The sequence below is a fragment of the Alistipes sp. UBA1686 genome (genome assembly GCF_002320215.1).
Taxonomy (GTDB): Bacteria; Bacteroidota; Bacteroidia; order Bacteroidales; family Rikenellaceae; genus Alistipes; species Alistipes onderdonkii.
On sequence record NZ_DCKA01000016.1, the window covers coordinates 173,015 to 229,882 of the forward strand.

Below are 56,868 nucleotides of genomic sequence, written 5' to 3' on the forward strand. Positions count from 1 at the left end.
GTGCGATAAGCCCCGTACCGGTACCGATATCGAGGATGCGCCTGTCCGACGGACGCACCGAGACCCAGGCGCCCAGCAGCACGCCGTCCGTCCCGACCTTCATCGGGCAGCGATCCTGGCGTATGGCGAATTGTTTGAAGCGGAACATCGTCTCTATGCTTTGAGGTAACCGTCGATACCCGCTCCGAAGAGCGAGAAATCGTAACGCACAGGGTCGGCGGGATCGAACATGCGGAGCGAAGCGGTGGTCTGCTCGACGGCACGCCAGTCGTTCTGGCGGCGTGTGAGCAGCCCCAGCGCACGGGACATATTGCCTGTATGGACGTCGAGCGGGATATAGAGCGCCGACATCGGGATGCGCGTCCACTCGCCGAAATCCACACCCCGCCCGTCGCTGCGCACCATCCAGCGCAGGTACATGCAGAGCCGTTTGCAGGCGGCGCCCTTCTCGATGGACGAAAGATGTTTTTCGCAACGCGGGGCATGGCCGCAGCTGAAAAACTCGCGCCGGAATTCGGCAAAGACCGCCGGGATGCTCCGCGTCGCCTCGTAACGGGTCTCGAAGAAATTCCCGATGCCGCCGTGAAGCTCCTCCATACGGCGCAGTGCCAGCACGAAGTCACGCAGGTCGCCGCCGTTGAACGTGCGGTGGGCATAGGACGAAAGCGATGCCAGCTCCTTCTCCGAGGCGTTACGCACGAAATCCGCCGGAGCGTCGTCCATGCAGCGCATCATCCGGTGGCCGTTCGCCACGATCGCCTTGCGGTTGCCCCAGGCGATCGTGGCGGCGAAAAATCCCGCGATCTCCCGGTCGGCACGCCCCGCATAGCGGTGCGGCACCGAAATCGGGTCGCACTCGATAAACTCGGGACGGTTGTATTTGTCGTGGAGCCGTTCGAGCAGCTCCCTGAGTTCTGTATCCATAATACAACTGTATTTATGCAATGATCCGCAACCCCGAACGGCTACGAAAACAGCCCGAAGCAGCCCCGCCACGCCGGGAAAGCCGCCGGATACCGGAAGCGATGTCAGACGGCAGGGCACCCGGGGAACCCGTACGGCGCCGCGAACCGCCCACCGGGCGCAGCCTTACAGAATCCGGCCGTCGGACATCGTGATGCGGCGGTCGGCCATGGCGGCGAGGTGTTCGTCGTGGGTCACGATCACGATGGTCTGCCCCAGCCGGTCGCGCAGCTCGAAAAAAAGACGGTGTATCTCGTCGCGGTTGTGCGTATCGAGGTTGCCCGAGGGTTCGTCGGCCAGCAGCACGGCGGGGGAATTGATCAGGGCCCGGGCGATGGCCACGCGCTGCTGCTCGCCGCCGGAAAGCTGGCCGGGCTTATGGTCGCGGCGCCCGGCGAGACCCATCATTTCCAGCAGCTCCGCGGCGCGGCCTTCGACCTCCGCACGGGGGTGCTTGCCGATCAGTCCCGGGATGCAGACGTTCTCGAAGGCCGTGAACTCGGGCAGCAGGTGGTGGAACTGGAACACGAAACCGATGCGTCCGTTGCGGAATCGGGACAACGTCTTATCGCCCAGCGAAAAAACATCCTGCCCGTCGATTTCGACCCGTCCGCCGTCGGGCCGCGAAAGCGTACCCACGATCTGCAACAGCGTGGTCTTGCCGGCGCCGCTGGCACCGACGATCGAAACGACCTCGCCCCGGGCGACGTCGAGAGAAACGCCTTTCAGCACTTCGAGGTCGCCGAAGCGCTTGTGTATATCGGTAACTTTAATCATCGGTCGTTTTTTTATCCAGTTTGTATTTCGCTTCGATCGCCCGTATCGACCGATCGACGTCCGCCAACAATCCTTCGATATATCCCTCCGGGAAATAATAGGGCGCTGTCAGCATGAATTCGGCAAAACACGGCACGGAGAAAATACACTCCCACCGCTCGTACATGTCCCCGGTATAGAAACGCTCCCGCTGTTTCTCGCTGAAGTCCTTGGACATGTCGTTCTGGGCAGTGAGTTTTAACTGGTAGTACATCGAGATATTCTCCTCCAAATCGGCCAGCACGGCGTATCCCTGCGTGACGGCCAGCAGGAAGTCCTTGTCGGACACCGAGGACATCAGGCCGGAATTCTTCAGCACCTCGAAAGCATCCCTGCGCGGATGGAAGAAATGGATCCGCCCGTAAACCGGATCGAAAGAGGCCAGCGTATCGGACGGTATCCGTTTCAGGTCGCGGCGGTTGTCCGTCAAGCGCTTGCAGGCACGCATCTCCCATTGCTGATAGTCCCAGACCTGCATGAAATCCGCGCGGTTGGTTTCCAGTTCGGCATGTACCAGCAGCATTGTCGCACGCACCTCGCGCGCCACGCGCCAGCGTTCGATCAGACCCGAGCCGGCGAACGTAACGACGATGCCGATGATGACCACCGAGAGTTGCAGCGCATAGTCGCGCCATGTCCAGTTGAAAGCGGGCTTCCCGACCGCCGTCCCGTCCGCCGGACGGGAACTCCCGGAGCGGCCGTAATTCCCGCTACGGCTGTCTGCCGTGCGGAGGTTTTGGCGTTCACCGGATCGTCCGCCCCGGGACGCGGATTGCCTTGCGCCGCGGTGCTCGCCGCCCGGACACTCCCGCACCTCGGACTGCCTGCCCGGCCCGCTTTGCGTTTCGGCCTGCGGCTTGTTCTGCGGGCTATCATGCTGCTTGTCCCGCTGTGCGCCCTGCTGCGATCGGTTTTGCTGTCCGCCCTGCGGCCTTCCCCGTCGTCCGTCACGACGCCCGGCAGGTTTTTCCACCCCGTTTTCCGACACCTTTTCCGCAGGCTTCTCCGCCGGATTCCCCGTTATTTTTTCATTTGGCATATCTCTCCGCTGTTTTGTACGTATGCGTTGAAGATCCTCACCGTATCGACGGCTTCCCGCACGTCGTGGACGCGCAGGATCGCGGCGCCCTGGCGCAGGCACTCCCACCCCAGGGCTACGGTACCCGCAAGGGACTGGGCAGGGGTGACGCCGAGCACACGGTAGATCATCGACTTGCGCGAGAGCCCCGCCAGTACGGGATAGCCCAGCGCACAGAGGCGGTGAAGCCCGGCGAGCAGTTCATAATTCTGTTCCGTGGTCTTGGCGAAGCCGAAACCGGGGTCGAGGACGAGATGCTCGCGTGCGATCCCGGCGGCGAGCAACGCGGCAACCCTGGCCTCGAAATAGGCGACGACCTCGGCCGTGATGTCGCGTTTGTAGTCCGTGAGCGACTGCATGGTCTTAGGGTCGCCCTTCATGTGCATGGCGATGTAGGGCACCCCGTATTTCGCCGCGACGGCAGGCATGGCGGGGTCGAGTTCCCCGGCAGAAATGTCGTTGATGATCAGGGGGCCGAACCTTTCGATCGCCCGGGCAGCGACCTCGCTGCGGAACGTATCGACCGAAACGGCCATGCCGGGAGCCAGCCGCCGCACGGCCTCCACGCCCAGCTCCACGCGCCGCCACTCCTCCCCGGGGGATACTTCGTCCGCCCCGGGACGCGACGAGTAGCCGCCGACGTCGATGATCGACGCCCCTTCGGCTACGGCCTCGCGCACGCGGCGCTCGACATGCGGCGCATCGGGCATACGGCTGCCGGCGAAAAACGAGTCGGGGGTGACGTTCAGGATCGCCATCACCCGGGGCTGTGAGAAATCGAACAAGGGGTTATTTGCTGCCATGGCTGAAAATCCGGTCGAGTTTAACAACTGCGGGTTCGAGGTCTTCCTCGAAGATATTGACCACCACATAGTCTGCGCGGGCGCTCAGCGCATCATCGTCGAGCTGAGCGGCGATGCGGCGCACGACCTGGTCGGCCCCGCACCCGTCGCGGCGGCAGGTGCGCTCGATGCGCAGTTCGCGCGGCGCGAGGACGGCGACCGTCTTGTCGACACTGCCCTCGAGCCCGGCTTCGAACAGGATGGCGCTTTCGAGGATCACGTAGCTACCCTCCTGCCGCGCCGCCCAGGCATCGAAATCACGCATAACGACCGGATGCACCAATGCATTGAGGTCAGCCAGCGCCTGCGGGTCGGCAAAGACGATGCCCGCGAGGTAAGCCCGGTCGAGCTGCCCGTCGCGGAAAGTCCCCTCGCCGAAGCGACCGGCAAGCTGCCGCCGCAGCGCCCCATCCTCCTGCATCAGCCTTTTGGCCGCAGCGTCCGAATCGTAAACCGCAATGCCCTTCTGTGCAAAAAGGCGGCAGACAGTGCTCTTGCCGCTGCCGATGCCGCCCGTAACTCCTACTTTCATCATTCCTGTCCGTCGGGAAAATCTATCTCGGGAACCGCGTCGATAGAGGTTATCTTAATATCGCTGAATTTCACGGAAATCGCATTCTGCAACGACTGCGGATCGATGATGATCCGCCCCTCGTGCCCCTCCTCGCGCGAGCGCTTGTACTTGAGCGCCGAGAGCGGGATGCGCAGCGTCTTGTTCATGTAGACCTGGTAACCGAACAGGTTGGTACCGACCCCCTCGACGGTACACGTCACATCGAAAACCTGCCCGTCGACATCCACACGCACCTTCTGTTCGGTGGTGTAGATATAACTCAGTTTGGCGATATACCACAGGATGAACGACGCCATGAGCAGCGCCAAAAAGACCGGCGAGACATAGCGGTGCATCCACTTCAGCAAACTATCTATTGCACGTTGGAGTTCCATGACGCAAAGTTAAAAATAAAATGGACTGCACCAACCGTGCAATCCATTTTATTTACGTATAAGAAATAGGTGTATTACTCCTTGTCGATCTTGGCACGCTTGGCCATCAGGTCGTAAGCGACCGGCGTAGCGATGAAAATCGTAGCCACAGTACCCACGATGACGCCGACCGTCAGGGCGAAGATGAAGCCGCGGATGGTCTCGCCGCCGAAGAAGAAGATGGCGAGCAGCGTCACGAGCGTCGTACCCGAGGTGTTGATCGTACGCGACAGCGTCGAGTTGATGGCGTTGTTCACGTTATCCTTGAGATTGCGCTTGGGATAGAGGCCCAGGTACTCGCGGATACGGTCGAAGACGACCACCGTATCGTTGATGGCATAGCCGATGATCGTAAGGATCGCGGCGATGAACGCCTGGTTGACCTCCAGGTTGAAGGGCACGAAACCGTAGAGCATCGAGAAGAGGCCGATGATGAACAGCGCGTTGACGGCCAGTGCGAGCGTGGCGCCCGATGCCCACTGCCAGCGCTTGAAGCGGAACGTGATGTAGAGGCCGATGGCGATGAGCGAGAACAACACCGAGTAGATGGCGTTCCAGGTCATGTCCTTGGCGATCGAAGGGCCGATCTTGTCGGCAGTGAGGATACCGTTGACGTCGGTCTGGGTATTACGGAACTGCTCGAAGGAGATGTCGTACGAATAGAGCGGCTTCAGGGCGTCGAAGATGATCTGCTCCACTTCGGCGGTAGCCTCGTCCGACGTGTCGTCGTAGCGGTACTGCGTCACGATGCGCATCTGGTTCTCGTTGCCGTACTGCTTCACCTCGAAGCTGATCGCCGAAGCGTCGGCACCGGCGTGCTGCGAGAACGCCTCGCCCAGGTTCTGGCGCACCTCCTCGGCCGAAACGGCCTTGTCGAAGCGGATCACATAGGCACGGCCGCCGGTGAACTCGGCACCGAGGTTCAGGCCGCGGGCCACGAACGAGATGCACGAAAGGGCGATCAGCACCACGGCGATCGTATAACCCACCTTGCGCACGCGGATGAAATCGAAATGCGTGTTGTTCAGGAAGTTCTCCGACCACTTGCGCGAGAAGGAGATATGTCCCCACCTGGCGACGATCCACTCGATCAGCAGGCGCGTAATGAACACGGCGCTGAAGAACGAAGTGATGATACCGATGATAAGGGTCGTGGCGAAGCCCTGTACGGGGCCGTTACCGAAGATGAAGAGCACGATACCGGTGATGATGGTCGTCAGGTTACCGTCGATGATGGCCGAGTAGGCTTTCGAGAAACCGTCCTTGATGGCCAGCGAGAGCCCCTTGCCGCCGCGCAGCTCCTCCTTGATACGTTCGTAGATGATGACGTTGGCATCGACGGCCATACCCATCGTCAGGACGATACCCGCGATACCCGGCAGCGTCAGCACGGCGCCGAACGACACCAAGACGCCCATCAGCAGGAAGACGTTGGTCAGCAGGGCGACGTCGGACATCCAGCCTGCGGTCTTGTAGAACAGGCCCATGTAGAGCAGCACGAGGATGAAGGCGATCACGAACGAGAGCATACCCGCGTTGATCGACTCCTGACCCAGCGAGGGGCCCACGACGGTATCCTGAATGATCTTGGCCGGAGCGGGAACCTTACCCGAGTTGAGTACGTTGGCAAGGTCTTTCGCCTCCTGAATCGTGAAGTCGCCCGTGATCTGCGAGGAACCCTTGTCGATCTTGGTGTTCACGCGGGGTGCGGAATATACGTACCCGTCGAGGACGATGGCGATGCATTTGCCGATGTTCTCGCCCGTCAGACGCGCCCACTCCTGCGTACCCTCGCCGTTCATGGTCATCGACACCTCGGCCGTAGCGCCGCGCTGGGCGTACTGCTCCGTGGCGCTCGTCACGACCGACCCGTCCAGCGGAGCCTTGCCGTCGGGCGTGGAAACCTTGATGGCATAAAGGTAGTAGCGGCCGTCGATCTTATCGTCGCCCTTGACACCCCACTTGAAGTCGATGTCGGCCGGGAAGAGCTCGCGCACCGCAGGGTTCGCCAGGTATTCGTTGACGGCAGCCATGTCGGCCTTATAGGCGGCACCGATGGCGGCCCCACCCGCATAACTAGGGTCGAGCACGGCCAGCAGCGGGTTCTGCGTACGGTCGTAGCGGCCTGCCTCCACCTGCCCGGCAGCGGCAACGGAATCGGCGCCGATCTCGGCGATCAGACCTGCGGCGTCGCCGGAAGCGGTCTGCTCACCGACGGCCTCGGCTTCGGCCGATGCGGTCTCGGGCTGCGTGGCGGCGGGGAGCTCAGCCAGCTCGGCCTTGACGAGCTTATCGGCGGCTGCCAGTGCGGGAAGCACCTCGCGGGCATCGTAGGTCAGCCAGAATTCGAGCGACGCGGTACCCTGCAACAGGTCGCGCACACGCTGCGGCTCCTTCACGCCCGGCAGCTCGACCAGGATGCGGTGCGAGTTGGGCAGACGCATGATGTTGGGCTGCGTAACGCCGAAATGGTCGATACGGCTGCGCAGGACGTTGAACGAAGCGGCGATGGCGGCATCGGTTTCCTTCTTGAGGATTTTCTCGACGTCGGCATCGGAGCTTTCGAGCGTGATGTCCTTGCGGTCGGGGCTGACGAAGATCGCAGCCAGCGAACCGCCGTTCGAAAGGCGCTGGTAGGCCTTCACGAAGTCGGAAATATAGTCTTTCGAGGTGCCGTCCTTCAGGGCCGCGTTGGCCTCGGCGATGGCGCCGACGAAGGCGGGATCGTGCTGGCTGTCGCCGGCGAGCGCCTTGACGACATCCTCGACCTGCACCTCCAGCATGACGTTCATACCGCCCTTGAGGTCGAGACCCAGGTTCAGTTCCTTCTCCTTGCACTCCTTGTAGGTGAACTTCTTGAACCCGAGGTTATAAACACCCAGATTCTGAACCGAATCGAGGTAATGCTGTTCGGCCTCGCCCTGCTGGTCGAGGGGGAACTGTGCGGCGTACTCCGACGCCTTCTTCTCTACGCTCCGCGTCTTGAACGTGAAGGAGAGCTGGTAAACACACGCAAGCGCCAAAAGGACTGCGAGTAATTTAATAGCACCTTTACTTTGCATTTGAGTTGAAAAATTTTGTTATTATCTGTTGTAATTATTGTCATTACGCATAATAGCACGCAAAGATAGGAAAAAAGAATTGAAAATCGGAAATAACGAATTAAGATTTGCGTCGGGAAGATAAAAAAACTGTAATTTTGAAGCCGTATGATAAAATATACGGAGTACAAATACCACCTTGCGGCGCTCTTCAGCGTGGCAGTATGGGGAGCGACGTTCGTTTCGACGAAGGTGCTCATCGCCAATTCGCTGACCCCGGCGGAGATATTCCTGCTGCGGTTCGCCATGGCCTACATCTGCATCTGGCCCCTGTCCGGCAGGCGGTTGTGGGCATCGGGATGGCGCGACGAGCTGACGCTCTCGGTGGCCGGAATCACGGGCGGCTCGCTCTATTTCCTGACCGAAAACATGGCGCTGGAATACGCCCCGGCGTCGAACGTCTCGCTGATCGTCTGCACGGCGCCCGTATGGACGGCCGTACTGCTGAGCCTGCTCTACCGCGGCGAACGGATGACGCGGCGGCAGGCCGTGGGTTCTGCGCTGGCGTTCGCAGGCATGGTGCTGGTCGTCCTCAACGGACGCTTCGTGCTCCGGCTCTCTCCCCGAGGCGACATGCTGGCATTGTCGGCGGCGCTGCTGTGGATGGTCTATTCGCTGGTCATCAAACGCATCGGCGGCCGCTACCCTGCCGTCTTCATCACCCGCAAGGTATTCTTTTACGGGCTGCTGACCATCCTGCCGGTATTCGTTTTCCAGCCTTTTTCGATCACTTCAGAGGTGTTGGCCCGCCCCGCCGTGTGGGGCAACCTGCTGTTCCTGGGGATCGTAGCCTCGATGCTCTGCTATGTCCTGTGGAACGCCGCGATGCACAGACTGGGAGCCGTGCGCACGACCAACTACATCTATTTCAACCCGTTGGTGACGATCATCACGGCGGCGGCCTGCATCGGCGAGCGCATCACCCCCGCGGCACTGGCAGGCGCGGCACTGATCCTCTACGGCATGTGGCGGGCGGAACGGGGATAGGCAAAAAAAGGTGCGACCCGGAAAACCGGATCGCACCCCTGGGAATTTATATGAAAGCCTTGCGGCTGAAGTGCCCCGAACACTTCGCGTATTACTTCACCTCTTCGAACTCAACATCCTCGGGCTGAGAGCTGTCGCCGCCATTCGATGCGCCGCCGGCATTGGCCTGCGACTGCGACTGGCCGGCATCGGCCCCGGGCTGTGCGCCCTGCGCCTGCTGCTGTGCGTAGATGTCCTGCGATGCAGCCTGCCATGCGGCGTTCAGCTCGGCGATGGCCGTGTCGATGGCCGCCACGTCGGCGTTCTTGTGCGCCTCCTTCAGCTTGGCCAGCGCACCCTCGATCGCGGACTTCTTGTCGGCGGGGAGTTTGTCGCCATACTCCTTGAGCTGCTTCTCCGTGGCAAAGATGTTCGAGTCGGCGGCGTTGATCTTGTCGATACGCTCCTTCTCCTGCTTGTCCTTGGCCTCGTTGGCCTTGGCCTCGTCGCGCATACGCTGGATCTCCTGCTCGGTAAGGCCCGAAGAAGCCTCGATACGGATCTTCTGCTCCTTGCCCGTACCCTTGTCCTTGGCCGAGACGTTCAGAATACCGTTGGCGTCGATATCGAACGTCACCTCGATCTGCGGCACACCGCGCGGAGCAGCAGGAATGCCGTCCAGGTGGAAGCGGCCGATCGACTTGTTGTCGCGGGCCAGCGGACGTTCGCCCTGGCAGACGTTGATCTCGACCGAAGGCTGGTTATCGGCAGCCGTGGAGAAGGTCTCCGACTTGCGGGTCGGGATCGTGGTGTTGGCGTCGATGAGCTTGGTCATCACACCGCCCAAGGTCTCGATACCCAGCGACAGCGGCGTAACGTCGAGCAGCAGCACGTCCTTCACCTCGCCCGTGAGCACACCGCCCTGGATAGCGGCGCCTACGGCCACCACTTCGTCGGGGTTCACGCTCTTGTTGGGCGTGCGGCCGAAGAACTCCTCGACGATCTTCTGGATCGCGGGGATACGGGTCGAACCGCCGACGAGGATCACCTCGTTGATCTGCGAAGCGTCGAGGCCCGCGTCGCGCAAAGCGAGTTTGCAAGGCTCGATGGTCTTGCGGATCAGATGGTCGCACAACTGCTCGAACTTGGCACGCGTGAGCGACATAACAAGGTGCTGCGGAATGCCGTTGACGGGCATGATGTACGGCAGGTTGATCTCCGTGGAGGTCGAGGACGAAAGTTCGATCTTCGCCTTCTCGGCAGCTTCCTTCAGACGCTGCAAGGCCATCGGATCCTGGCGCAGGTCGATCTGGTGCTCGGCCTTGAACGCCTCGGCCATGTAGTCGATCAGCACGTGGTCGAAGTCGTCGCCGCCCAGGTGGGTATCGCCGTTGGTCGACTTCACTTCGAAGACGCCGTCGCCCAGCTCGAGGATCGAAATATCGAACGTACCGCCGCCGAGGTCATACACGGCGATCTTCATATCGCTGCTCTTCTTGTCCATACCGTAGGCCAGTGCGGCTGCGGTAGGCTCGTTGATAATACGGCGCACCTTCAGCCCGGCGATCTCGCCAGCCTCCTTCGTAGCCTGGCGCTGCGAGTCGGAGAAATAGGCGGGAACCGTGATGACGGCCTCCGTAACCTCCTGTCCGAGGTAGTCTTCGGCCGTCTTCTTCATCTTCTGCAGGATGATGGCCGAAATCTCCTGCGGCGTATACTGGCGGCCGTCGATATCGACGCGCGGGGTGTTGTTGTCACCCTTGACGATCGGATAGGGGGCACGCTCTATATCGGCCGTAACCTGATCGTAGCGCTCGCCCATGAAACGCTTGATCGAAAAGACCGTACGTTTGGGGTTGGTGATGGCCTGACGCTTAGCCGGGTCACCCACCTTGCGCTCGCCGTCCGCCGTGAAAGCCACCACAGACGGGGTCGTGCGGTGTCCCTCGGAGTTGGGAATAACCACGGGCTCGTTGCCCTCCATCACTGCTACGCAGGAGTTCGTAGTACCTAAGTCAATACCAATAATTTTTGCCATAATCGTATATAAGTTTAATGATATTTTTTACGTTGCCCTGTGCCCCGCCCCTTCGCCCTGCGGTTCCGGTGGCCGGTCACGCCAGTAGATCGAACAAAGGTTGTACCAAACGGCAATCCCTGCCAAATTGTCAGCATAATGGCAGAATTTCCCCGTACGACCGTCCCGGCAACTGCGCCCAGGGTGTTATTTTGGCAGAAAGGCCGGGGAGGAACGGGAGGTGCAAAGCAGGAAGGCAAGCAACCGGGCAGCGGACGAAGGCATACGGCAGCGACACGGGCAATCAGCAGGGGCGTCGGACAAGGACGGGGAAAGGAACAGCCGGGAAAAGAAGGGCAGTCGGGGAAAGAAAGGGTTGCCGGAAAAACAAGGGGCGCCGGAAAATAGAGCGAAAAAAACAGGCCTGCGTTTTCGCAGGCCCTACGACCCGGCCCGAAGGCCGGACTAACTCTTAACAACTATTTGTTCTGGTCGCCAAGGATACGCATTGCAACATCGAGGATCGTCGTGTCGTCCAGTGTAACGACTCCACCGTCCGGGCCCGGTTCGAAATGAACCCCCACGCACTCCTTAGCCTCGTGCTTGCCCCCGAAATAATTGCGGACGGTTTCTACGTCGAGTCCCAGTTCATCTGCAATGCGTTGCGAGCTGCCGCTGGGCAACCTGTCCTTGATACGGCGCAACTCGTTAAATGTGATAATCATATCCGTTGAATTTTAAGTTGAAGTTCTGCATCACTAAGTTAATACAATTTTGCGGAACTGCAAAATTTCTGCCTTAAAAAGTGAAATAAAAACGTAACAAGAACGGAACATAAATAAAACCGCCCCTTCTATTGCGAAAGGACGGTTTTTCCACACCGGCAGCGAAGCCGGATCAATCTTCCGGTTCGATGTAAAGCTGGAAAATAAGGGGCGTGAACGACGGGATCTCGGTGGTGATGGTCGTCACGGTGGTACCCGTGCTGGAACTGTCGTAGCCGGAGCCGTACATGCTGTCGTAGTAACCGCCGTAGTAGCTGCCGTAATAGCCGCCGTAGTAACCGCCGTAGTATCCGCCGCTGCCGTAGTAGCTATTGGCGTAATTGAGGTAGTTGAGATAATCGAGGTAGCTCGACGAATAACCGCTCGACCCCGAAGTGGACGAACTCGACGAGCCGCTCTTGCCCGACGAACCGTAGGCGTTGGTCGACGTGGTGATGAGCTCCGCCCACTGGCCGAACTTGAGGTTGGGGATGGCGTAGTAGAACGCCTGGATCATCCCGCCGCTCGACGGGGTGTATTCGAGCGCCGTACCCGTTTGCGCGACCTCGCCGTAGATGATCTTCTTCACCTCGTCGATGTTCGTGTCGAAGATGAACCCGTCGAGGAAACGGCCGATATACCAGATTTTGGCCGTGCCTTCGAGCGTCACGGAGTCGGCTTCGAGCGTCTTGACCCCCTCATACTTCTCGTAATCGTCACCCTCGCCGTGGAAACGTTTTTTGAGTGCCTCGGCGATCTGCATGTCGATATCCCTGACCGAAGCTTCGCTGACATAGGGCTCGTAGCCCACGTGGTAAGGCGCAGGGAAGGAGAGCTGATCCCCGGGCTCGGCCGGGTTGTAGCGCACGTTGACATAGACCTGGGGGATCGAGTCGCAGGCGCTGACCCAGCGCTTGGAAGTCTCGCTGTAGGGGTGTTCGGGATCCTCGGGGTCTTCCGGCACCTCCGTGGCGGGCGTGTCGTCGTCGCCCTTGCTGTAAATCTGCAGGCCGCCGTTCAGTTCGCAGAAGTCATCCACATCGGTACCCTCGCGTTCGAGCGGGTTGCTGACCGTGTCGCGGATCTCCATGGTCACGATGAACGGGCGTTTGGAACTGAGCGAATAACCTTCCTGCCCCTCATATCCGCCCGTACCCTCGACGCCGTTGCCGACCACCGACGAAGGCATGTAGAGCCGGATTTTCGAGCCGTAGCGCAGCGTCACCTCGGGGGAGGTGATGCCCAGCCGGTCTTTGTTATTCCGGAAATAGGTATCGCCGAGCGTCAGCGTACGGCGCATGGCCAGCCACGTCCCTTCCATCAGTCCTGAGTTTTCCGAGCCGCAGTAGCGGTAGAAAGGCACATAGTGGGTATACTTGGAGAAAGACCCGGCCAGCACGGCATCGTCGGCATTGCGCGTGAGGATGATGTTGCCGCTCAAATCGCGCCCCGAAAAATCGAAAGACACCCAGATGTCCTCGGTGTTGATCGGATCGGACGCAAGGTCGCCCGCATCGAGCAGGTCGATATAGTACAGCCCTTCGGACTGGAGGTTCTCCACCAGGTCGCTGCGGTGCTGGGTCATCCATGCCTCGAGCGCCTGGTTCTCGAATTTGTCGTAAGATTCCGTTTCTTCTTTCGCGCAGGACGTCAGCACCAGTAGGCCGGCGAGCGGCACGTACAGAAAACGAGCGATAAATTTCATATGTTCGGTTTGTATTTTACTCAACATTTAATTCGCCGGTTCCACGGGGCCGCCCGGATTCTCCGGGTCGACCGGGTCGACCGGATCCACTGCATCCACCGTAAAAAACCAGGCTATGGGACTCTCCTTCGGGATAATGCCGAAATAGTCGTCGCCATAGGCCATATTGTATGTCATATACACCTCGACGGCATCGCCCTCGCGGCAACCAAGTAACGCATCGGCCATCCCTTTTATTATACCGGGGTGTCGCATATCCACCGTCAGCGGCTCGAACGTCCACCATTCGGTATTGAGCCCCCGCCCTTCCAGAAAACTTTTCAGGGCGGCATCGTTCGTATAATAAGGTACGGTCCAGTTATTTTCCGAACCCGTCGTCACGATATTCGCATAGGTGAAGACATAGGCGCGGAAGGTAATCTTCACGGTCGAGGTCGGGGTTACCTCCGGCCAGTTGACCCGGTCGGGATTGTAGATATCGGTAATGTAGCGGTATACGGCATCGCCTGAAACCGTGTAGTAGGGCTGGTTGCTGCCCTCCTCCAGGTTCTCCTCGGCGACGAGCCGGGGGGCGTGCGTCCCGGTCAGGAAAGAGACTATCTTCTCCTTCTGCGCGGGCTGGATGTCTTCGTCGTCGGAACAGCCGGCCAGCGACACGAGCGCAGCGGATAGGCATATGATCAATAGTCTTTTCATCGTCGTATTATCGTGCAAATTTACAAAAACAATCCGATTTCAAAGCATGAAACGTAAAAAAAGCCCCGGTTAGCGTGCCGGGGACAAAAAAAAGACGGCTTCAGCCGTCATAAATCTCTTTCTGCAATCAGCGGTAATAGTCTTTCCGCGGGTTTTTAAGCCGCTGGAGCCGCCGTTGCTTCAGTACATAGATCCCTATTGCGACGGCGACGGCACCACAAACGATGCAGAGCAAGAGGATAATAAATCCAAGTGGGAGCGCCTCTTCCATTTAGCAAGCAAGTTTAACAAATATTACGGCGTATAAAAATACGATGCCGCAAATGTATAGCAAATAATCTGCCCTGCCAAATTGTGGGGGGGGGATTTTTTACACTTTTATTGATAAAAAAAGCTTTTTCATAGGATTTTTAAGGCCATTCGCACCAAATCCTCGACCGAAACGGCCGGATTATCACGCATGATGCCGCGCAACGCCTTCTCGGCCGGAGCCTTAGCGAATCCCAGCATGACCAGCGCCGAAAGCGCCTCGTCAAGCGCCTCCCCGCCTGCGGACGGGATCGCCTGAGTATCGCCCTCGGCCAGTCCGGTGAGCTTGCCGCTCAGTTCGACGATGATTTTCTGGGCGGTTTTCAGCCCCAGACCCTTGACGTTTTTGAGCAGTACGGCATTGCCCGAGGTGATGATCCCCTGCAACTCGCGCGGCGAATAGGTCGAAAGAATCATACGCGCCGTATTGCCCCCCACGCCCGAAACGCTGATCAGATGGCGGAAGAATTCGCGTTCGACTTTCGTCGCGAAACCATACAGGATCTGGGCGTCTTCACGCACGATGTAGTGCACGTACAGACGGGCGTTTTGCGCATGTTCGACGGCCGAAAATGTTTCGAGCGAGATATGGAGGTAGTAACCGACACCTCCGGCGTCGATGACCGCATATGCCGGGGTCGCCTCGGCGACCGTTCCGCTGATGTATTCGTACATGAAATTCAAAATTTACAAGGCGTGGGGCAAAAATAAAGATTTTTTTTTACCTTTGTGATTCAAAAGCCGAATATTTAACTAAAACAGATAAAAAACGACATGAAAAAAATGCTTTTTACGGCGCTCGTTGCGGCTTGCGCCATGACAGCCTGCGGTACGAAGACCACCGAGACGGCCGCCGAGGAGGAGGTTGCCCGCGAAGTCGGATCAAGCGATATCGCTTATGTGCAGGTTGAAGCCGTACTGGCACAATGCGACCTTTTCCTGAATGAAGGCGCAGCCCTGCAGGAAAAGACCCAGAAAGCACAGAAAAGCTGGGCCCAGAAAGAGCAGAACCTGCAGGCCGAAGCCGCCCAGCTGCAGGAAAAATACCAGAAAGGGCTGATTACCACCAACGATGCACAGGCCCAGCAGCAGAGCATCGAAAAGCGTGTGGCTTCGTACCAGAGTTCCGCACAGAAAGAGGCCCAGGCGCTCGACGAAGAGAACTACGTGTTCACCAACCGTGCGCAGGATCTGTTGCACCGCGCCGTGCAGGAGATCAACGGCGACAAGAAATACAAGCTCATCATCAACGCCACGGCACTGATCGACGCCGATTCGACGCTCAACATCACGCCCGCCGTGCTTGCGAAGGTCAACGAGCTCTACGCAGCGGACAAGAAAGCCGTCAAGAAATAAGGGAGTGTGCGTTGCCCTCCCCGCCGAGCCGTCCCGATCCGGGGCGGCTTTTTTTTCGGGCGGCAGAGCAGGCAACATGCTGCGACGGGCGACGGCTGGCACACCAGGTAACGGGCGGTAGTACGCAGGCGGCGGGCAACCGGGAGACATAATCGGAGCGCAAAAGCGGAATGTCCGTAATTTTTTATACATTTGCAGGCAAACTAACAGCAACACACAAGCAATGGGTTTCGTTCCGTTCACATTCGTCGATTTCATAGACATCATCCTGGTCGCCGTGATCATGTACTGGATCTACCGCATGACCAAAGGTACCAACGCGCCCTATATCCTCTCGGGGATCATCGCCATCTACCTGCTGTGGGTGGTGGTGCGGACGCTCAACATGGAACTGCTGTCGACGATACTCGGACAGCTGATCTCGGTCGGGGCCATTGCGCTGATCATCGTATTCCAGCCCGAACTGCGGCGGTTTCTGCAGGTGATCGGGATGCGCCAGAAGCACTTCAACTTCATCACCCGCATCTTCTCGACGGGCGACGACACGGTGCAGACCAACGTCGTGCCGATCGTCACGGCCTGCCGCGAAATGTCGGAAACGAAAACCGGTGCGCTGATCGTCATCGGCCAGCAGAGCGACCTGCGGCTGATCGCCGAGGGCGGCATCGCCCTCGACGCCAAGGTTTCGACGTCGTTGTTAAAAAATATATTTTTCAAGAACGCCCCCCTGCACGACGGAGCCGTACTGATCGAAGGCGACCGCATCGTGGCCGCAAAGTGCATCCTGCCGGTGACGCAGAGCGACGTCCCGAAATCCTACGGCACCCGCCACCGCGCCGCGATCGGCATGAGCGAGATATCGGACGCCATCATCATCGTCGTTTCGGAGGAGACGGGCGGCATCTCGATCGCGCAGGGCGGGGAGCTCCGCCGCGACATCGACCCCGTGCGCCTGCAGCAGACCCTGCAACGCTACCTGACGATCAACACCCGCAAACGCTCGAAAAAAGAGGTGGCCGAGTAAGGCCGGAGCCGGGGAGGGGCAGCAGAGCCTCAAAAACAGCGGCAAAGCCGACGGAAGATATACAAACCCGGTCGGATTACCCGGCCAATATCCGGCAAGCGACGACAAAGCCCGGCTGCGGCGACCAAATAACGGTAGGTAACCGGATAACGGCAGGCAGATGACGCTGACGGGAAACAGCGACCGGAAAACAGCAACCGGACGGCACGGCAAAAATCCCGGCAGGCTCAAAACGAAGGTACAGGGTCTGCGCTCGGTTCCGCCTCTATTCGAGACGCAACATTCACATGATAAAGATTAAAACCATGATTTTTCCGGCACAGACATCCCGCCTCGTACTGCGCGCATGGAGGGAGGATGATTTCGACGCATTTGCGGCCATGAACGCAGACCCGCGCGTAATGGAGTATTTCCCCGCCCCGCTGACCCGGGAAGAGTCGGCAACATTCTTCGGGCATATCCGCGAAGAGTTCCAAACGGAAGGGTTCGGGCTTTACGCCGTGGAAAGGATTTCGGACGGGTTGCTGCTCGGCTACACGGGGCTGCACCGCGTGACGTTCGACGGGCTGTGCGGCCAGATCGAGATCGGATGGCGGCTGCGTGCCGACGCCTGGGGCAACGGCTACGCCCCGGAAGCCGCGCAGGCGTGCCTTGCGCTCGCGGCAAAACTCGGCATCGAGGAGGTGATTGCTTTCACCGCCGTCGCCAACCTGCGCTCGCAGCGGGTCATGCAGAAAATCGGCATGGAGTGCGTGGGTCAGTTCAACCACCCAGCCCTGCCGGAGGGGCACCCCCTGCGGCGGCATGTGCTCTACTGGACAGGGATCAAAGGATAGGTTCCGGCAACGGGCGAGCCCCGCAGTTCACGCTGCGGCGGATATCGCAGGGCCGCGAAAGCCCGGCAACGACAACCCCCGCAAACCATCGAGTTTGCGGGGGTTGTTGCTATTTCGGGCACAAGGTAGGAGCCGCCTCAAGGGTGGTGCTCACCGCTGGCAGCGGCCGTAGCCTGTCCGCCGCACCCGCTCATTCCGCAGCGCCGGTTCCGCGACGCCCACGCAGCGGGGATTATTTCAGCACGAAATCGACGGTTCCGCGGATGTCGTCCGACGCGGCGCCGACATAGGCGGTGAATTCACCGGGCTCTGCGACCCAGGCACCTTTCGCATCGTCGTAACATGCGAGCATCCCGGGGTCGATTTCGAACGTGACGGTTCGGCTCTGGCCAGGCGCGAGGTATACCTTTTCGAAGCCCTTGAGCTCCTTCACGGGACGCGGCAGCGACGAGAGTTTGTCGCCGATATAAAGCTGCACGACTTCGGCGCCGGCACGTCCGCCCGTATTGGTCACGTCGGCAGAGACCCGGAGCCTGCCCGTCGTTGCAAGCGACGTGCGATCCGCCCGCACGTTGGCAATGTCGAACGTCGTATAGCTCAGGCCGTGGCCGAAGGCAAACAGGGGTTCGATCCGCTCCTTCTCGATCCAGCGGTAACCGACGAAGATCCCGTCGCGGTAGACGACCTGCCCCTCGCCGGGATACTCCCCGGCGGAGTGGGCGCTGCAATCCTCCAGACGCACCGGGAAGGTGAAGGGCAGTTTACCCGAAGGGTTGACGGCACCGAACAATACGTCGGCCAGCGCATTGCCGGCCTCGGAGCCCGAATACCATGCCTCCAGTACGGCGGGCACGCGGTCGATCCACGGCATCGCCACGGCATTGCCCGAGACGAACACCACGGCAAGGTTGGGGTTGGCTTCGGCCAAAGCCCCGATCACGGCATCCTGTCCGTAAGGCAGCCCGAGTTGCAAACGGTCGGCGCCTTCGGAATCCTGATGGTCGCCCTTGTTCAGGCCGCCGATAAACACCACGGCATCCACCTTGCGGGCTGCGGCGATGGCATCGGCGAGGAGCTGAGCCCCGGAGCGTCCTTCCGAGAGATCCTGTCCGGTCACGACCCCGTTGTAGTCGCCCGTCACGTCGCCGACGTAACCGCGCTCGTAGAGCACCTCGGCCTTGTCGCCGACGGCCGCACGGATACCCTCCAGCGGCGTACACTCGTGTTTCACCTTGAGCGACGAGGAACCGCCGCCGACGGTCATCATCTTCACGGCGTTCTCGCCCACGACAAGCAGTTTCTTCGTTTTCGAAAGGTCGACGGGAAGCACCCCGCCGTCGTTCTTGAGCAGCACCATACCCTCGCCCGCAATGCGGCGTGCCGCGGCATTATGCTCCGGCGAGCAGAGCGACCCGAAGGGTTTGCGGCTGTTCATCGCCGTGCGGAAAATCAGGCGCAGCACGCGGCGGGCCTTGTCGTCGAGCTCCCCGGTACCCACCTCGCCCTTGCGGAGCAGTTCGAGGTAAGGATTCGCCAGGTAGTAATTGCCGTAGGCATTGGTCGCGCCCCAGTTCAGGCCGTCCGTCCATGTGCCGAACTCCATGTCGAGCCCTTTGAAGATGGCCTCGCGCGTATCGTGCACGCCTCCCCAGTCGGATATGACCACGCCGTCGAACGCCCAGTCGCGCTTGAGGATGTCGTTCAGCAGGTATTGGTTGTGGCAGCAATGCTCGCCCTTGTATTTATTGTAGGCGCCCATAATGGCCCAGGCACCGCCCTCTTGCACCGCAGCCTTGAAGGCCGGGAGGTAGATCTCGTGCAGGGCACGGTCGTCGACCACCACGTCGACCTCATGGCGCCGCAGTTCCTGGTTGTTCACGGCAAAGTGCTTCACGCAGGCGGCAACCCCGTTCTGCTGTACCCCCTGCACGTAAGGCACGACCATGCGGGCCGACAGGAAGGGGTCTTCGCCCATATACTCGAAGTTGCGCCCGTTCAGGGGCGTACGGTAGATGTTGACCCCGGGGCCCAGCAGCACGTCCTTATCCCGGTAACGCGCCTCCTCGCCGATGGACTTGCCGTAGAGGGCCGACATTTCGGGGTTCCACGTCGCGGCGAGGCACGTCAGCGCGGGAAATGCCGTGCACGAGTCGTTCGTCCAGCCGGCCTGATCCCACTCGTCCCACAAGACCTCGGGGCGGATGCCGTGCGGGCCGTCGGTGCACCACACTTCGGGGATGCCCAGCCGCGGGACGCCCGCCGACGAGAATTTAGACTGCGCATGCAACAACCTGACCTTCTCTTCGAGCGTCAGGCGCGAAAGGGCGTCCTCGACGCGCTTTTCAAGCGGCTGCGACTCGTCCAGATAGACAGCCACATCGCCCCGGGGTTGCTGGACGCCCGTACAGGCGACCGCCGCGAGGGCACAAAATGCGGCAATGCCTTTTACATAAGTTTTGGTTTTCATTCGGAAATATATTTAAAATAAATATACATATACACGCAATATATTGATTAAAACTCTTGACATACAAAGATAAAAATTATTTTATAACCCACCAAAGATAAAGTTATTTTCAAAGAGTCAAAGCCATTAAAAACATTTATTACGATTCCGAGGCTATCACAGAGGAAAGGGGGGGGCAGAAGCGTGGAACGCGGAGAGGAGGCAAAAAGTGGACACCCCCAGGAAGAGGAGGCCCCAGGAAGAGGCTCGAAGAGGATGCAGTAGTAGGACGGCAAACGAAGATAGCAAAAAAATGAAAGATCGCACCTGAACAAGTTATGCGGAACAAGAAGCACAGGCTGCAAGGGCAAAGCCGGAAAGGAAGGAGGGAGCAAACAGGGACAGACAGGGACAGACGAAAAAACCAAAGGCAGAAGCAGAGGAGGATGGGGGTGGGCAGATGGGGCAGAGAACGGAGAAGAACGGAGAAAATGCGGGGAACACCGGGAACACCGGGAACGCGGGGAACAGGCGGTGGAAGCAGAAAAGACAGGAAATGTATACAGGAAATGCACAATACAAAAAAAAGACCGCGGAATCGCTTCCGCAGTCTTTTGTCTTCTGTTCCCCGTCGTCAGGGGCAGCCTCCGGGATACTACCCTATTCGGCGGGCTGCTCCGCAGGGGTTTCGGCCGGAGCCTGTGCCGGAATCTCGGCCTGGGGCATCGTGGCGGGCGCCTCGGTCTCAAGGACACGCTCCTGAAGTGCCTTGGCGTCCTTCGAAATTTCGCTGTTGCTCTCTGCGACGCGCCCCTTGTCCATGGCGAGCGTAGCCACGAGGCTCAGCACAACGATAGCGATAGCCATCGTCCAAGTGAATTTCTCGAGGAAATCCGAAGTTTCACGCACACCCATGACCTGGTTGGACGCGCCGAAATTGGCGGCCATGCCGCTCTTGGGGTTCTGCACCAATACCGCAAGGATCACCAGAACGCTGGCAATGAGTATCAAGGCAATGCAAATCGTGTATAACATATCGTTGAAATTTAATTATTGTTTTCCAATTTGCCAATTAGCTCGGCAAAGTAAACACTTTTTTCGGGATTTCGCAAACTTAATTTGCGATAAATCGCTATGGCTTTGTCCCGAAGCCCCTGGGCAAGATAGATTTCCGCCAGTTCCTCGCTCACGACCTGGTCGTCGTCGTCCAGCACGGCCTCGGTGCACACCTCCTCCTCGGGTTCGCCGTCGGCGGCCACGATGCGCAGATCCTCCTCGCGCAGGAAACGGTCGATGATGTCGTCGGACGACAGCCGGCACAGGGCATCGGCATCGACCGCAGCCATGCGCAGCGAACTCTGCGCACGCCACGGGGCGGTCACGTCCAGCCGGGGATCGGGCCTGCCCGTGGCGATTTCGCGTACGATACGCGCCAGGTCGAACCACTCGCAGCGCGCGAGCAACGCGTCGAGTTCCGCCTCTGCGGGAAGTTCACCCGCGCCGGACGATGCGATATATTGTTTCAGGTCAGCCATTGCCGCGAAGGTTTACCAGTTCGAAGCCGAAGCCTGGAAAATGTCCGTCACCAGCTTGTCGACGATCTGCGGGATGAGCTCCCCCTCGACTTCGGTCAGCAGACGTGTGGATTCGTAGTCCTCGTAGGACGTGAAAGTCCTGTTCCAGGACTGTTTCTCGTCGAGGGCATTCGTGAAACGCACCTTGATGGTAATCGTCAGGCGGTTCAGCAGGGCGTAATCGTCGCTCGACACCGACGCCGTGGTGGAGGTATAGTTGATGATCTCGCCTTCGAAAGCGAAGTCGCCGCCCTCTTCGACCTGCATCAGGCGGGTACGGCGGGTGAACATGTCGACGAGTGCATCGGTGAGCGTCGAGCTGAGGATGGGCGCAACCATCGTGGCGTTGTTGGGGAAATAGGCCACGCTGAAAGTCCTGGCATCGGGCGGGATCGAGGCGCCCGAGAGCGAATATTTGATGGCCACGCCGCACCCGGTCAGCAGGGCGGCACAGAGGGCCGTGATTGCAAGTTTTATCTTCATCTTAAAAATCATATCGATTGTTCTGGCACCCGCAAGGAAGCCACTTCTTTTTTATTTAAACTTCATTCATCGAAAATACCATCAGAAGGTCATTCGGCTCTTTATCAGCAAAACAACCGCTCGTCGAAATAATGGCACTATTTGAATAAGTAGAATATCTTGTTGGATAATTCATCCGTATATTCGTCTTTAGAAACATCTTTCGGTCGATCAAACTTAATCCAAATAATCGAAAAATCATATTCCCACGCTACTTTCGCTACGGCATTGAACGTATCCGGATTACGCTTCCTACAAGCGCATACAATCACCTGGCACCCCATCTGCACTAATTTTTCCAAATTTACATAAGTGTAGCATATTTGGTCTCCCTGGCTTAAAAATCCTGTAAGCCCGTATTTGGTAATCCCCGTAAGAGAAAAATCGACCACATTGGAAGGAGACGGCAAAGGCCCCCACACCGATGTAACGCCAGAGATTATTTTACTGCCTGCCAATTTATTGAAAGTCTTATTGATTGTCGTTGTTTTTCCTTCATAGGCATCACCCAGAACGGCAATGATATATTTTTGTGGCAGCATAAATAAAATCTATTAAACTTGCATGCAATACATGTCCATTCAATTCTCTTCGATGCCCAGCTCCTTGATCTTGCGGTAGAGCGTACGTTCGGACATGAACAATTCGGCGGCAGCCTCGCGGCGGCGCCCGTTATTGCGGCGCAGGGCGCGGATGATCTGCTCGCGCTGCATGTCGGCCTTGGTCATCTCGCGCGGCGGCTCGTCGGTGACATCCTCGCTCTCGGCATAGACCGCCGCAGGGGCATAGGCCGAAGCGGAGCTCTGGGCCGTGGTCGGCAGCAGCGCCTTGACGTCGTGCACAGGCCCGCAGGGTGCCTGGGTGTTGTGCATCAACTCGGACATCATCCGCTTGAGGTCGTTGATGTCGGCCCGCATGTCGAACAGCACCTTGTAGAGCAGTTCGCGTTCGGTGGACATCGTGTCATCCGCGCGCATCCCGCCCATCGGTGCGGGCGTCCCGCCGTCCTGCGGCGGAAGATAGCGGGACAGCACGTCGGCCGTGATAAGGCGGGTCTGTTCGATGGCCGAGATCTGCTCGGCCACGTTTTTGAGCTGGCGGATATTGCCCCGCCAGTAATAATGCATCAGCATCTCGCGCGCCGCGGCATCGAGCGTCACGGCAGGCATACGGTACTGTGCGGCCACGTCGGCGGCGAACTTGCGGAACAGCAGCGGGATGTCCTGCGGCCGCTCGCGCAGCGAAGGCACCGTGATCGGCACCGTGCTGAGGCGGTAGTACAAGTCCTCGCGGAAACGCCCCGAAGCGATGGCCTGCTGGAGGTTCATATTCGTGGCGGCAACGACGCGGACATCGGTTTTCTGCACCTTGGACGACCCGACGCGGATGAACTCGCCCGTCTGCAACACGCGCAGCAGGCGCGCCTGGGTCGGGTGCGGCAACTCGGCGACTTCGTCGAGGAAGATCGTCCCCCCGTCGGCCTCCTCGAAATAGCCCTTGCGGGCTTCGAGCGCCCCGGTGAAGGAGCCTTTCTCATGCCCGAAGAGTTCCGAATCGATGGTACCTTCGGGAATCGCCGCGCAGTTGACGGCTATATATTTATTGTGTTTGCGCGCCGAATAGGCGTGGATGACCTGCGGAAAGAACTCCTTGCCCACGCCGCTCTCGCCCGTGACAAGGACGGTCAGGTCGGTGGGAGCCACACGCACGGCGACCTCCAGCGCCCGGTCTAAAAGTTCCGAAGTGCCGATGATGCCGAAGCGCTGCTTGACTGTGGTGATGTCCGTCATTTATTCCGTTATGGGTTGTTCGGGCGTCGCCGCGCCCGTGTCCGTTGCGGGCTGCGGGTCGGCGGGTTGTTCGAGGTACTGCATTTCGGCCTCCTTGTCGTTCGCTTCACGCAGATAGCCGAAAGCGATGGCGGCGACGGCGATGGCGGCGGCGATGGCGGCGACCCAAATGAAACGGTCGGCACGGCGCCGGCGCGGCGGCCGGTCGACATAGGTGTAGGCGGCGGTAGTCTTCGGCGGCTTGCCGTAGCGCAGGCCCCGCACCGAAGGGTCGGGGTTCATTTTGGCCGAGGGCGACACGCGCGGCTCGGAATAAGGCAGCTTCGGGGGCTTCTGCCCCATAGGGGCAGTCTGCGTCCCGGCCGGAACCGAGGCGGCACCGGGCGCTGCGTCCGCAGCGGACTGCACAGGCCGCGGCTCGTAGGCGAAGGCGATCGTCCCGTTGGGGCCAGGACGCAACACCCCGAAGCCGTCGAGCCGGAACTCCTGCCCGTGCTGGGCGGCATGGCGCACCTCGAAGACGAAGCGGTCGATCTCGCCCGCAGCCTCCAGTTCACCGACGCCCGCCTCTCGCAGCAGGCCGCGCAGCACACCGTCGTCGCGTTTGAGCAACTCCGAAAAAACAATGCTTACGCCCGGCTCCTTGACGATGAACGTCCCGAGCTGGGGCACGACGAGCCGCTTGTGCGACCCGAGATATTGCGATATGGTCTGAACCAACACGATTGAAATCCACTTTTGAAATCCGGTTCAAAAATACCCTTTTCCGATGAAAAAAGCAAAATTCGGCACGGATTTTCAAAATAATCGGGCAAACTATTGGTTATACGAAAAATATTCGTTTGATTTGCATCCCGAAATTTCAAAAAATCCGGAAGAGCTACTTTGGCCCGAAATTACGGATGTAGCGAAGACGGATTGCCGAAACTTACACGAACCAGCCATGAAAGACAAGTACATCGACCTCATCGAACAGACGTTCGACTTTCCGCAGGATGAGTTCTCGGTCGAAGACAACGAGTTGAATTTCCATGACATCCCTCTCATGGAACTGATCAAGCAGTACGGTACGCCGCTCAAGATAACGTACCTGCCGAAGATCTCGCAACAGATCAACCGCGCCAAGCGCATGTTCAACGTGGCGATGGCGAAGGTCGACTACAAAGGCTCGTACAACTATTGTTACTGCACCAAGTCGAGCCATTTCTCGTTCGTGCTGGAGGAGGCCATGAAGAACGACGTCCACCTGGAAACGTCGTCGGCATACGACATACATATAATCAATGCGCTTTACGACGGCGGCATCATCGACAAAGACCGTTACATCATCTGCAACGGGTTCAAGCGCCCGCAGTACGTGGAGAACATCGCCCAGCTGGTGAACGACGGCTTCGTCAACACGATCCCCGTGCTGGACAACAAGGAGGAGCTCGACCTGTTCGAGGACGCCTTCACCAAGAAATGCAAGGTCGGCATCCGCATCGCCTGCGAGGAGGAACCCAAGTTCGAGTTCTACACCTCGCGGCTGGGTATCCGCTACAACGACATCCTCGACTTCTACAAGGCCAAGCTCAAGAACAGCAAGAAGTTCCAGCTCAAGATGCTGCATTTCTTCATCAACACGGGCATCAAGGACACGGCCTACTACTGGAACGAGTTGTCGAAGTGCATGAACGTCTACTGCGAACTCAAAGCCATCTGCCCCGAGCTGGACAGCCTCAACATCGGCGGCGGATTCCCCATCAAGAACTCGCTCAACTTCGAATACGACTACGAATACCTGACCGAGGAGATCATCGCCCAGATCAAGAACATCTGCCACCGCAACGACACGGAGGAACCTAACATCTTCACCGAGTTCGGGTCGTTCACCGTAGGCGAAAGCGGCGCGGCGCTCTACTCGATCGTCAACCAGAAACAGCAGAACGACCGCGAGAACTGGTACATGATCGACTCGTCGTTCATCACTACCCTGCCCGACACGTGGGGCATCAACCAGCGTTACATCATGCTGGCGGTGAACAACTGGGATCGCGAATACCAGCGCGTACTGCTCGGGGGGCTGACCTGCGACAGCGAGGATTTCTACAACGCCGAATCGCACACCAACGCCATCTTCCTGCCCAAGCTCGAACCCGGCAACACGCAATACATCGGGTTCTTCCACACGGGTGCCTACCAGGAGTCGCTGGGCGGTTTCGGCGGCATCCAGCACTGCCTGATCCCGGCACCCAAGCACATCATCATCGACCGCGACAAGAGCGATAACGAGTACTATACGAGGCTCTTCGCCAAGGAGCAATCCTACCGCTCGATGCTGAGGATACTCGGCTACTAAGGCCGCAGTCCCGGGGCTTCCTGCCGGCGGCCGCTCCCGCCCCGAGAACGGGGCGGAAATACATTTCTGCGGAATATCGATGCATTAATCCGCAAAAAATAGGAATAACCGAATAATTTGATTACCTTTGTCGGCATAAACAAGGGTTTATATTGAATTCTTCTTTCGTGCGTATTTGTTTCCGCGGTACTTTGGCGGACTGTCCCATCTCAGAATAGATCTCATTATCAGCTTCTTTGTTCATAAACGGCCTCATGGAGGCAACAGGCATCGGAGGTGATGCAAAAAGGAAATGATGGTGAATTTTTTTACAGACAAGCACGAAATCCATGTCCCATAATTCCGTATACCGAGGGAAAGGCCGCCGAATCTGGCACCTTTTCTGCTTTTAACACGGGTATCGGGCAGCGGAAATACGACAAAACCGACGGATACAGTCCCGCGACAGGGGCGATAGCCGCATAACAACATAGAATGGCAAAACGAATAACGACAGGTAAAAGAGACCGGGAAAAGCTCAAGGAGCAAAAACGACAGGAAAAGCAAAAACGCAAGGACGAACGCAAAAGCGGCGGTACGAGTTCTTTCGAGGATATGATAGCCTATGTGGACGAGAACGGCATACTGCACACCACGCCCCAGGATGTCAAACCCAAGACGGAGATAGACGTCTCGCAGATCGAGATTTCGACACCCAAGCAGGAGGAAATGGAAATACTGCCCTCCACAGGTCGCGTCGAGTACTTCACCGCCTCGAAAGGCTACGGCTTCATAAAGGATGCCGACAGCGGCGAAAAATACTTTTTCCACATCTCTTCCGCACCTGACACCATTGCCGAAGGAGACAAAGTAACATTTGAAATTGAACGCGGGACGCGCGGATTGGCCGCAGTACGTATATCAATTATAAACAAACAATAATTAAAAACAAAAACGATGAACATTTATGTTTCACATCTGAGCTGGGGTACGAAAAGCGACAGCCTGCAGAACCTTTTTTCACAGTACGGCGAGGTATCCTCGGCTAACGTAATCACCGACCGCGAAACGGGCCGCTCGCGTGGCTTCGGCTTCGTGGAGATGCCTAACGAGACCGAAGGACAGGCTGCGATCGACGCGCTCGACGGCACCGACTTCGAAGGCAAGACCATCGGAGTCAATGTCGCAAAGCCCAAGGCAGACAGACCTGCCGGCGGTTACGGCGGTGGCAACCGTGGCGGCGGTTACGGCGGCGGCTACGGCAACAGGAGATACTAAGCTTCCATACGGAATATATCACCCCTGCTTCATGCGATTGAGGCAGGGGTCTCTTTTTTGCCCGGTCAGTCAAGGCTATGAGGAAATCCCCGAAGGGTGCAGCATATCGGAAAGGGGCAGACGGACGCCGGAGCATCGGGAGAAAGGAGGAAATTGCAGGCCGCACCGGCCGGGACTGGCATGCCGGGTCACACGGGGAGCACACCAGAATTTCGCCCGAATCACGACGAGGCTGAAAGCGGGGCACACACCGGATCGGAAATAAAGAGGAAACTGCAGGCCGCACCGGCCAGGCTGGCATGCCGGGTCACACGGGGAGCACCCCAGAATTTCGCCCGAATCACGACAAGGCTGAAAGCAGGGCACACACCGGATCGGAAATAAACAGGAAAAGAACAATCTTCCGAACAAACAACTAACAAACAACGACTTGCAAGCGGTTATACATTGTCGGCCGGTAAACAGGATGGAAACGCGTCGAGCGACAAGGAACCGAGTTTGCGAACCGTCTCCTCGAAATTGTCGCCGCCGTTGAGCGCGGCTTTCTTGATTTTGCTTTTGTAATTATAGATCGTCTGCGGCGAACAGCGCAGGAAATCGGCGATCTGGTTCACGTCGGAAACCCCGAGCCGGATCAGCGCGAAGATACGCAGTTCGGTGTTGAGACGCCCTTCTTCGGGCGTATAGCGGCTCCGGGGGTTGAGCAGGGCGTTGAATTTCTCCACGAAATTGGGATAGAGGTTCAGGAAGGCACGGTCGAAATTGCGGCACAACTCCTCTTCCTCCCTGCCGGGGGCCTGCAACGAAAGGTCGTGCAGGCGGTCGAATTGTTTATTCCTGATCTTCAGGTTTATATCACGGCGGTATTTGTCCAGTTTGTTGATATAGATGGCGCACTGGTTCATGAAATAACCCAGGTAACGCTCCTTGACCAGGTTCGCTTCGTCGAGGTTGCGGTTCAGGCTGATAAGCTCCTGCGTCAGTGCCGCCAGCTCCCGCCGGGCACGCGATATGACCTTCGTCTGGCGGAAATAGAAAAACAGCGCGATGGCCAGCGCCAGCACCAGCAGGCTCGACATGGTGGCATAGAAGCGCAGGTTGTGCCGCTGCTTGTCGAGCTTATAGAGGTAGCTGCTCTCGATGATCGGATAGAGGCGCGCGATCACGGTGTTCTTGAACCGGGAATTGTAGAAATTGGCATCGTTCAGCGCATAGGAGATATAGGAGTACGCCCGGTCGATGTCGCCCTTTTCGAACAGGCGCGTGGCCAGCGCGAGCAGCGCCTCGTTCTCCTTCACCGCAAGGCGTATGTCCATCGTGGCGGCCAGGATCAGGTAGCGTTCCTCCATCGCGCTGTCGCCCGCCTGCCCGTAGGCTTTGGCCAGGCACATCGCACCCATGGCATAGGGATGGGTCTGGGGATCGCGCGAACGGAATATGCCTTCGAATATTTCGAGCGCCCCGTCCGGCTGTCCCTGCTCCATGAGCTGGAAAGCCCGTTCGGTCTGCCAGTCCGTGGAACCGACGGGCAGCAGCGACAACAGCGAATCGCGGCAACGGCCGATTTCCCCCTTATATTCGTCCGACAGATGGCTGTCGTTGGTGTATTTTATCAGATTCTCGTAATAGCGGATCGAGTTCCAGTAATAGCGGCATTTCTGGTCGGCAGGCAGCCGCCCGTAGTCGATAGACCGGAAAATGTCGTCGGCCTGCAGGAAAAGCCCCGACAGGGAGTAGAGGAACGCCAGCCGCAGCCTGCTCTCGGAGAGGTGATCCGGATTGCCGAGGCTGCGGGCGATCCGGATATTCTGCAGGACATAATATTCGGCCGAGTCGCACAGGAAGGATTCGTAGTTGTCGATGATTTCGCAGTTGATCCGGTAGATGTCCTCCGTACTCCGGGCACCGCTCTTGCGCAGCCGCAACTCCTCGATGCGCGCCTTTTTATAGCCGGTATAGACTTCGCTGCTGTCGATCGCCGCATTGAGCGTCCGCAGCAAGTCGCCCGGCATAGCGTCACCGCCGCGGACAGAGGAAGAACAAACCAACAGGGAAAAGAGTATGAGGGAAAATTGTTTCATTCGTCAAAAATTTCTCGTCCGGCAGTCCCGGGAAAGACTGCCCGAATTTGAGTTCAGGCCGGCAACCCGCCTTCCCGGGATTTACATGTACAAGTATACGAAATCCGGCCGGATTTTGCAATTTTTCGTCCGCTTTTTCCACGGTGCAGGCCGCAATCCGGGACAAACCGGCCGATCGGGAGGGCACCTATTCCGGCGGCGGCAGAACCACTGTCCGCGTGATGCCGGCCTCGCGGGCAAAATGCCGGTCACGGGTGACGACGGGCAGCGTTCCCCGATACCCTGCAATGGCGCGGGCAAGGATGCCGAAGCAGGCGGGGAAAAAGCCCGGAACGGTAAAACTGGCAGGACGGGACAACGGGACAGAGAAAGCGGAACCGACGAAACCGGAAAGCGGAACCGACGAAACAGAATGCCTCCGGGGTATTTTTACGGATTAACGCTTTGCACTCGCGTAAAATTTCGTAACTTGTGCGGTCAAAATACCGCGATTGGAGAGAATGCGACATATCATACAAAGGACGGCAGGGCTCTTTGCGGGGTGCCTGCTCTTCTTGTCGGCGGAGGCGACCGCCGCGGAGCCCGTACCCGCCTGTGCGGGCGGCACCCCAGGGCAAAACATACCGGCCTACCGGAATGCCGAGAGCGCCGGGGACGCCAAGAACGCCGGGGACGTCGGAAACGCCGGGCGCGCAAAGCGCACAGAGGACGCCGGGAACGCCGGGGAAGGCACGTCCCGCGGTGCGGCGCCGGATACGACAGGCATGGCAGGCGGGGCTGAGGCCGGCACCGTGTCCCGGGGAGCGGCACGCCGCCGCGCATCCGCCTACCGGACGGGCTACGATACGGGCTACCGTAACGGCTATGCCGCCGGATACCGGGCCGCCCTGGATCAGACGAAGAAACAAGCCTCAGCCACTACCCCTCTATTGTCCTCCTTCTCCGCGGACACGACCGGCCGCAGGCGGAGGCTCGTCCACAGCATCGGCGCGGAATTCCGCCCGGAGTACATTCCCCCGACGAACATCTTTCTGGCAGGGGCCAACATGGCGGGCGAACCGATCCAGCGCTCGCTGGCCGCCCACCTGCGTTATTCGTTCCGCTTCCGCCCCGGGTCGCGCCCCGACTGCATCTATGGCGGCGTATACCAGGGAATTGGGGTCTCCTATTACAGCTTCGGCAACCGCGGGGAGCTGGGCAACCCGGTTGCCGTCTACCTCTTCCAGGGCGCGCGCATCGCACGCATCAGCCCGCTGGTATCGTTCAACTACGAGTGGAATTTCGGCCTGTCGTTCGGATGGAAACCTTACGACACGAACTACAACCGCGCCAACATCATGATGGGGTCGAGGGTCAACGCCTACCTCAACGTCGATTTCTACCTTAACTGGCTGCTCACGCAGCGGCTGGAACTCACCACGGGCCTTTCGATGACCCACTTTTCGAACGGCAACACCAAATTCCCCAACGCGGGACTCAACTCGATCGGCATGAAACTCGGGCTCGTATACAGTTTCGGAAGTGTCGGCAACCCGCTCTCACGGCCACGGGCACGGCTGCTCGCGGAACCCTTTCCCCGCCACCTGAGCTACGATCTGGTGCTGTTCGGCTCGTGGCGCCGCAAGGGCGTGGCGGTCGGCGACAAGCAATATGCCGCACCCGATGCCTACGGCGTGGCGGGGTTCAACTTCGCGGCGATGTATAATTTCGGGTACAAGTTCCGCGCGGGCCTGTCGGTGGACGGCGTGTACGACGGCAGCGCCAACGTCTACACCGAAGACTACATCGTAGGCTACGACGGGGGCGATCCCGGATACCAGTTCCACACCCCCTCGTTCGACAAACAGATCGCACTGGGAATTTCGGGACGCGCGGAGTTCGTGATGCCCTATTTCACGGTCGGCTTCGGACTGGGATTCAACGTGCTGCACAAGGGAGGAGACCTCAAGTCGTTTTACCAGATGCTGACGCTCAAGGTAGGTGTCACACACAATACGTTCGTGCATGTGGGGTACTGCCTCAAAGATTTCCAGACCCCGAACTACCTGATGCTGGGCGTCGGGTTCCGTTTCAACAACAAATACCCGAGGCTGCGGTAAGGCTGCGGCGCCATAGCGCGTCGAATACAGGGCGATGCCTCCGGTGGTTTGCGGAAGCATCGCCGCTTTTTCAGGCCGGGAAAGGGTTATTTCGACCACTTGCGGCGCAATCGCCGTACCGCCGTGGCAAAAAAGCGTGCCGGAACCACGAACAGCGTAGCCGCCCACTGCCGGGCGCAGGAGAGGCGGAATTCGCCGAGGCCGAAATCGGCGAACGACCGGCCGTAGAGCAGGGGAATATACCAGACTTTGATGTTGATGCGGAAATCGTTGCTGACGTTATCCTCGTGCACGATTTCGAGCCATTTTCCGCGGGCGGTGGAGAGATAGATGGTCGGCAATTGCCGGATGGCCTTGGTATGGCGGTAGGAAATGATGGTTTCGGCATGCGCATCGAACGGCTCGGCGAGGGTCAGGAAGTGATTGTTCGTATAGCGCATTTTGAGCGCGAAGCGGCGGTCGGTGAAATACTGGTAACCGTACAGCAGGCTGTAAATCCGTTTGCCGGGAGCGGGACGCAGCTCGCGTTGCAGCAGTTCGACGACATCGGACGAGAAGGCGTCGTCGTTATCCAAGTTAGTGGTGATCAGCAGCTTCGGGGGGGGGAAATTTTCTCCCCTTCCGGTCGCACGACACGTACGCTGTAATCGTCGTGCGGAGATTTTCCGTCAGGTTGGCCGCCTGTGCGGCCGTATAATAGACGGCTTCGAACTGCGGGCACCGGGCCTTATAGCCTTCGATACGGCTGCGGTAGGGCTCGGGCGTCGCGGCATCGAAAAGACATAGCCAGGTGAAGTTCCCGCTCGTCTGCGCTGCCACGGACGGCAGGCAATAGCGCTCGAAGACCTCGAACCGGTGTTCGAGCCACCGATCCGTACGGGTGGGCAGGTCGTGTTTGTCCTGCGCATAAAGGTTCAGGTTGAACCGGGTAATGATAAAATGAGAGTAATTTTCCATTGCGGAGATTTATATCGCCGCAAAGATAGGAAAAATTTCATACGGATTTCACACCGCCCGTCATTTACCATGATGCAAACGACGGCCACGGCGAAAAAAGAAATATACGGCAAGAGCCGGACTCTGACGAAGAACCGGCGCATGGCCATACCTGCGATCGCAGATCAATGCAGAGGATAGCTGACGATGATCTCTTCGGCTGTCTCGGGATCGACGGATGCGGCGACGAGCCGGTCGCCGACAACCACCATCGGCCCGACAGGCATATCCAATACCAATCTGCGGATGAAGTTACCGTCCCAGTCATAGACATTGATCCGGCGGGGATCGAACGTCGACAACGATTTGCGGGCCCTGGCGGCATCGCGGATCTGCCCATAGGTCGTCTGCGAATATCCGATATAAATATGGTCGTCGTCCACCGCTATGCTGTTGCATCCGTCCTCGCAAGCATCATCGAAGGCATAAGGGTGTCCTTGTTCGCGGGTAGCATGCACCTGCGGCAGTTTGTCATACAAATAGCGGATGATCCGGATATGGTTGCCCTCCTCCAGTTCGAAAATAAAAAGGTACTTGAAATCCTGCGCATTGTAAACGAAGCGGTTTTTGCGCGGATGTTTGCGGATGCGTCCTGTCCAGACGACCTCCTGCACCATCGGGGATAACCCGAGGGGCAGGGCCGGATAGGAAAAATCGAGCGGGACGACCCGCCCGCCGTCAATATCGAGGAGCGAGAACATATTGAGCGAGTCCGTATGGTGTCCCATCGTCAGATAGGACGAGCGGTCGATCAGACAGGGTTCGCCCAATGAACAGTCAGCGATAAACGACAGCTGCCGGTACTCCCAGGTCGAGACATCGTAAAGATTTTCAGGAGGATCGAGCGAAACCCGGCAAAAGCGGTTCTCCCGGTTATAATCCGCCAGCATCGTGAGGCTCCGTGTATCGGGGTCGAACGCAACCCGGGCGATCATCATTTCGTACGGCCCCCGCCCGTAACCGAGGAACTCGCCCTCTTTTTTCAGGGAGTCGCCCGAAAACCGATAGACGGAAAATTTCTTCTCGGACACCCCAAGATTATGCATCACAATACGATCCCCGGCGACTTGAACCGGATATTCGCCCATATACTCCGTGCCGACGGGAATACGAACCGCATACAGCGAATCGCCCGGTGCGGCAGCATCGAATTGCCCGGCGGACAAAGATACCGCTTGCCGGCCGCAGCCGACAAGCAGTAGGGATAACAAGGAATAATAAAACCGATACATCATCACGTCTGCTATATGTGTTTCGCACCGTCGACCCGGCCATTACCAATATGACCCAATGCATCCATGATCTGGAAGGTACATACCCGATAGTTTTCAGCAATGCACGGTATGTGAACAATTTCACCTCCGCCACTGCCACCACTACTGCCGCTACCACCTCCTTTGTCGCTTTCACCGTCATCAAGATCTTCGTCGCTTTCATTGCCAGCCAAGGCTTCGATATTCGCCTTTAGCAACAAGCTTGTTTCAGACCCCATGTTGGCAACGAAAAATGTAACTGCGGCAAAAGATGCCGTCAACAGCAATCCTAAGTAAAGTTTCTTTTTCATAATGAGATATTTTAAAAATAAGTGGGATAGTTACAAAACACAAACACGAATTAATATCTCAAAAAATAAACATTTTATATCAACATGACAACAATAAACCGAAAAATCATTTAAAATCACTTCACTCAGGCACAATATAATTTTACAAATAAAGAATTAGATCCCGAACAGGAAGACGAACGGCTTGTCGCTCCTGCGGAATTCGGCCGTGGCATCGCCTGTGAAGGTTCGGCCGCCGACGAGTTTCAGGACACGTTCGGGCGTTCCCTGGCCGAAGTCGATCTTCGAAAGGTCGACCCAGAAGGTTTCCATCGCCAGCGTAGGCTCGAAATAGTAGACCCGGTTCTTCTGGTCGCAGACCGTGCGCCAGCGCGTCGACGCGATATGGGGCTTATCGGGGGTCGAGATGCCGTAGGGCACCGAGACGTTGCGCATTACGGACATCACGGCCGGCACGGCGACTTTCGGATCGGCGCTTTTGACGACGGCGTTGATATAGAACGACGCACGCACGAAGCGGTCGGGGGCGCGGTTGGTGCCGGGAAGCATCGTCAGCCCGCCGATCTGCTGCCAGTAATCGAGGATTGCGAGCTGCCGGTCGTAGAACGGCGAATTGGTCATCACCTGGTACTCACGGCCGTGGTGCACCGACAGGCGGCCGTCGACATACTCGAAGATGGCGCTGTCGCCCGAGGCGTCGGAGATGGCCAGGTGCAGGCGCGACTTGACACCGTTCGGGAGGTCGGGGGCGTCGATGCGAAACTTCTCCTTCGAAAGCTCCGCAACGGCTTCGTCGACCGTAGCGAAATTATCCAGCACATACTGCGTCCAGATGCTCAGTCCCATGACCGGGCGCGTATCGCCCGGGCGTTCGTAGACCGATTCGGGCAGGAACAGCAGGTTGGCGACCAGCCCGGCCTCGTTCATGCCGTCGGTGATGCCGATGTCGTAGCCGGCGGCCGACAGGGTGCCGTATTTCGATGTCCAGAACACCGTGTTGTCTGTGTTCGCGCCGCGCCGCGCCGTACCGCGCGGAAAGATGTAAAGGTTGGTGAGCGGATCCTCGCGCCAGTCCATGGTACGCCCGGTGACGGTCATACCCTCGGGGCCGAGATAAACGGCCCGCGTGCAGGCCGGGGATTCGGTGGGAAGAAAGGCCAGCGCCGCAGCGCCGAGCACGATCGGAAACAGATTTTTCATAAGCATGATAAGTTAAGTATACCCGTCGCTGCAAATCGGATGCTAAAAGGTACGAAAAATTCACCGTTAAACCAAACCGGAAGGAATTTACGAGGCCCGGCACAGGGAGCCTGCCACGGAACCGCATGACACACAGCCGGTATCAGCCGGATTTATTTGGCATTCAACAGCGGATGTATTACCTTTGCGGAAAACCCCGTCCGGCATGAAACACCCCCTACGCACCCTCCTACTGGCCGTCTGCTGCGGCCTGGCTGCCGCATGCACACAGCGGCAGGAGCGCCTGAAACTGATGTCCTACAACATCCGCAACGGCATCGGCATCGACAACATACAGGACATCGGCCGCATCGCCCGGGTCATCCTGCGCGAAGCGCCCGACCTGGTGGCGTTGCAGGAACTGGACAGCGCCACGCTACGTGTGGACGGGCGTTACATCCCCGGTGAACTGGGGCGGATGACGGGTATGCACGCCACGTTCGGCCGCGCCATCGGCTTCGCGGGCGGAAGCTACGGCGTCGGGTTGCTGTCGCGCACCGAGCCGTTCGCCGTACGCAGCATCCCGCTCCCGGGGCGCGAGGAGGCCCGGGTACTGCTCATGGCGGAATTCCCGGACTACACGGTATGCGTCACCCACCTTTCGCTGACGCCCGAAGACCGGCACGCCTCGCTGCCAATCATCCGCGAAGCCACCGACACATGCCGCAAACCGGTGCTGCTGGCCGGGGATTTCAACACAGGGGATGCCGCGGCGGTGCTCGCGGGGCTGGGCGGCGGCTTCCGGATACTTTCCGACACCACGCGGATGACGTTCCCGGCCGACAACCCGGCCGTGCGCATCGACTACATCCTCGGCCGCGGGCTGCCCACGTCGGCCACGGTCGCGGAAAGCGCCGTAGACCATACGGCCGCGGCATCGGATCACTGTCCGCTGTGGGTGACGCTCGCCTGGGAACGGGGTAAGCAGCCGGGGAAATAACGGGCAGCCCGGGGAGGGTAAACGAACCGGGGTGCGGCAAGAAGGGATCGGCGGGCGCCTTCCCCGTGCCGTATCCGGAAATATTGCTATCTTTGCACAAAATTCCAACACCATGCAGATCCACAAAGCCGAATTCAGGTGCAGCTCGGAGCGCATCTCGCAAGTTCCGAAGGATTCGCTGAAGGACATCGCCTTCATCGGGCGCAGCAACGTCGGCAAGTCGTCGCTCATCAACATGCTGACCGGCCGGCAGGGGCTGGCAAAGGTCTCGGGGACACCCGGCAAGACACGGCTCATCAACCACTTCCTGATCGACAATGCGTGGTACCTGGTCGACCTGCCGGGCTACGGCTATGCCCGTACGTCGAAGGCCATGCGCAGCGATTTCGCCAAGATCATCACCGACTACGTGCTCAAATGCGAGAAGATGCACTTCCTGTTCGTGCTGGTGGACATCCGGCTCGAACCCCAGAAGATCGACCTGCGCTTCATCGAAATGCTGGGCATGAACGGCATTCCGTTCGGCATCGTCTTCACCAAGGCCGACAAGCTCTCCAAAACGCAGTGCGCCAAGAGCGTGGAGCGTTACAAGGCCACGCTGGGCGAGCAATGGGAGGAACTGCCGCCGATGTTCGTCTCGTCGGGCGAACGCGGTACGGGACGCGAGGAGATCCTCGGCTTCATCGGCGAATGCCTCGATGTTTAACCGATTGTTGAAAAAAGGTTGCCCGCAGGGCTCGTTTTTCCGACGGCTTATGCTATCTTTGCACCATCAAAAATCCTCGTAACCTATGGCTATCCACAAAATCAAAATTTTCTCGGGTCGCGGATCGGAATACCTTGCCGAAAAAATCGCGGCGAGTTTCGGTACGACGCTCGGACAATCGGAAGTACTGCGTTTCAGCGACGGCGAGTTCCAGCCCTGCTTCAACGAGTCTATCCGCGGGTGTACGGTATTCATCATCCAGTCGACGTTCCCGCCTTCGGATAACCTGATGGAGCTGTTGATGATGATCGACGCCGCGCGCCGCGCTTCGGCCTACAAGGTCGTGGCCGTAATCCCCTACTTCGGCTGGGCACGACAGGATCGGAAAGACCGGCCCCGGGTGCCGATCGGCGCGAAACTGGTAGCCAACCTGCTGATGGCCGCAGGCGTAGACCGCGTGATGACGATGGACTTGCATGCCGACCAGATACAGGGTTTCTTCGACGTACCGGTCGATGCGCTCTATGCCAGCGGCATCTTCATCCCCTATATCAAAAGCCTCAACATCGAAGAGCTGTCGATCGCGGCGCCCGACATGGGCGGCGCCAAGCGTGCCAACACCTATGCCAAGCTGCTCGGCACGCCGATCATCATTTCGCATAAGGAACGTGCCAAGGCCAACGTCGTGGGCACGATGACCGCCATCGGCGAGGTCGAGGGCCGCAATATCCTGATCGTGGACGACATGATCGACACGGCAGGCACGATCTGCATGGCCGCCGACATGCTCATGTCGCGCGGGGCGAAGAGCGTTCGCGCTGCCATCACCCATCCCGTGCTGTCGGGCCCGGCCTACGAGCGCATCAACGACAGCGCGCTGCAGGAGGTGATCGTGACCGACACCATTCCGCTCAACCCCGACAAAGACCTACACAAGTTCACGGTGCTGTCGGTGGCGGACATGTTCGCCGACGTCATCGAGCGCGTACACAACTACAAGGAGATTTCGTCGATATTCTTCAAATAACGGATTCCCGAAAGACAGTTCGGGCGGGGGGCTTCGGATGCACCCCGCTTTTTTTCACCCCGGAAGGCGGGGTTTCGGAAATTCTTAGTACATTTGTCCGCAAGGCAGCCCCTGTCTCCGGGAATACGACAGGAAAGCCCGGACGGAAAACGCACACACCAAAGACCCGAACATACCATGACATTATTCATCATCCCCCTGTTCCTCGGCCCGACCGAGTTGATACTTATCCTGTTGATCGTATTGCTCCTGTTCGGCGGCAGGAAAATCCCCGAACTGATGCGCGGCCTGGGACGCGGCGTCAAGGAGTTCAAGGACTCCTCGAAGGAAGACGGCAAGGACGGCGGGACGAAGAAAAAGGAATAACCGCGCGCAAAGGCTGCGGTGCCGGTGAAAACGACATCGCATTACCCCGGATCCCAGGGCTCGCCGGCGCGGAAAACGCACCGCCCGGCACGAGCGAAAAACCACGGCAAGCGGCGCCCCCCCCCGGAGAGCAGACAGGCAAGCGGCGGGCATCCGGCACCCGGCACCCAGAGAACAGACAGGCAAGCGGGATCGCATCCGGGCAACAAAAGCCATGTACGCAACGCGCAGGACATACCGGACGACATAGGTAATGCCGGCGAAGCACCGGAGCAGCGGTACCGGAAGCGGTACGGAAAACGGCAGCGCGAAGGACAGCAACCCGGGACACTACTATCGGGGAAACGGCGGATGGAATAATCCACCCCGGCCAGCCCGGAAGGAAGAACGGCAAATGGAAGGGGAACAGGAAAGGCAGGAACGATGAACCGACGACCAAAAAAGAGGCGCTCAAAATAACCGAGCGCCTTCTTTTATTTTACCACTTACCACGATTTTTTACCCCGCACCACGCGATGGCCGTTGATGACCAGCATGACCGGCGCAACGAAATAAAAGAGCCACCACCATCTCCAGCCGTCGCCTCCGCAAAGGACGACGACCAGCACGACGGACATGAGAGCCAAGCCGCCATACCCCGCCTTGAGTTGCCAGCGGGCGTTTTCCAAAGCGGCCTGACGGCGGATCCCGGCGCAGACGCGCCTGACCTCTTCTTCGGAGTGTTTTTCTTCCCGTGCCATAGTTCCCTTGGTTCAAACCGCTCCCCGGGGCTCGCCCCGCCGGATGCGGCGACGTTATTTCAGCGGCGAATCGGGCTCCCGGGACATCACCAGGTAGAACATGCGGTCGAGGAAGCCGGGGGCGAACTTCTTGACGAAATGCGTGGCACGCCCCTCGTTCTCCATCAGACAGAGGCGTTTGCGCTTCAGTATGCCACGGGCGACGATGCGGGCGACCTCTTCGGGGGTCATCATCTTCGCTTCGTCGCGCGGGGTTGCGCCCTGCTGCGTGCCGTCGGCCGTAAGGGCCGAGAAGCGGACATTCGACGACGTGAACCCCGGGCAGGCGATCATCACGTGCAGTCCCTTTTTAAGGTTTTCGATGCGCAGCGTTTCGAGGAAACCCGTCATGGCGTACTTCGAGGCCGAATAGCCCGTGCGCCCCGGCAGCCCGTGCAGCCCGGCGACGGACGAGATGCCGACAATCGAACCGTGCGACTGCTGGAGGTACGGCAGGGCGAACTTGCAGCAGTTGACCGTACCCCAGAAATTGACGTCCATCAGGCGGTGCAGCACCTCCAGGTCGACGTCGTCGAAAATGGCGCGCATCGAAAGCCCGGCGTTGCAAACCAGCACGTCGATCCCCCCGAACTCACGTACGGCCGTGTCGATCAGTTCGCGGCACTCGCCGACATCGGTCACGTCGACGCCGCAATAGGCGGCCTGCCCGCCCCGGGAGCGGATGTCGCCCGCGATAAGCTGTAATTTCTGCACGCTGCGCGCGCCCAGCACCACGCGGGCGCCCTGTGCGGCGAACTCGCGTGCCATCGCCTCGCCGATACCCGACGAAGCACCCGTCACGATGACGACCTTATTTTTAAAATCTTTCATATCAATCGTTTATTTCAAGCTGCAACGTATCGTAGGCCATGTGTACGCCGCGGGGGAGCGTCGGCTCCGTCACGGCATGCAGGCCGATGTCGTGGGACATGTGCGTGAGGTAGGCCTCGCGCGGGGCAACGCGGGCGATGAGCGCAAGGGCCTCGGCCACGTTGAAATGGGAATAATGCTCCGTAAAGCGGAGCGCGTTGACGACGAGCACCTCCACGCCCCGGAGTTTTTCGACCTCGGCATCCCCGATGGTCTTGAAATCGGTCAGGTAGGCCAGCCTGCCGATACGGTAGCCCGTGACGGCAAACCGGTCGGAATGGTGTCCCGATACGGGGACGACCTCCAGCCCCCCGACCCGGAACGGCCGGGTGACGTCGATCTCATGCAACTCAATTTCGGGCACGCCGCGGTACTTATCCTGCGCGAAGGCATAGTCGAAATCCTTGCGCACGACGCCGATGGTATGGGGTGCGGCATAGATGTCGACCTTGTGCACCAGCGGCGGGTAATCGACAAAGTTGAAGGCCCGCACGTCGTCCAGCCCGCCGATATGGTCTTTATGTTCGTGCGTGAGGAGGATGGCGTCGAGGTGGCGGATGCCTGTGCGGAGCATCTGGCAGCGGAAATCGGGGCCGGCGTCGATGACCATACGCACGCCGCACGCCTCGACCATGGCCGAAGTGCGCAGGCGGTTGTCACGCCTGTCGGCCGAGGTGCAGACCTTGCAGCGGCACCCGATGACAGGGACGCCCTGCGAGGTGCCCGTTCCCAGAAAGGTGAGTTTCATGCAGGCAAAGATAGTAAAAATAGGGCGACTGCGTACGGGCACGCCGAAGAATCTGCCGCGGTGCACCGGCACGGCAGCAGCAAAGTCCGGAGCTGTCACCACCGTCCCCAAGCCGCAGGCCGCCTGCAAAACCGGAGAAGACAAGCGGGGAAAACTCCCGGAACGTTCCGGAAAGTCCCGGCGCATCCGCCCGGCGTACCCGGAAACACCGGGAAACCCGAACCCTTACCCCGGAGCCCGGGAAAATCCAAAGTACCGGAACCCGGGAAAACTCAGAATGTCTGCTCGATATTCCAGACGAAGGCACGCGAGCCCTGCATCTTGGTAGCGGCGTCCATCTCCCGGAAAGCCTCCATCAGCGGCGCGACCTTTTCGTCGTCGACGATGGCCATGAGCGAAGCGTTCATCGACGGCCAGGCATGCGTGCCGTAATGGGGTTCGCCGTCGAACGACCCGCGCCCCTCGGTCAGCGCCCAACGCGTAAAGCCGCGGATGCCCTGCTCGTCGAGGATGGCGTTCACACGGTCGGTGAGCGCCTGATTGTATGATAAGAATACTGCTTTCATAATTTACGTTCTATTAAATCGAACAATCGTCCGCCGCCCTGCCGTCTTTAGGGATTGTCGCGGAACCCGTACGAGACGGGCTTCCCCAACAACCCGGAATCGCAGGTGTTGCCCCCGATCGCCGGAAGCGGAAGGCGACGTCGCATCACTCGTCATTTTCAGGATCCTCAATGGCTGCTGGCCTGATGTGCTGCTGCCAGGCGTGCCAGTTTTTCCTTCTCCTTGCGCTGCGAACGGTTGACGAATACCGAGTAGAGCGCCGGGATGATGAACAGCGTCAGCAGGGTCGAGAACGTGAGGCCGCCAATCACGGCGATGCCCATGGGCTGCCACGTCTCCGACCCGACACCCGTGCCGATCGCCAGCGGCAGCATACCCAGGATGGTCGTGAACGAAGTCATGAGCACGGGGCGCAGACGGCTCTTTCCGCCGGCGATCACGGCGTCGAAGACACCCGAGCCGCGCTCGACCAGCAGGTTCATGTAGTCGACCATCACGATACCGTTCTTGGTCACGATGCCCACCAGCATGATGGCGCCGATCAGGGCGATGAGCGACATGGGCGTGGAGGTCATCCACAAAGCCAGGAAAACGCCCGTGGCGGCGAACGGGATGGTGAACATGATGATGAACGGGAAGAGCAGCGATTCGAACTGCGTGGCCATCACGATGTAGACCAGGATGACGATCAGGATGAACAGCACGCCCAGGTCGCTGAAGGCGTCGCCCTGGTCTTCGACCGTACCGCCGATTTCGAGGTCGACGCCGTCGGGCACGGGATACCCGGCGATGAGTTGATCGACCTCGGCCACCACGTCGCCCAGGGCGACGCCGGCTCCGAGCGACGACTTGACCGTGATCACACGCTGGCGGTTCTCGCGCTCGATCATCGGCGCGGCATACTCCTCCTGCACGCGGCCGACCTCCTTGAGTTTCACGGGGCGCCCCTGCCCGTTGTAAAGCGTGATGTTCTCCACGTCCCCGAGCGACATGCGGAACGGTTCGGCATAGCGCACCACGATGTCATATTCGTCGCCGTCCTCGCGGTATTTCGAGGCCACAAGGCCGTCGATGCGGTTGCGCACGGCCTGCGACGCCGTAGCGCTGTTCATGCCGTAATAGGCAAGGCGGTCGCGGTCGAAGACCACGTTGAGTTCGGGACGCAGGTCGTCGCGCGAAAGCTGCACGTCTCGCGTACCCTCCAGGCCTCCAAGCTTTTCCTTCAGGTCGTTGGCAACGGCGTTGGTCACGTCCATGTCGTAGCCGAAAACCTTGATGTCGACCGTCGCCGAACCGCTCATGCTGCCGTTATCGCCGCCGGGCATCACCGAATATTCCCGCACCTCGGGGATACGATCCAGTTCCTTGCGCAGCAGGTCGGAGATAACGTAGATCGACCGCTCGCGCTTGTCGGAGGTGGGCAGGCTGAGGTTGTAATTGATGATGTGCGAACCGGTGGTCTGCATCGCGGCGAACGCGTCGTCCGACGAGTTGGCGCCCGACGAGGCCGACACGAGCGTCACCTCGGGATAGTTCTTGTAGATGATGCTGTCGATCTGGCGGGCGATCCGCGCGGTGTAATCCACCGAAAGGTTCTGCTCCAGTTTGACCGTGGCCGAGATCCAGCCGTTATCCGAAGGCGGGAAGAATTCGGTCGGCACCTGCGTGACGAGCCCCAGCGAAACCAGGAAAAGCCCCATCATCGAGAAGATCGTGATACGGCGGTGGCGCACCACCCAGTTCAGCGAGCGGGCATAGGCGTCGTCGAGCCATGCGAGTGCCCGGTCGATGGGTTTGTATATGACACCCAGCCCCTTGTAATCGTGCACGCCGCCCTCGAGTTTCAAGAGGTAGGCGGACATCATCGGGGTCAGCGAAATGGCTGCCGTAGTCGAAACGCAGACCACGATGGTCACGATCCAGCCCAGCTCGCGGAAGAGGATACCCGCCATGCCCGGCACCATTGTCAACGGCAGGAACACGGCAACGACCACGAGGGTGGTGGCAATGACCGACAGCCACACCTCGTTGGTGGCGTAGATGGCGGCCTCCTTGGGATTCGAACCCCGCTCGATGTGCGTCGTGATGTTCTCCAGCACCACGATGGCATCGTCGACGACCATACCGATGGCGATCGAGAGCGACGAGAGCGAGATGATATTGAGCGTCGAGCCCGTGGCGAAGAGGTAGATGAACGAACAGATCAGCGACACGGGGATCGTCATACAGATGATGAGCGTCGCCCTCCACCGCCCGAGGAAGGCCATCACCACCAGCACCACGAAGATAAAGGCGTACATGATCGTTTCCGAGAGCGACCCGATGGCATTGGTGATTTCCTGCGACCCCTCGAAGATCGTCTCCATCTTCACGTCGCGCGGAAGGCTCGCCTGGATGTCGGGCAGGCGCTTCTGAATTTCATGGACGATGTCCACGGTGTTGGCACCCGACTGCTTCTGGATCATCACACGCACGCTCCGCTGCCCGTTGGCGCGTTCGTCCATCGTGGCCTTTTCGAGCGTATCGCGGATCTCGGCCACGTCGGAGAGCATCACCGTACGTCCCCCGGCATTGGAAACCACGACCTTGCGCATCTCGTCGCTCAGCTTGAATTCGCCGTCGGCCTTGATGTTGAACGTGTTGTTGCCGATGTCAATCGTACCGCTCGGAATGTTGACGTTCTCGGCGGCGATGATCTGCCCCAGCTGCTCGACGGTCAGATTGTAGGCTTCGAGCTTGGCCGGGTCGACATTGACCTGCACCTCGCGTTCGGGGGCGCCCATGACCGTCACGGCACCCACGCCGTCGACACGGTTCAGGACGTTGACGAATTTATCGTCGAGGATCTTCTTCAGGGCCGGGTAGCTCTCGTCGGCCGTCACGGCAAGCATGATCACGGGGATCATCGAGGTCGAGAACTTGAAGATCGTAGGATAATCGATGTCGTCGGGCAACTGCGACTGGCTGCGGCTCACCACGTCACGGATCTCGTTGGCGCCCTCGGTCAGGTCGGATCCGTACTCGAATTCGACAATGATCATCGACACGTTGTCCTGCGACTTGGAGGTCAGTTTCTTGAGGTTGCTCACCGTATTGAGGTTATCCTCCAGGATACGGGTGATGTTGGTCTCGATATCCGCAGCGTTGGCACCGGGATAGAAGGTGATGACCGATATCTGGGGGATTTCGATTTCGGGGTACTGGTCTACCGCGAGGTTCATCAGCGAGAAGAGCCCGAAGACCATCACGCCGACGAACATGAGCACCGTGGAGACCGGTTTCCGAACCGCGCTTTCGTATATTTTCATATGTTTCGGGGCGTTTTATTCCTGTTTGATTTCCACTTTGGCACCGTCGTAGAGTTTCGAAAGGGCCGTGACGGCCACGGCTTCGTCCGCCCCGACGCCCGAAAGAATGTCCACGCGGTCGCCGACCTGGCGGCCTACGTCCACACGGCGGCGACGGGCAACGCTATCGCCCTCGATGACATACACGAAGCGCTCGGCAGTGCCGACCTGCTTCTGGACGGCCACGTCGGGCACCATGACGCCCTCCTTATGCCCCATGTTGAAGATCGTGCGGGCGTACATACCCGGGCGCAGCGTGCGCCGGGCATTGGGCACCTTCACCTCGACCTTGAACGTGCGGGTCGTGGGGTCGAGCGCCGGATAGATCAGCGACACGGTACCCGTAAAGGTCTGGTCGGGGAAGATGTCCACCTTCAGCTCGACGGGCATCCCGACCTTCACGTTGGGGAAATACTGCTCGGAAATATTGGCGATGACCTTCAGCGGGTCGATCTGCATGATGTGCAGGATGGGCTGCGCCGAGAAGAGGTCGCCCGACTCGTAGTTGCGCGCCGTGACCACGCCTGTGATGGGCGAACGCACCTCGATGTTCTTCTTGAGGTTGGCGACCACCTCGCGCTGCACGTCCAGCTGCGCCTTGGCCTGCTGGATCTGCTGCGCCGAGATACCGCCGGCCTCATAGACGGGCAACAGGCGGTTGTAATCGTCCTCGACGGTCTTCAGCTGCACGAGCTGCTGGGTGTACTGCGTCGGGTCGAGCGTCACGATGAGCTGCCCCTCGTGCACGGGGTCGCCCACCTCGACCAGGATGCGGTCGATGTGCACGCCCGAAGCCGCCGGAGTGATGTCGTTCTCCCTGAAGGGCTCGATCTCCGAAGTGAACTCCTCGGTAAGCTGCACGGTGGCGGACTCCGCCGTTTCGGTTTTGGTCAGCACACGGTTGTCCTGCTGCACGTCGCCTGCCCCGTTTTTGCCTTTGCAGCCGGCGAGGGCGGCCGCGGCAAACAATATAACTGCTGTTTTCTTCATATGCTATCTTTGTTTTTCAATTTCCACGCTATTTTTCCTTGCCGACGATGCGGTCGTACTCGGCCTTGGCCGTCAGGTAATCGAAGATCGCCTGCGAATAGTTGAGCTGCGCCTGCGTCTGCGCCAGCTGGGCGCTGTTGAGCTCGAGGATCGTACCCGCCCCCGCACGGTAACGGGTGTCGGAGATCGAGTAGGCCTTGCGCGCCTGCTCGACGGTGAGCTCCTGGGCGTACATCGTCTCGCGCGCCGTCAGCAGGTCGTTCAGCGCCGAGCGAACCTGCACGTCGACCTGCTGCCGGGCGTATGTCCGCTGGAGGCCGATCTGCGAAATCTGGTTCTTGATCTCGCGCGAGCGGTTCATCTTCGTCAGCCCCGAAAAGAGCGGCACGGAGACGCGGATGCCGGCGGAAAGCGGGTTCTGCCAGAAATAGCCGTCCTTGATCGTCGTCATTTCCATCGTCGCCTGGTCGAACGACACCGAGCCCATGTTGTTCCCGGTGAGGGTGAAGTTGCCGAACGCCCCGATGGTCGGCAGGCGGCTCGCATTCTCGGCCTTGAGCTGGAGGCGGAGCAAATCCTCCTGCAGTTCGAGCGTGCGCAGGTCGGAGTTGTCCGAAGTGTCGGTCGTAAGCCCCTCGGTTCCGGCGAGCACCTTGTCGCGCATGGCGTCCAGCTCGCCTTCGACCTCGATATCGACCTGCTCGGGGATCGAAAGGTACATCTTGAGCATCAGCTTGGCGATGCGGATCGAGTTTTCGGTCTGGAGGATCGAGGGTTTCAGGTTGCTGAGCTGCACCTGCGCCGTCAGCAGATCGTATTCCGAGGTCAGGCCGTTCTGGTACTGCACCTGCGTATCGTCGACCGTACGCTGTACGGTGGCCTGCGACTCGCGGAGCACGTCGAGCGACTGCTCGGCAAGCAGGATGTTGTAGAAGGCCTTTTTGACTTCGGCCGTCAGCGTGATGCGCGACGAACGCGCCGCTTCGACGGCCGTGGCCATCTGCTTGTCGTTCATCTTCATCATGCGGTAAACCTGCGGCGCGAAGAGCGGCACCGAAGCATCCACGGCCCCGCTGAGCGTCGTATAGGGGTCGTTGCCCAGCGAGAAGCCCTTGGACATCTGCTGCACGATGAAGCTGTGGTTGACCTGCCCGGTCACCGACACCTGCGGCAGCAGGCCGCCCCATGTCTGGCGTTTCACATAGTCGTAGCGCTGCACCTCCATCTCGGCGACCTTGATGGTGGGATTCTCGCTCAACGCCAGGTCGAGGGCCTGGTCGAGCGTGAGGCGCATCTGCGCCACGGCAGCGAACGTACCCGTTGCCGCGAGGCACAATGTCAGAATCAGTTTTTTCATAGTCATCTATCCAAATTCAATTTATTTCCCGTTTTCGACAGTTTGTACCGCTTCAGGTTGTCGTCGATCAGCTGCAGGCCCTTGGCAGTCGAAATGCCGCGGAAAAAATTGCTGATGATCTGCACGAAAGCCTCGCGCTCGGACATCCCGTCGGGCAGCATCAGCTCGCGGCGCGTCACGATAGCCGAAGCCGTATAGTAGAGTACCGAAATCGAGAGGTCGATGTTGAAATTATTGACAAACAGCCCGGCCTCGATGCCCTGTTCGAGCATCGAACGCAGGCTCGTACGGTTTTTCACCATCCCTTCGCGCATCAGTTTGTCGTGTACGGCGGGATAAAACTTCCTGAGGTTGTCCATCATGCGGCGCGAAACCTCGGCGTTGTCCATCACTTCGCCCAGCACCATGAACATGGCTTCGAGGACGTTGCGCGCATCGGCCGTGAGTTCGTTCCACCGCTGGCGGTTACGTTCGGAATAGCGCTCCATGGCCAGGTAGAGCAGGCCTTCCTTGTCGCCGAACATCTCATAGAGTGTCCGCTTCGACACCCCGAGCTGCTGCGCGATGTCGTCCATTCGTACCGACTTGATGCCCTGCGAGACGAACATCTGCATGGCCTGGTCGATAATGCGTTCTTTCTGAGGAGGGGTCATTGCATTCAAATATTTCGGATCCGGGGGCAAATATAGAAAGAAAACTTATAAAACCAAAAAAGTTTTCTATTTTCTTCCGTTTCATCAGTAAATAACACACCGAACGGCGAACAAAGCAGTAAAGACGAACAATGAGCGAGGTGTCCCGCCTCCGTTCTGGCCGATAGGGACAGTATCCCCAGAAGCGCCTGGAACACAGCCGGAATGCAGACCGGGGGGGGGCAGCGCACTACGGGTGCCGGGGCATGCACAGCAGGACATACCTGCCGGATCACGGGCGCAGCAGGGAACGCATACCATCGAGAGTCGCACCGGGCACCCACGTCCTCGCTCCCGCCTTGCGAAAAAACAAAAAAAGCCGCTGCGGACAAACCGCAGCGGCCATAAAGGAATATAACACGAGGTTATTTCGTCACCCGTTCGAGCCAGCGAACCATCGAGAGCATGACGAGCATCGACATGCCGCAGGCCGCGACGAAGACGCACCACGTAGCCCACATCGGGGTGTGCATGTAGAGCCATCCGCCGACGAACAGCAGCGCATTGCCCACGGCCGTAGCAGCCAGCCAGAAGCCCTGCATAAGGCCCTGCATGTGCGGGGGCGCCACCTTCGATACGAATGCCAGTCCGAGGGGCGAGATGAAGAGCTCGGCGACGGTAAGAATGAAATAGAGGCCCACCATGACCCACGGGGTCACCAGAATCGACTGCACCTGATCGGCCTTCATGCCTGCAAGAGCGGCCTTGTCGGGCAGTGCGAACGAGAAGAACATCAGGAAGAGGTAGGCCGTGGCGGCGATACCCATACCGATGGCGATCTTCATCGGGGTCGAAACCTCGATGTTGCGTTTGCGCAGCCAACCGAAGAACCACATGATCAGCGGCGTGAGGGTCACGACGAAGAAGGGGTTGACGCTCTGGAAAATCTCGGCGCCCTTGATGGTCGTGAAGCCCAGGTTGATGTTGATGACGTCGAGGTTGACGTAGTCACGTGCGAAATAGGTCAGCGAATAGCCGTTCTGGTGGAACGAAACCCAGAAGAAGATCACAACGCCGAACACGGCGAACAGTGCGTAGATGCGCTGGCGGATCTCCTGCGCCGACATGGTGATCTCCTCGGCCGAAGCCTTGACACCGCCGGCCGCGGCTTTCTTCGACGGGTCGGGGAAGCGCTGCTTGTTGGACAGGTAGATGACCAGCGACACGAGCATCATCACGATGGCCGCGATGAACGCATAGTGGAAACCGCGGTTGAAGACATCGAGGTAGCCGTTGCAGAAATCGTGCAGGCCGGCAGCCGACACGGGCGTGCCGTCGAGGTAGGCCGAATTGGCGTACGACGTGAGGTTGGCAAGCCCCTCGCCGGCCATGTGCTCGCCCTTGGCAAGGTATTCGTGGCACAACTCGGGCAGCTTGGCGTTATAGTCGAAATTGTTGACCTTGAGCCACCAGTTGCGCACGCCGATGGCGACGAACGGCGCGAAGAAGCCCCCGATGTTGATGAACATATAGAAAATCTGGAAACCCGACTCACGCTTGGCGCTGAACTCCTTGTTGTCGTACATCTGCCCCACGAGTGCCTGGAGATTGCCCTTGAAAAGGCCGTTGCCGAAGGCTATCACCAGCAGGCCCACGCACGTCAGCGTCAGGTAGAGCGGCAGGCTGGACACGGGCGTCGGCGTGGGGATGGCGATAATCAGGTAGCCCAGCGACATCACCACGAGCCCCCACATGATGGTTCCCTTGTAGTTGCGGGTTTTGTCGGCAATGATACCGCCGACGAGCGCCAACAGGTAAATCGAAGCATAGAATCCCGAATAGATATACCCCGCGGTCGTTTCGTTCAGGCCGAACTTGGCGGAGATGAACAAGGTCAGGATAGCCATCATGATGTAGAAACCGAAACGCTCGCCCATATTGGCAAGGGCCGCCGCGATCAGTCCTTTGGGTTGTCCTTTCATAAGTTGATTTTGGTTTTAGTAATTTTTTTAATAAGGTGCTGTTTTTTAGTCTTGGACAAAGATAGAAAAAAAATTCATATATTTGTATAAAAGGAAAACCGCTATGGAAAAAACGACCCGCAGGCTCCCGATCGTAGAACGCGACGAGTGGCTGCTCCCCGCCGAGCAGGAGCTCAACCGCCGCTACGAACGGTATACGGACAAAATAAACGCGATCGAGCAGGCTGCAGGCTCGATCGTCGACTACGCCAACGGCTACCGCTATTTCGGCTGGCAGCGGGACGAGCTGCTCGACGGATGGTGGCTGCGCGAATGGCTGCCGGGCGCGCACGACGTCTACGTCTTCGGGGATTTCAACAACTGGCAGCGTACCGAGATACGTATGCAGCGCGACGCGCACGGCGTATGGAGCGTCTTTTTCCCGGAGGCGATGTACCGCGACCGGCTCCGCCACGGGTCGCTCTACAAGCTCCACGTCCACGGTGACAACGGCTGGAAAGACCGCATCCCGGCCTATGCCACGCGCGTGGTGCAGGACGAGGCGACGAAGAATTACACGGCCCAGTTCTGGGCGCCGGAGCCGTTCGACTGGCAGGGCGACGCGTTCGACGCCTCGAAGAACGGCAGCCTGCTGATCTACGAGGCCCATGTGGGCATGGCGCAGGAAAAGGAGGGCGTGGGCACCTACCGCGAATTCACGGAGAAAATACTACCTATAATAAAAAAGGACGGCTACAACGCCGTGCAGCTCATGGCCATCGCCGAGCACCCCTATTACGGGTCGTTCGGTTACCACGTGTCGAGTTTCTTCGCACCCGCATCGCGCTGCGGCACGCCCGAGGAGCTGAAAGAGCTGGTGCGCCGCGCCCACGAGCTGGGGCTGGCGGTCATCATGGATCTGGTGCATGCCCACTATGTCCGCAACCTCAACGAAGGCATCGACGAACTGGACGGCACCGACCATCTGTACTCGCTGCCCGGCAAGGCCGGCTACCAGCCCTACTGGGACTCGAAGCTCTTCGACTACGGCAAGGACGAGGTACAGCATTTCCTGCTGTCGAACGTCAAGTATTGGCTCGACGAGTTCCATTTCGACGGCTACCGCTTCGACGGCGTGACGTCAATGATCTACCACCACCACGGCTATGTCGACTTCGACTGCCGCGAACGCTTCTTCGACGAGGGGGTCAACCGCGACGCGCTGACCTACCTGACGCTCGCCAACCGCCTGGTGCACGACTTCCGGCCGGCGGCCGTGACCATCGCCGAGGACGTGAGCGGAATGCCGGGCATGTGCATCCCCATCGCCGACGGCGGCATCGGGTTCGACTACCGGCTGGGGATGGCGATCCCCGACTTCTGGATCAAGGAGCTGAAGGAGGTGCCCGACGAGGAGTGGAACATATGGGAAATGTGGGACGTCATGACCAACCGCCTGCCCGAAGTGAAAACCGTGGCCTATGCCGAATCGCACGACCAGGCGCTGGTGGGCGACAAGACGCTGGCGTTCCGCCTGATGGACAAGGAGATGTATTTCCACATGGATCGCGCATCGGAGAGTATCGTGATCGACCGCGGCATGGCGCTGCACAAGATGATCCGCCTGATGACCATCTCGACGGGCGGACAGGCCTACCTCAACTTCATGGGCAACGAGTTCGGACACCCCGAGTGGATCGACTTCCCGCGCGAAGGCAACGGCTGGAGCTACGCCCACGCCCGGCGGCAATGGTCGCTGGCGAAGAACGGGTTCCTGCGCTACTCGTGGCTGGGGGATTTCGACAAGGCGATGATAAAGCTGGTGAAGCGTTACAAGGTACTCGAGGACGGCTATGCCTGGAACCTCGCGATGGACGAATGCAACAAGACGATGGTTTTCTCGCACGGCGACCTGCTGTTCGTGTTCAACTGGCACCCCACGGCCTCGATCCCCGACTACGAACTGCCCGTGCTGGCGCCGGGCAAGTATGTGCCCGTGCTCTCGACCGACGAGCGGCGTTTCGGAGGGCAGCAGCGGCAGGCGATGGACGCCGAGCATTTCTCGTTCCCGGCACGCGACGGCGACAACACCGAACGGCCCCATATCCGCATCTACAACACCTCGCGCACGGCCACGGTTTACCTGCGGAAAAAATAGCGGCGGGTGCGTCCTCCGCACCGACGAAAACCAGCCGGAGACGACAAACAGCAGGCCTGTCCCATGCGGGGACAGGCCTGCTGTTTTATCCTCGGGCAGGGACGACCCTTACCGGCCGGAAAGGGCAGGCTCCGGGTCACACAACCGCGGTTGCCGGCAAAGAGGCGGGCTTTCGGGCCGCAACGCTCCCGGCCTGAGGCAGTTTGTCGGCCGGGAAAGGCGCATTCCGGGCAGGGCAACAGTGTTTGTCGGCCGCAAAAGGCGGGCTTGAGACGCGCAACGGCGTTGGTCGGCCGGGAAAGGAGGCCGCCGGACGGGGAGAAAGGTTCCCGAACGGACAAGCGCTACACCTCTACGGCAACCTGTCGGCGGGATAGGACACGCCCAGCTGGCGGCGCACCTGGTCGATGATCTCCATCGTCACGAGGGAGTTTTCGTGGCTGTTGACGGCGGATTCTATCCGTCCCTGTTCGATGAGGTCGATGAACTCCGCGACCTCATAATAATAGGGATCCCTCTCCAGAGGGAGTCCGACGCTGTGGCGGACGGGCCCGGCGCCCCGCCCCGAAGCGGCCGCCGGGCGCGGAAGGTACGCCACGTCGCGGATGGTGTGGATGGCGTCCAGCAACAGGTTGCCCTCCTCGCCTTGGATCTCGGACGGAAGCGACGAATTGGCGATCTTGGAGTAGAGCACCGTGGCATTCATCCCCTCGTAGCGGAAATTGACGGCGCCCTGCCCGTCGGCACCCGAAGAGAGGACGATGCCCTGCGCTTCGACCTCCAGCGGACGCCCGAACAGCGCGACCATCGGATAGACGGTATAGACCCCGATGTCCATCATGGCGCCGTTCGACAGTTCGGGGTTAAAGGCGTTGAGCACGATCCCCTGCCGGAACTTGTCGTAGCGCGAGGAGTACTGGCAGAAGCTGGCGAAATAGCGGCGGATCGTCCCGAGCCGGGGCAGGTACTCCTGCACGACGCGGAAATTGGGGTTGAGCGTCGAGATCATGGCCTCCATGAGCGTGACGCCGCATTCGCGGGCGACGGCGACCATCTGCCGCGCCTCGCGGGCATTGGAGGCTAGGGGCTTCTCGCACAGCACGTGCTTGCCGTGGCGCATGCAGAGGATGCTCTGCGAAGCGTGCAGGAAATTGGGCGTGGCGATGTAAACGGCGTCGACGAGCGGGCTTGCGGCCATCTCTTCGAGCGAGGTGAAGGTGTGCGGGATGCCGTACTTCGCAGCGAAGGCGTCGGCCCTCTCCTGCATACGCGAACAGATCGCCACGGCCTCGAAGCGCGCGTCCTGCCGCGCCCCGGCCAGCACCCAGTCGGCGATGAACCCGGTGCCAACCATGCCGAATCGAATTTTTCCCGGCATTCCCTTATCTCCCGGTTATGCGTTCCACGGCCGCGGCGACGTCGGCATACAGCTTCGGCAGGTCGACACCGGCGACACGGCGGTTTTCGACCACGATGCGGCCGTCGACCATCACGGTGTCGACATCAGACGCCTTGCCGCAATAGACCAGGTTAGAAACCAGGTCGTGGATCGGCTGCAAGTGGGGTTTCTGCAGGTCGACGACGATCAGGTCGGCCAGCGCCCCGGGACGGATGACGCCCAGCTCACCCTCCGCATAGCCCATGGCGCGGGCGCCGTTGACCGTAGCCAGTTTCAGCGTCTCGTAGGCCGGGAGTGCCACGGGATCGCCCGTGGCGGATTTCTGCAGGAAGGCCGCCGTGCGCAGCTCTTCGAACATGTCGAGGTCGTTGTTCGAGCAGGTGCCGTCGGTGCCGATGGTCACCAGCGCACCCGCGGCCCGCATCTTCTCGACGGGAGCCACGCCGCTCGAAATTTTCATGTTGCTCTGCGGGTTGTGCGACACGGCCACGCCCCGCCGGGCCAGCGTGCGGATGTCGCTGTCGGTGACATGGATGCAGTGTGCGCCGATGGTCTTGTCGTCGAGCATACCCAGCGCATCGAGGTGCTCGACGGGTGTCGCGGCGTATTTTTCGCGCACGATACGCACCTCGTCCCGCGTCTCGGCGATATGGGTCATGAAATGCAGCCCCCATTTGCGGGCCAGCTCCTTGCCGCGCCGCAGGTTTTCGGGCGACACGGTATAAGGCGAATGGGGTGCGAGGGCAATCTGTATGCGGTCGCAGTCAGCAGCCAGCGCAACGGCCTTCTCCGCCTCGGGCAGCACCTCGTCGACATTGTTGTCGAAATAGTTGCAGCCCAGCATCGCGCGGATGCCCAGCCGCCGGGCGACCTCCACGCAGCGGTTCTCGTGGTAATACATGTCCACGAACGAGGTGACGCCGCCCAGGAGCATCTCGACGATGCCGAGCGTCATGCCCAGCGCCACGTCGTCGGCCGTCTGGCGCGCCTCGAAAGGCCATATATAGTCGTTGAGCCACTCCATCAGGGCGATGTCGTCGGCATAGCTGCGTTGCAGCGTCATGGCCGCATGGCAATGCGTATTCACAAGGCCCGGCATCAGGAGCCGGCCCGTGCAGTCGATGACCCGCACGCCGGGACTGCAGGTGCGGAACGCGTCGGCTTCGGAGCCGGACGCAGTGACGAGCGCGATGCGGTTGCCCGCGACGCCCACAGCCCCCGTGAAGGTTCTGGGTTCGTCCCCGGCCGCCGTCATCGGCAGAATCGTTGCGTTGGTAAACAGGATGTCCATATTATTTGTATTTCACTTTCACTTTGTCGGTCTTTATCTTGCGCGGCGGGGTGTCGATCGAATTGCCCTGCACGGTGATGACATCGCGTCCGTCCACGGAGTTCGAATAGACCTGGATCACCTTGTTGAACACGCCCGGTTCGCTCTTGTGGGGTTCGTAGGTGATGCGGATCACGCCCTGTCCGCCGGGCGGTACGGGACGTTTGGGGAACGACGCCTTGAGGCACGAGCACGACGTGATGACGCGCGTCACCACGAGCGGCGCCGTGCCGTCGTTGGTAAAGGTAAATTCCCGCACCAGGTCGCCGCCCTTGCGGGGTACGTCGCCGAAATCGTGGCCGGCGACCTCCATGCGAAGGTGCGCCCCCCGCGCCTTCGCGTCCTGCTGCGCCCCGGCCGTTTCCGGGGCCGGGTTTTGCGCCGCCGCCCCGGCATGTCCCGCCGTGAAGGCCAGGCACCCGAGGATTGTCAGTAATAAGGTTCGCATGTATACGCTCGTTTCAAAAATTACTCCATACGGAAAACATAAGTGATCGTCCCGCCCTGCAGCGTGGCGCGGCTCTCCGTGAAGCGGGCCTTCAGCGCCGCGCTCTTCGCCGCCTCAACAAGCTCGGCGGCATCGGTCGTCGAGCCTTTCGGTTCGTAGGAAGCGCCCGTCACCTTGCCCTTGGCGTCCACCGTAACGCGGATGACGACTTTCCCGCTCTTCGAACCGGGATACGAAGGTTTGGGCAGGTTGCCCACAAGGCCGCGTCCCTGAAGCCCCTGGTCGAGCTGGTCGAGCCCGTCGGGATTCAGCCCCGGGCCGTTGCCGCTCGCCTTGTCCTCGCCCTGAGGCGCGCGGGGGTTGCCCGCATTGTCGGGTTCGTCGGCCCCGCCCTTGTTCATCTTGAACAGCGCTTTGGGGTTGGGCGTCTGCGTCGTCTCGTCCTTGCCCGCCACCTGCGCGGTCTGTTCCACGGGGGCGGCCTTGTCATGCACGCGGGGCTCGGTAGCCGCCTTCACGGGCGGCTTGGGGCGCTCGGGGACAGGCGGTTCGGTGAAATCGACCAGAATCGTATCGCCGGGTTTGTCGTGGATCTTCCGGAAATCGAACGAGACCAATGCGAACGAAGCGGCGATCAGCAGCACATAGGCTGCCGCCGCGATCGCCGCCCACCTGCGGGGCGACTTGCCGTTCGGGTCGTAATAGTACATAGGCCTTTATTCCGGCGAGGTCGCCGCAATGAGTTTATATCCGTTGTTCTTGGCGACGTTCATCACCTTGATGATCTCGTCCCATGCCACCGTCTTATCGGCATGCAGCGATACGGTGGGCTCCTTCTGCCCGTCGAGGCGCGATTTGAGCGCCCGTTCCACGCCCTCGACCGACCCCACGTCCTGCAATTCGACATAGTAGCGGTACTTGCCGTGCCCCGTATCCTGGATCGACACCGTGGTAACCGCCTTGTCCTTGAGCATGTTCGAGCTCTTGGGAAGCATCAGCTTCAGGGCATTGGGGTTGATCAGCGTCGTAGCGATCAGCAGGAACAGCAGCAGCAGGAACATCAGGTCGGTCATCGACGATGCCGAGAAGGATTTATCGACTTTCGATCCGTGTTTAATTGCCATAGCGCGTTATTTTTGAACGGGTTGATTCAGGATGTCCATGAAGGCGATCGAGTTGGCCTCCATCTGGAAGACCAGCTTCTCGATGCGTGCCACGAGGTAGTTGTAGCCGAAATAGGCCGGGATGCCGACGATAAGACCGCCGACCGTGGTGACCATCGCCACGTACATGCCGCTGGCCAGCAGGCTCAGGTCGACCGTGCCGCCCGCAGCCGCCATGTCCATGAAGGTCTGCACCATCCCGAGCACCGTACCGAGGAAACCGATCATCGGAGCGCCGCCGGCGATCGTCGCCAGGAAGGGAAGGCCGTTTTCGAGCTTCGAGACTTCGAGGTTGGCGACATTCTCGATGGCGGTCTGCACGTCGCTCATCGGGCGGCCGATGCGTTCAATACCCTTCTCGATCATGCGGGCAATCGGCGTGTCGGTCTTCTTGCACAGGTTCACGGCCGTATGGATCTTGCCGTCGGAAATGTAGTCGCGGATGCGGTTCATGAAATTCATGTCCAGCACCGACGCCTTGCGGATGGCCATGAAGCGCTCGACGAAGATGAAGATCGTCACGCCGCCCAGCGCCAGCAGCGGCCACATCAGCCAGCCGCCCATCGAAAACAGTTTCCAAAGTCCCATGCGGGTTTCTTCACTGGTGGCCACCGCCTCGGCAGCCTGCAAAAATGTCATCATAGTTTAAAGAAAAATTGTTATTGTTTGATTCGAGTTCTTTTTCTGCCGTTCAGTTGTTTTCGTCCTTCTTATC

55 protein-coding genes (2 of these 55 only partly in view) are annotated in these 56,868 nt (G+C 59.4%); 13 read left to right on the top strand and 42 right to left on the bottom strand.

Features of this window, described 5'->3' with window-relative positions; genetic code table 11:
- The 8 genes from B3C38_RS07390 to secDF form a co-directional block, all read right to left on the bottom strand.
- Nucleotides 1-148: the start of a tRNA1(Val) (adenine(37)-N6)-methyltransferase gene (locus B3C38_RS07390; protein ID WP_022332269.1), read on the bottom strand. The gene continues 674 nt to the left of window position 1, outside the view; the window shows 148 of its 822 coding nt (coding positions 1-148); it begins with the start codon at nt 146-148; the stop codon falls past the left edge of the window.
- Nucleotides 149-153: 5 nt separating this feature from the next.
- On the bottom strand, nt 154-924 hold the full coding sequence (locus tag B3C38_RS07395) for a TIGR02757 family protein (protein WP_022332270.1): 771 nt from the start codon (nt 922-924) through the stop codon (nt 154-156).
- A gap of 165 nt (nt 925-1,089) precedes the next feature.
- Entirely contained in the window at nt 1,090-1,740 is a 651-nt protein-coding gene (locus tag B3C38_RS07400; RefSeq protein WP_022332271.1) for an ABC transporter ATP-binding protein, read from the bottom strand.
- Entirely contained in the window at nt 1,733-2,818 is a 1,086-nt protein-coding gene (locus B3C38_RS07405) for a hypothetical protein (RefSeq protein ID WP_022332272.1), read from the bottom strand. The genes B3C38_RS07400 and B3C38_RS07405 overlap by 8 nt, the downstream gene beginning before the upstream one ends.
- Complete coding sequence (folP, locus tag B3C38_RS07410) at nt 2,800-3,615, bottom strand: dihydropteroate synthase (protein ID WP_276791720.1); 816 nt, start codon at nt 3,613-3,615, stop codon at nt 2,800-2,802. The genes B3C38_RS07405 and folP overlap by 19 nt, the downstream gene beginning before the upstream one ends.
- Nucleotides 3,616-3,646: 31 nt before the next feature.
- Nucleotides 3,647-4,231, bottom strand: a complete 585-nt coding sequence (gene coaE, locus B3C38_RS07415; protein ID WP_055203152.1) for a dephospho-CoA kinase — start codon at nt 4,229-4,231, stop codon at nt 3,647-3,649.
- Entirely contained in the window at nt 4,231-4,647 is a 417-nt protein-coding gene (locus B3C38_RS07420) for a hypothetical protein (protein WP_022332275.1), read from the bottom strand. The genes coaE and B3C38_RS07420 overlap by 1 nt, the downstream gene beginning before the upstream one ends.
- 74 nt (nt 4,648-4,721) lie before the next feature.
- Nucleotides 4,722-7,748: a protein translocase subunit SecDF gene (secDF, locus tag B3C38_RS07425; protein WP_286726479.1), complete on the bottom strand. Its 3,027-nt coding sequence runs from the start codon at nt 7,746-7,748 to the stop codon at nt 4,722-4,724.
- Between the two features lie 147 nt (nt 7,749-7,895).
- On the opposite strand from secDF, the gene B3C38_RS07430 reads away from it, so the two are divergent.
- The gene (locus tag B3C38_RS07430; protein ID WP_055203059.1) at nt 7,896-8,774 is read left to right on the top strand and encodes a DMT family transporter; all 879 of its coding nucleotides are present in this window, start codon (nt 7,896-7,898) and stop codon (nt 8,772-8,774) included.
- Nucleotides 8,775-8,865: 91 nt separating this feature from the next.
- Here the strand turns inward: B3C38_RS07430 and dnaK are convergent, their stop codons facing one another.
- The 5 genes from dnaK to ruvA all read right to left on the bottom strand — a co-directional run bounded on the left by dnaK (nt 8,866) and on the right by ruvA (nt 14,919).
- On the bottom strand, nt 8,866-10,791 hold the full coding sequence (gene dnaK, locus B3C38_RS07435; RefSeq protein WP_286726483.1) for a molecular chaperone DnaK: 1,926 nt from the start codon (nt 10,789-10,791) through the stop codon (nt 8,866-8,868).
- Nucleotides 10,792-11,249: 458 nt separating this feature from the next.
- On the bottom strand, nt 11,250-11,495 hold the full coding sequence (locus B3C38_RS07440) for a hypothetical protein (RefSeq protein ID WP_018697335.1): 246 nt from the start codon (nt 11,493-11,495) through the stop codon (nt 11,250-11,252).
- 172 nt (nt 11,496-11,667) lie between these two features.
- Nucleotides 11,668-13,239: an FKBP-type peptidyl-prolyl cis-trans isomerase gene (locus B3C38_RS07445; protein ID WP_141405556.1), complete on the bottom strand. Its 1,572-nt coding sequence runs from the start codon at nt 13,237-13,239 to the stop codon at nt 11,668-11,670.
- A 27-nt stretch (nt 13,240-13,266) separates the two neighbouring features.
- On the bottom strand, nt 13,267-13,935 hold the full coding sequence (locus B3C38_RS07450; RefSeq protein WP_117508420.1) for an FKBP-type peptidyl-prolyl cis-trans isomerase: 669 nt from the start codon (nt 13,933-13,935) through the stop codon (nt 13,267-13,269).
- A gap of 399 nt (nt 13,936-14,334) precedes the next feature.
- Entirely contained in the window at nt 14,335-14,919 is a 585-nt protein-coding gene (ruvA, locus tag B3C38_RS07455) for a Holliday junction branch migration protein RuvA (RefSeq protein ID WP_022332282.1), read from the bottom strand.
- 99 nt (nt 14,920-15,018) lie between these two features.
- On the opposite strand from ruvA, the gene B3C38_RS07460 reads away from it, so the two are divergent.
- The 3 genes from B3C38_RS07460 (at nt 15,019) to B3C38_RS07470 (ending at nt 17,460) form a co-directional block, all read left to right on the top strand.
- The gene (locus B3C38_RS07460; RefSeq protein ID WP_055212156.1) at nt 15,019-15,600 is read left to right on the top strand and encodes an OmpH family outer membrane protein; all 582 of its coding nucleotides are present in this window, start codon (nt 15,019-15,021) and stop codon (nt 15,598-15,600) included.
- A gap of 223 nt (nt 15,601-15,823) precedes the next feature.
- Nucleotides 15,824-16,624 carry a diadenylate cyclase CdaA gene (gene cdaA, locus B3C38_RS07465; protein ID WP_022332284.1) on the top strand — a complete coding sequence of 267 codons (801 nt, stop codon included), beginning with the start codon at nt 15,824-15,826 and terminating at the stop codon, nt 16,622-16,624.
- Between the two features lie 305 nt (nt 16,625-16,929).
- A complete protein-coding gene (locus tag B3C38_RS07470; protein WP_237957827.1) occupies nt 16,930-17,460 on the top strand; it encodes a GNAT family N-acetyltransferase in 531 nt (176 codons plus the stop codon).
- A gap of 232 nt (nt 17,461-17,692) precedes the next feature.
- Here the strand turns inward: B3C38_RS07470 and B3C38_RS07475 are convergent, their stop codons facing one another.
- The 7 genes from B3C38_RS07475 to B3C38_RS07505 all read right to left on the bottom strand — a co-directional run bounded on the left by B3C38_RS07475 (nt 17,693) and on the right by B3C38_RS07505 (nt 24,512).
- On the bottom strand, nt 17,693-19,927 hold the full coding sequence (locus B3C38_RS07475; protein WP_286726487.1) for a glycoside hydrolase family 3 C-terminal domain-containing protein: 2,235 nt from the start codon (nt 19,925-19,927) through the stop codon (nt 17,693-17,695).
- A gap of 639 nt (nt 19,928-20,566) precedes the next feature.
- Complete coding sequence (gene secG / locus B3C38_RS07480; RefSeq protein WP_018696927.1) at nt 20,567-20,941, bottom strand: preprotein translocase subunit SecG; 375 nt, start codon at nt 20,939-20,941, stop codon at nt 20,567-20,569.
- Nucleotides 20,942-20,952: 11 nt separating this feature from the next.
- Nucleotides 20,953-21,441 carry a hypothetical protein gene (locus B3C38_RS07485; protein WP_022333790.1) on the bottom strand — a complete coding sequence of 163 codons (489 nt, stop codon included), beginning with the start codon at nt 21,439-21,441 and terminating at the stop codon, nt 20,953-20,955.
- A gap of 12 nt (nt 21,442-21,453) precedes the next feature.
- Entirely contained in the window at nt 21,454-21,963 is a 510-nt protein-coding gene (gene lptE, locus B3C38_RS07490) for an LptE family protein (RefSeq protein ID WP_237957785.1), read from the bottom strand.
- Between the two features lie 137 nt (nt 21,964-22,100).
- Nucleotides 22,101-22,544 (bottom strand): hypothetical protein, encoded by a 444-nt coding sequence (locus tag B3C38_RS07495; RefSeq protein WP_055203069.1) that lies wholly within the window; start codon nt 22,542-22,544, stop codon nt 22,101-22,103.
- Nucleotides 22,545-22,583: 39 nt separating this feature from the next.
- Nucleotides 22,584-23,792 (bottom strand): sigma-54 interaction domain-containing protein, encoded by a 1,209-nt coding sequence (locus tag B3C38_RS07500; protein WP_022333788.1) that lies wholly within the window; start codon nt 23,790-23,792, stop codon nt 22,584-22,586.
- Complete coding sequence (locus B3C38_RS07505) at nt 23,793-24,512, bottom strand: hypothetical protein (RefSeq protein WP_174760571.1); 720 nt, start codon at nt 24,510-24,512, stop codon at nt 23,793-23,795.
- Between the two features lie 223 nt (nt 24,513-24,735).
- On the opposite strand from B3C38_RS07505, the gene B3C38_RS07510 reads away from it, so the two are divergent.
- From B3C38_RS07510 to B3C38_RS07520, 3 genes are all read left to right on the top strand, one after another.
- Nucleotides 24,736-26,130, top strand: coding sequence for a decarboxylase (locus B3C38_RS07510; RefSeq protein WP_055203076.1), 1,395 nt, complete (start codon nt 24,736-24,738; stop codon nt 26,128-26,130).
- Nucleotides 26,131-26,604: 474 nt separating this feature from the next.
- Complete coding sequence (locus B3C38_RS07515; RefSeq protein ID WP_018696933.1) at nt 26,605-27,051, top strand: cold-shock protein; 447 nt, start codon at nt 26,605-26,607, stop codon at nt 27,049-27,051.
- 15 nt (nt 27,052-27,066) lie between these two features.
- Nucleotides 27,067-27,387, top strand: a complete 321-nt coding sequence (locus B3C38_RS07520; protein WP_022333785.1) for an RNA recognition motif domain-containing protein — start codon at nt 27,067-27,069, stop codon at nt 27,385-27,387.
- Nucleotides 27,388-27,827: 440 nt separating this feature from the next.
- Here the strand turns inward: B3C38_RS07520 and B3C38_RS07525 are convergent, their stop codons facing one another.
- Entirely contained in the window at nt 27,828-29,468 is a 1,641-nt protein-coding gene (locus B3C38_RS07525) for a DUF6377 domain-containing protein (protein WP_286726495.1), read from the bottom strand.
- A gap of 500 nt (nt 29,469-29,968) precedes the next feature.
- Here B3C38_RS07525 and B3C38_RS07530 point away from each other — a divergent pair, with 500 nt between their 5' ends.
- Nucleotides 29,969-31,567 carry an acyloxyacyl hydrolase gene (locus B3C38_RS07530; RefSeq protein WP_286726496.1) on the top strand — a complete coding sequence of 533 codons (1,599 nt, stop codon included), beginning with the start codon at nt 29,969-29,971 and terminating at the stop codon, nt 31,565-31,567.
- Nucleotides 31,568-31,653: 86 nt separating this feature from the next.
- Here B3C38_RS07530 and B3C38_RS07535 read toward each other — a convergent pair whose 3' ends face one another.
- From B3C38_RS07535 to B3C38_RS07555, 5 genes are all read right to left on the bottom strand, one after another.
- Nucleotides 31,654-32,142: a glycosyltransferase gene (locus B3C38_RS07535; RefSeq protein ID WP_286726499.1), complete on the bottom strand. Its 489-nt coding sequence runs from the start codon at nt 32,140-32,142 to the stop codon at nt 31,654-31,656.
- A gap of 1 nt (nt 32,143) precedes the next feature.
- Nucleotides 32,144-32,524 carry a glycosyltransferase gene (locus B3C38_RS07540; RefSeq protein ID WP_286726500.1) on the bottom strand — a complete coding sequence of 127 codons (381 nt, stop codon included), beginning with the start codon at nt 32,522-32,524 and terminating at the stop codon, nt 32,144-32,146.
- Nucleotides 32,525-32,688: 164 nt separating this feature from the next.
- The gene (locus B3C38_RS07545) at nt 32,689-33,594 is read right to left on the bottom strand and encodes a BF3164 family lipoprotein (RefSeq protein ID WP_286726501.1); all 906 of its coding nucleotides are present in this window, start codon (nt 33,592-33,594) and stop codon (nt 32,689-32,691) included.
- A 212-nt stretch (nt 33,595-33,806) separates the two neighbouring features.
- The gene (locus tag B3C38_RS07550; RefSeq protein ID WP_286726503.1) at nt 33,807-34,127 is read right to left on the bottom strand and encodes a hypothetical protein; all 321 of its coding nucleotides are present in this window, start codon (nt 34,125-34,127) and stop codon (nt 33,807-33,809) included.
- Nucleotides 34,128-34,283: 156 nt separating this feature from the next.
- The gene (locus tag B3C38_RS07555; RefSeq protein WP_286726505.1) at nt 34,284-35,333 is read right to left on the bottom strand and encodes a linear amide C-N hydrolase; all 1,050 of its coding nucleotides are present in this window, start codon (nt 35,331-35,333) and stop codon (nt 34,284-34,286) included.
- 199 nt (nt 35,334-35,532) lie between these two features.
- On the opposite strand from B3C38_RS07555, the gene B3C38_RS07560 reads away from it, so the two are divergent.
- The 4 genes from B3C38_RS07560 to tatA all read left to right on the top strand — a co-directional run bounded on the left by B3C38_RS07560 (nt 35,533) and on the right by tatA (nt 38,405).
- Nucleotides 35,533-36,306, top strand: a complete 774-nt coding sequence (locus tag B3C38_RS07560; RefSeq protein ID WP_022333778.1) for an endonuclease/exonuclease/phosphatase family protein — start codon at nt 35,533-35,535, stop codon at nt 36,304-36,306.
- A gap of 112 nt (nt 36,307-36,418) precedes the next feature.
- Entirely contained in the window at nt 36,419-37,012 is a 594-nt protein-coding gene (gene yihA / locus B3C38_RS07565; RefSeq protein ID WP_022333777.1) for a ribosome biogenesis GTP-binding protein YihA/YsxC, read from the top strand.
- An 85-nt stretch (nt 37,013-37,097) separates the two neighbouring features.
- Nucleotides 37,098-38,039 (top strand): ribose-phosphate diphosphokinase, encoded by a 942-nt coding sequence (locus tag B3C38_RS07570; RefSeq protein ID WP_018696943.1) that lies wholly within the window; start codon nt 37,098-37,100, stop codon nt 38,037-38,039.
- Nucleotides 38,040-38,216: 177 nt separating this feature from the next.
- Complete coding sequence (gene tatA / locus B3C38_RS07575) at nt 38,217-38,405, top strand: twin-arginine translocase TatA/TatE family subunit (RefSeq protein WP_286726508.1); 189 nt, start codon at nt 38,217-38,219, stop codon at nt 38,403-38,405.
- A 485-nt stretch (nt 38,406-38,890) separates the two neighbouring features.
- Here the strand turns inward: tatA and B3C38_RS07580 are convergent, their stop codons facing one another.
- The 9 genes from B3C38_RS07580 to B3C38_RS07620 form a co-directional block, all read right to left on the bottom strand.
- Nucleotides 38,891-39,145 carry a hypothetical protein gene (locus B3C38_RS07580; protein WP_055212131.1) on the bottom strand — a complete coding sequence of 85 codons (255 nt, stop codon included), beginning with the start codon at nt 39,143-39,145 and terminating at the stop codon, nt 38,891-38,893.
- A 54-nt stretch (nt 39,146-39,199) separates the two neighbouring features.
- Nucleotides 39,200-40,015 carry an SDR family oxidoreductase gene (locus B3C38_RS07585; RefSeq protein ID WP_196003928.1) on the bottom strand — a complete coding sequence of 272 codons (816 nt, stop codon included), beginning with the start codon at nt 40,013-40,015 and terminating at the stop codon, nt 39,200-39,202.
- Nucleotide 40,016: 1 nt separating this feature from the next.
- Nucleotides 40,017-40,802 (bottom strand): MBL fold metallo-hydrolase, encoded by a 786-nt coding sequence (locus tag B3C38_RS07590; RefSeq protein WP_117508406.1) that lies wholly within the window; start codon nt 40,800-40,802, stop codon nt 40,017-40,019.
- A 272-nt stretch (nt 40,803-41,074) separates the two neighbouring features.
- Nucleotides 41,075-41,368 carry a PG0541 family transporter-associated protein gene (locus B3C38_RS07595; RefSeq protein ID WP_022333772.1) on the bottom strand — a complete coding sequence of 98 codons (294 nt, stop codon included), beginning with the start codon at nt 41,366-41,368 and terminating at the stop codon, nt 41,075-41,077.
- A gap of 167 nt (nt 41,369-41,535) precedes the next feature.
- A complete protein-coding gene (locus tag B3C38_RS07600; protein ID WP_022333771.1) occupies nt 41,536-44,676 on the bottom strand; it encodes an efflux RND transporter permease subunit in 3,141 nt (1,046 codons plus the stop codon).
- A gap of 15 nt (nt 44,677-44,691) precedes the next feature.
- A complete protein-coding gene (locus tag B3C38_RS07605; protein ID WP_022333770.1) occupies nt 44,692-45,705 on the bottom strand; it encodes an efflux RND transporter periplasmic adaptor subunit in 1,014 nt (337 codons plus the stop codon).
- A gap of 28 nt (nt 45,706-45,733) precedes the next feature.
- The gene (locus tag B3C38_RS07610; protein ID WP_286726510.1) at nt 45,734-47,062 is read right to left on the bottom strand and encodes a TolC family protein; all 1,329 of its coding nucleotides are present in this window, start codon (nt 47,060-47,062) and stop codon (nt 45,734-45,736) included.
- 2 nt (nt 47,063-47,064) lie between these two features.
- The gene (locus B3C38_RS07615) at nt 47,065-47,715 is read right to left on the bottom strand and encodes a TetR/AcrR family transcriptional regulator (protein WP_286726512.1); all 651 of its coding nucleotides are present in this window, start codon (nt 47,713-47,715) and stop codon (nt 47,065-47,067) included.
- Nucleotides 47,716-48,119: 404 nt separating this feature from the next.
- Nucleotides 48,120-49,676: a peptide MFS transporter gene (locus tag B3C38_RS07620; protein WP_032134355.1), complete on the bottom strand. Its 1,557-nt coding sequence runs from the start codon at nt 49,674-49,676 to the stop codon at nt 48,120-48,122.
- Nucleotides 49,677-49,779: 103 nt separating this feature from the next.
- Here B3C38_RS07620 and B3C38_RS07625 point away from each other — a divergent pair, with 103 nt between their 5' ends.
- The gene (locus B3C38_RS07625; protein ID WP_286726515.1) at nt 49,780-51,813 is read left to right on the top strand and encodes an alpha-amylase family glycosyl hydrolase; all 2,034 of its coding nucleotides are present in this window, start codon (nt 49,780-49,782) and stop codon (nt 51,811-51,813) included.
- Nucleotides 51,814-52,165: 352 nt separating this feature from the next.
- On the opposite strand, the gene B3C38_RS07630 is transcribed toward B3C38_RS07625, so the two are convergent.
- The 7 genes in view from B3C38_RS07630 to B3C38_RS07660 are tightly spaced (at most 49 nt apart) and all read right to left on the bottom strand, a layout consistent with a single transcriptional unit that may run on beyond the window.
- A complete protein-coding gene (locus B3C38_RS07630) occupies nt 52,166-53,191 on the bottom strand; it encodes a Gfo/Idh/MocA family protein (RefSeq protein ID WP_286726517.1) in 1,026 nt (341 codons plus the stop codon).
- Between the two features lie 4 nt (nt 53,192-53,195).
- Nucleotides 53,196-54,503: an amidohydrolase gene (locus tag B3C38_RS07635; protein ID WP_286726518.1), complete on the bottom strand. Its 1,308-nt coding sequence runs from the start codon at nt 54,501-54,503 to the stop codon at nt 53,196-53,198.
- Between the two features lies 1 nt (nt 54,504).
- A complete protein-coding gene (locus B3C38_RS07640) occupies nt 54,505-54,990 on the bottom strand; it encodes a DUF1573 domain-containing protein (RefSeq protein WP_018696959.1) in 486 nt (161 codons plus the stop codon).
- Between the two features lie 20 nt (nt 54,991-55,010).
- The gene (locus tag B3C38_RS07645; RefSeq protein ID WP_286726521.1) at nt 55,011-55,700 is read right to left on the bottom strand and encodes a TonB family protein; all 690 of its coding nucleotides are present in this window, start codon (nt 55,698-55,700) and stop codon (nt 55,011-55,013) included.
- A 6-nt stretch (nt 55,701-55,706) separates the two neighbouring features.
- The gene (locus tag B3C38_RS07650; RefSeq protein WP_018696961.1) at nt 55,707-56,114 is read right to left on the bottom strand and encodes an ExbD/TolR family protein; all 408 of its coding nucleotides are present in this window, start codon (nt 56,112-56,114) and stop codon (nt 55,707-55,709) included.
- A gap of 6 nt (nt 56,115-56,120) precedes the next feature.
- The gene (locus B3C38_RS07655) at nt 56,121-56,795 is read right to left on the bottom strand and encodes a MotA/TolQ/ExbB proton channel family protein (protein WP_018696962.1); all 675 of its coding nucleotides are present in this window, start codon (nt 56,793-56,795) and stop codon (nt 56,121-56,123) included.
- Nucleotides 56,796-56,844: 49 nt separating this feature from the next.
- Nucleotides 56,845-56,868 carry the final stretch of a translocation/assembly module TamB domain-containing protein gene (locus tag B3C38_RS07660; protein ID WP_286726524.1) on the bottom strand. It continues 4,557 nt past the right edge of the window, so the window shows 24 of its 4,581 coding nt (coding positions 4,558-4,581); its start codon lies off the right edge, out of view — the gene reads right to left on this strand; its stop codon occupies nt 56,845-56,847.

Excerpts from the sequence above, each read along its gene's own strand:
- coaE (WP_055203152.1), bottom strand. The coding sequence starts at position 4,231 with ATGAAAGTAGGAGTTACGGGCGGCATCGGCAGCGGCAAGAGCACTGTC.
- B3C38_RS07525 (WP_286726495.1), bottom strand. The coding sequence starts at position 29,468 with ATGAAACAATTTTCCCTCATACTCTTTTCCCTGTTGGTTTGTTCTTCC.
- B3C38_RS07515 (WP_018696933.1), top strand. The coding sequence starts at position 26,605 with ATGGCAAAACGAATAACGACAGGTAAAAGAGACCGGGAAAAGCTCAAG.
- B3C38_RS07485 (WP_022333790.1), bottom strand. The coding sequence starts at position 21,441 with ATGGCTGACCTGAAACAATATATCGCATCGTCCGGCGCGGGTGAACTT.
- B3C38_RS07460 (WP_055212156.1), top strand. The coding sequence starts at position 15,019 with ATGAAAAAAATGCTTTTTACGGCGCTCGTTGCGGCTTGCGCCATGACA.
- ruvA (WP_022332282.1), bottom strand. The coding sequence starts at position 14,919 with ATGTACGAATACATCAGCGGAACGGTCGCCGAGGCGACCCCGGCATAT.
- B3C38_RS07420 (WP_022332275.1), bottom strand. The coding sequence starts at position 4,647 with ATGGAACTCCAACGTGCAATAGATAGTTTGCTGAAGTGGATGCACCGC.
- B3C38_RS07530 (WP_286726496.1), top strand. The coding sequence starts at position 29,969 with ATGCGACATATCATACAAAGGACGGCAGGGCTCTTTGCGGGGTGCCTG.
- B3C38_RS07395 (WP_022332270.1), bottom strand. The coding sequence starts at position 924 with ATGGATACAGAACTCAGGGAGCTGCTCGAACGGCTCCACGACAAATAC.
- B3C38_RS07590 (WP_117508406.1), bottom strand. The coding sequence starts at position 40,802 with ATGAAACTCACCTTTCTGGGAACGGGCACCTCGCAGGGCGTCCCTGTC.
- B3C38_RS07500 (WP_022333788.1), bottom strand. The coding sequence starts at position 23,792 with ATGACGGACATCACCACAGTCAAGCAGCGCTTCGGCATCATCGGCACT.
- B3C38_RS07625 (WP_286726515.1), top strand. The coding sequence starts at position 49,780 with ATGGAAAAAACGACCCGCAGGCTCCCGATCGTAGAACGCGACGAGTGG.
- lptE (WP_237957785.1), bottom strand. The coding sequence starts at position 21,963 with ATGAAGATAAAACTTGCAATCACGGCCCTCTGTGCCGCCCTGCTGACC.
- B3C38_RS07650 (WP_018696961.1), bottom strand. The coding sequence starts at position 56,114 with ATGGCAATTAAACACGGATCGAAAGTCGATAAATCCTTCTCGGCATCG.
- B3C38_RS07550 (WP_286726503.1), bottom strand. The coding sequence starts at position 34,127 with ATGAAAAAGAAACTTTACTTAGGATTGCTGTTGACGGCATCTTTTGCC.
- B3C38_RS07475 (WP_286726487.1), bottom strand. The coding sequence starts at position 19,927 with ATGAAAACCAAAACTTATGTAAAAGGCATTGCCGCATTTTGTGCCCTC.
- B3C38_RS07595 (WP_022333772.1), bottom strand. The coding sequence starts at position 41,368 with ATGAAAGCAGTATTCTTATCATACAATCAGGCGCTCACCGACCGTGTG.
- B3C38_RS07450 (WP_117508420.1), bottom strand. The coding sequence starts at position 13,935 with ATGAAAAGACTATTGATCATATGCCTATCCGCTGCGCTCGTGTCGCTG.
- dnaK (WP_286726483.1), bottom strand. The coding sequence starts at position 10,791 with ATGGCAAAAATTATTGGTATTGACTTAGGTACTACGAACTCCTGCGTA.
- B3C38_RS07580 (WP_055212131.1), bottom strand. The coding sequence starts at position 39,145 with ATGGCACGGGAAGAAAAACACTCCGAAGAAGAGGTCAGGCGCGTCTGC.
- cdaA (WP_022332284.1), top strand. The coding sequence starts at position 15,824 with ATGGGTTTCGTTCCGTTCACATTCGTCGATTTCATAGACATCATCCTG.
- folP (WP_276791720.1), bottom strand. The coding sequence starts at position 3,615 with ATGGCGATCCTGAACGTCACCCCCGACTCGTTTTTCGCCGGCAGCCGT.
- B3C38_RS07615 (WP_286726512.1), bottom strand. The coding sequence starts at position 47,715 with ATGACCCCTCCTCAGAAAGAACGCATTATCGACCAGGCCATGCAGATG.
- secG (WP_018696927.1), bottom strand. The coding sequence starts at position 20,941 with ATGTTATACACGATTTGCATTGCCTTGATACTCATTGCCAGCGTTCTG.
- B3C38_RS07540 (WP_286726500.1), bottom strand. The coding sequence starts at position 32,524 with ATGGAAAATTACTCTCATTTTATCATTACCCGGTTCAACCTGAACCTT.
- secDF (WP_286726479.1), bottom strand. The coding sequence starts at position 7,748 with ATGCAAAGTAAAGGTGCTATTAAATTACTCGCAGTCCTTTTGGCGCTT.
- B3C38_RS07430 (WP_055203059.1), top strand. The coding sequence starts at position 7,896 with ATGATAAAATATACGGAGTACAAATACCACCTTGCGGCGCTCTTCAGC.
- B3C38_RS07510 (WP_055203076.1), top strand. The coding sequence starts at position 24,736 with ATGAAAGACAAGTACATCGACCTCATCGAACAGACGTTCGACTTTCCG.
- B3C38_RS07405 (WP_022332272.1), bottom strand. The coding sequence starts at position 2,818 with ATGCCAAATGAAAAAATAACGGGGAATCCGGCGGAGAAGCCTGCGGAA.
- B3C38_RS07520 (WP_022333785.1), top strand. The coding sequence starts at position 27,067 with ATGAACATTTATGTTTCACATCTGAGCTGGGGTACGAAAAGCGACAGC.
- B3C38_RS07640 (WP_018696959.1), bottom strand. The coding sequence starts at position 54,990 with ATGCGAACCTTATTACTGACAATCCTCGGGTGCCTGGCCTTCACGGCG.
- B3C38_RS07600 (WP_022333771.1), bottom strand. The coding sequence starts at position 44,676 with ATGAAAATATACGAAAGCGCGGTTCGGAAACCGGTCTCCACGGTGCTC.
- B3C38_RS07495 (WP_055203069.1), bottom strand. The coding sequence starts at position 22,544 with ATGCTGCCACAAAAATATATCATTGCCGTTCTGGGTGATGCCTATGAA.
- B3C38_RS07620 (WP_032134355.1), bottom strand. The coding sequence starts at position 49,676 with ATGAAAGGACAACCCAAAGGACTGATCGCGGCGGCCCTTGCCAATATG.
- tatA (WP_286726508.1), top strand. The coding sequence starts at position 38,217 with ATGACATTATTCATCATCCCCCTGTTCCTCGGCCCGACCGAGTTGATA.
- B3C38_RS07645 (WP_286726521.1), bottom strand. The coding sequence starts at position 55,700 with ATGTACTATTACGACCCGAACGGCAAGTCGCCCCGCAGGTGGGCGGCG.
- B3C38_RS07560 (WP_022333778.1), top strand. The coding sequence starts at position 35,533 with ATGAAACACCCCCTACGCACCCTCCTACTGGCCGTCTGCTGCGGCCTG.
- B3C38_RS07630 (WP_286726517.1), bottom strand. The coding sequence starts at position 53,191 with ATGCCGGGAAAAATTCGATTCGGCATGGTTGGCACCGGGTTCATCGCC.
- B3C38_RS07570 (WP_018696943.1), top strand. The coding sequence starts at position 37,098 with ATGGCTATCCACAAAATCAAAATTTTCTCGGGTCGCGGATCGGAATAC.
- B3C38_RS07445 (WP_141405556.1), bottom strand. The coding sequence starts at position 13,239 with ATGAAATTTATCGCTCGTTTTCTGTACGTGCCGCTCGCCGGCCTACTG.
- B3C38_RS07605 (WP_022333770.1), bottom strand. The coding sequence starts at position 45,705 with ATGAAGAAAACAGCAGTTATATTGTTTGCCGCGGCCGCCCTCGCCGGC.
- B3C38_RS07440 (WP_018697335.1), bottom strand. The coding sequence starts at position 11,495 with ATGATTATCACATTTAACGAGTTGCGCCGTATCAAGGACAGGTTGCCC.
- B3C38_RS07655 (WP_018696962.1), bottom strand. The coding sequence starts at position 56,795 with ATGATGACATTTTTGCAGGCTGCCGAGGCGGTGGCCACCAGTGAAGAA.
- yihA (WP_022333777.1), top strand. The coding sequence starts at position 36,419 with ATGCAGATCCACAAAGCCGAATTCAGGTGCAGCTCGGAGCGCATCTCG.
- B3C38_RS07585 (WP_196003928.1), bottom strand. The coding sequence starts at position 40,015 with ATGAAAGATTTTAAAAATAAGGTCGTCATCGTGACGGGTGCTTCGTCG.
- B3C38_RS07610 (WP_286726510.1), bottom strand. The coding sequence starts at position 47,062 with ATGAAAAAACTGATTCTGACATTGTGCCTCGCGGCAACGGGTACGTTC.
- B3C38_RS07470 (WP_237957827.1), top strand. The coding sequence starts at position 16,930 with ATGATTTTTCCGGCACAGACATCCCGCCTCGTACTGCGCGCATGGAGG.
- B3C38_RS07635 (WP_286726518.1), bottom strand. The coding sequence starts at position 54,503 with ATGGACATCCTGTTTACCAACGCAACGATTCTGCCGATGACGGCGGCC.
- B3C38_RS07555 (WP_286726505.1), bottom strand. The coding sequence starts at position 35,333 with ATGCTTATGAAAAATCTGTTTCCGATCGTGCTCGGCGCTGCGGCGCTG.
- B3C38_RS07400 (WP_022332271.1), bottom strand. The coding sequence starts at position 1,740 with ATGATTAAAGTTACCGATATACACAAGCGCTTCGGCGACCTCGAAGTG.